At 32.8% G+C, this 57,671-nt stretch carries 54 protein-coding genes and 1 tRNA gene (2 of these 55 cut by a window edge); 24 read left to right on the forward strand and 31 right to left on the reverse strand.

All coding sequences use genetic code 11. The annotated features are described in order from the left end of the window. The 3 genes in view from A8975_RS01335 to A8975_RS01345 are tightly spaced (at most 3 nt apart) and all read left to right on the forward strand, a layout consistent with a single transcriptional unit that may run on beyond the window. Positions 1-282, forward strand: partial view of a TerB family tellurite resistance protein gene (locus tag A8975_RS01335; RefSeq protein WP_129759681.1) — the 3' portion only. Its footprint begins 498 nt before the window's first position; 282 of the gene's 780 nt are visible here — the last part of the coding sequence; the start codon falls outside the window, past its left edge; it ends in the stop codon at positions 280-282. Next, positions 283-483 (forward strand): hypothetical protein, encoded by a 201-nt coding sequence (locus A8975_RS01340; RefSeq protein ID WP_134198406.1) that lies wholly within the window; start codon positions 283-285, stop codon positions 481-483. Between the two features lie 3 nt (positions 484-486). Then, a complete protein-coding gene (locus A8975_RS01345) occupies positions 487-1,674 on the forward strand; it encodes an MFS transporter (RefSeq protein WP_134198407.1) in 1,188 nt (395 codons plus the stop codon). Here A8975_RS01345 and A8975_RS01350 read toward each other — a convergent pair whose 3' ends face one another. From A8975_RS01350 to A8975_RS01375, 6 genes are all read right to left on the reverse strand, one after another. After that, the gene (locus tag A8975_RS01350) at positions 1,675-2,835 is read right to left on the reverse strand and encodes a metal ABC transporter permease (RefSeq protein ID WP_134198408.1); all 1,161 of its coding nucleotides are present in this window, start codon (positions 2,833-2,835) and stop codon (positions 1,675-1,677) included. It lies immediately after the preceding gene. Then, entirely contained in the window at positions 2,828-3,955 is a 1,128-nt protein-coding gene (locus A8975_RS01355) for a metal ABC transporter permease (protein WP_134198409.1), read from the reverse strand. Before A8975_RS01355 ends, A8975_RS01350 begins: the two co-directional genes overlap by 8 nt. Positions 3,956-4,094: 139 nt before the next feature. Next, on the reverse strand, positions 4,095-4,829 hold the full coding sequence (locus A8975_RS01360) for a metal ABC transporter ATP-binding protein (protein ID WP_134198410.1): 735 nt from the start codon (positions 4,827-4,829) through the stop codon (positions 4,095-4,097). After that, entirely contained in the window at positions 4,829-5,737 is a 909-nt protein-coding gene (locus A8975_RS01365) for a metal ABC transporter solute-binding protein, Zn/Mn family (protein ID WP_134198411.1), read from the reverse strand. The genes A8975_RS01360 and A8975_RS01365 overlap by 1 nt, the downstream gene beginning before the upstream one ends. 3 nt (positions 5,738-5,740) lie before the next feature. Beyond that, positions 5,741-6,604, reverse strand: a complete 864-nt coding sequence (locus A8975_RS01370) for a transporter (protein WP_243832931.1) — start codon at positions 6,602-6,604, stop codon at positions 5,741-5,743. Then, a complete protein-coding gene (locus tag A8975_RS01375; protein ID WP_134198412.1) occupies positions 6,564-7,220 on the reverse strand; it encodes a metal-dependent transcriptional regulator in 657 nt (218 codons plus the stop codon). The genes A8975_RS01370 and A8975_RS01375 overlap by 41 nt, the downstream gene beginning before the upstream one ends. A gap of 123 nt (positions 7,221-7,343) precedes the next feature. Here A8975_RS01375 and A8975_RS01380 point away from each other — a divergent pair, with 123 nt between their 5' ends. Continuing rightward, complete coding sequence (locus A8975_RS01380; RefSeq protein ID WP_134198413.1) at positions 7,344-9,371, forward strand: S9 family peptidase; 2,028 nt, start codon at positions 7,344-7,346, stop codon at positions 9,369-9,371. Between the two features lie 373 nt (positions 9,372-9,744). Here the strand turns inward: A8975_RS01380 and feoB are convergent, their stop codons facing one another. The 3 genes from feoB to A8975_RS01400 form a co-directional block, all read right to left on the reverse strand. After that, positions 9,745-11,847: a ferrous iron transport protein B gene (gene feoB / locus A8975_RS01390; RefSeq protein ID WP_134198414.1), complete on the reverse strand. Its 2,103-nt coding sequence runs from the start codon at positions 11,845-11,847 to the stop codon at positions 9,745-9,747. Further along, complete coding sequence (locus A8975_RS01395) at positions 11,844-12,074, reverse strand: ferrous iron transport protein A (RefSeq protein WP_129759668.1); 231 nt, start codon at positions 12,072-12,074, stop codon at positions 11,844-11,846. The genes feoB and A8975_RS01395 overlap by 4 nt, the downstream gene beginning before the upstream one ends. Positions 12,075-12,146: 72 nt before the next feature. Next, positions 12,147-12,818 carry an SCO family protein gene (locus tag A8975_RS01400; protein WP_131506290.1) on the reverse strand — a complete coding sequence of 224 codons (672 nt, stop codon included), beginning with the start codon at positions 12,816-12,818 and terminating at the stop codon, positions 12,147-12,149. Between the two features lie 95 nt (positions 12,819-12,913). Here A8975_RS01400 and A8975_RS01405 point away from each other — a divergent pair, with 95 nt between their 5' ends. From A8975_RS01405 to A8975_RS01415, 3 genes are all read left to right on the forward strand, one after another. Continuing rightward, positions 12,914-14,851, forward strand: coding sequence for a M1 family aminopeptidase (locus tag A8975_RS01405; protein ID WP_134198415.1), 1,938 nt, complete (start codon positions 12,914-12,916; stop codon positions 14,849-14,851). Between the two features lie 72 nt (positions 14,852-14,923). After that, positions 14,924-16,267, forward strand: a complete 1,344-nt coding sequence (gene rseP, locus A8975_RS01410) for an RIP metalloprotease RseP (RefSeq protein WP_129759665.1) — start codon at positions 14,924-14,926, stop codon at positions 16,265-16,267. 74 nt (positions 16,268-16,341) lie between these two features. Then, positions 16,342-16,415, forward strand: a tRNA-Asn gene (locus A8975_RS01415). Between the two features lie 58 nt (positions 16,416-16,473). Here the strand turns inward: A8975_RS01415 and A8975_RS01420 are convergent. After that, positions 16,474-17,433, reverse strand: coding sequence for an NAD-dependent epimerase/dehydratase family protein (locus A8975_RS01420; RefSeq protein ID WP_134198416.1), 960 nt, complete (start codon positions 17,431-17,433; stop codon positions 16,474-16,476). A 199-nt stretch (positions 17,434-17,632) separates the two neighbouring features. Here A8975_RS01420 and A8975_RS01425 point away from each other — a divergent pair, with 199 nt between their 5' ends. Continuing rightward, positions 17,633-18,118, forward strand: a complete 486-nt coding sequence (locus A8975_RS01425) for a hypothetical protein (RefSeq protein WP_134198417.1) — start codon at positions 17,633-17,635, stop codon at positions 18,116-18,118. Positions 18,119-18,128: 10 nt separating this feature from the next. Here the strand turns inward: A8975_RS01425 and A8975_RS01430 are convergent, their stop codons facing one another. Further along, entirely contained in the window at positions 18,129-18,815 is a 687-nt protein-coding gene (locus A8975_RS01430; protein WP_134198418.1) for a hypothetical protein, read from the reverse strand. A 67-nt stretch (positions 18,816-18,882) separates the two neighbouring features. Then, positions 18,883-21,186, reverse strand: a complete 2,304-nt coding sequence (locus A8975_RS01435) for a M28 family peptidase (protein WP_134198419.1) — start codon at positions 21,184-21,186, stop codon at positions 18,883-18,885. 115 nt (positions 21,187-21,301) lie between these two features. Here A8975_RS01435 and A8975_RS01440 point away from each other — a divergent pair, with 115 nt between their 5' ends. Continuing rightward, a complete protein-coding gene (locus A8975_RS01440) occupies positions 21,302-21,769 on the forward strand; it encodes a CBS domain-containing protein (protein WP_134198420.1) in 468 nt (155 codons plus the stop codon). A 1-nt stretch (position 21,770) separates the two neighbouring features. Here A8975_RS01440 and A8975_RS01445 read toward each other — a convergent pair whose 3' ends face one another. Genes A8975_RS01445 through A8975_RS01455 form a run of 3 tightly spaced genes read right to left on the reverse strand, consistent with a single transcriptional unit; the run spans position 21,771 to position 23,414 of the window. Continuing rightward, the gene (locus tag A8975_RS01445; RefSeq protein WP_134198421.1) at positions 21,771-22,475 is read right to left on the reverse strand and encodes a GIDE domain-containing protein; all 705 of its coding nucleotides are present in this window, start codon (positions 22,473-22,475) and stop codon (positions 21,771-21,773) included. Between the two features lie 56 nt (positions 22,476-22,531). Beyond that, complete coding sequence (locus A8975_RS01450; RefSeq protein WP_131506281.1) at positions 22,532-22,882, reverse strand: hypothetical protein; 351 nt, start codon at positions 22,880-22,882, stop codon at positions 22,532-22,534. Further along, positions 22,863-23,414, reverse strand: a complete 552-nt coding sequence (locus A8975_RS01455) for a GNAT family N-acetyltransferase (protein ID WP_134198422.1) — start codon at positions 23,412-23,414, stop codon at positions 22,863-22,865. The genes A8975_RS01450 and A8975_RS01455 overlap by 20 nt, the downstream gene beginning before the upstream one ends. 217 nt (positions 23,415-23,631) lie before the next feature. Between A8975_RS01455 and A8975_RS01460 the strand changes: the two genes are divergently transcribed. Then, positions 23,632-23,964, forward strand: coding sequence for a single-stranded DNA-binding protein (locus A8975_RS01460; RefSeq protein ID WP_129759649.1), 333 nt, complete (start codon positions 23,632-23,634; stop codon positions 23,962-23,964). A 56-nt stretch (positions 23,965-24,020) separates the two neighbouring features. Here A8975_RS01460 and A8975_RS01465 read toward each other — a convergent pair whose 3' ends face one another. The 5 genes from A8975_RS01465 to A8975_RS01485 all read right to left on the reverse strand — a co-directional run bounded on the left by A8975_RS01465 (position 24,021) and on the right by A8975_RS01485 (position 30,650). Further along, entirely contained in the window at positions 24,021-25,802 is a 1,782-nt protein-coding gene (locus A8975_RS01465) for a ribonucleoside-diphosphate reductase subunit alpha (protein WP_131506279.1), read from the reverse strand. A gap of 21 nt (positions 25,803-25,823) precedes the next feature. After that, positions 25,824-27,098: a ribonucleotide-diphosphate reductase subunit beta gene (locus tag A8975_RS01470; RefSeq protein ID WP_129759644.1), complete on the reverse strand. Its 1,275-nt coding sequence runs from the start codon at positions 27,096-27,098 to the stop codon at positions 25,824-25,826. 508 nt (positions 27,099-27,606) lie between these two features. Next, the gene (locus A8975_RS01475; RefSeq protein ID WP_129759643.1) at positions 27,607-28,125 is read right to left on the reverse strand and encodes a ferritin; all 519 of its coding nucleotides are present in this window, start codon (positions 28,123-28,125) and stop codon (positions 27,607-27,609) included. A gap of 72 nt (positions 28,126-28,197) precedes the next feature. Beyond that, the gene (locus tag A8975_RS01480) at positions 28,198-28,527 is read right to left on the reverse strand and encodes a DMT family transporter (protein ID WP_134198423.1); all 330 of its coding nucleotides are present in this window, start codon (positions 28,525-28,527) and stop codon (positions 28,198-28,200) included. After that, entirely contained in the window at positions 28,524-30,650 is a 2,127-nt protein-coding gene (locus A8975_RS01485) for a Tex family protein (protein ID WP_134198424.1), read from the reverse strand. The genes A8975_RS01480 and A8975_RS01485 overlap by 4 nt, the downstream gene beginning before the upstream one ends. 119 nt (positions 30,651-30,769) lie before the next feature. Here A8975_RS01485 and A8975_RS01490 point away from each other — a divergent pair, with 119 nt between their 5' ends. The 3 genes from A8975_RS01490 to A8975_RS01500 are packed head-to-tail and all read left to right on the forward strand — an operon-like array spanning position 30,770 to position 33,440. Then, positions 30,770-31,777, forward strand: coding sequence for a hypothetical protein (locus A8975_RS01490; RefSeq protein ID WP_134198425.1), 1,008 nt, complete (start codon positions 30,770-30,772; stop codon positions 31,775-31,777). Between the two features lie 7 nt (positions 31,778-31,784). After that, positions 31,785-32,798, forward strand: a complete 1,014-nt coding sequence (locus tag A8975_RS01495; RefSeq protein WP_134198426.1) for a hypothetical protein — start codon at positions 31,785-31,787, stop codon at positions 32,796-32,798. Between the two features lie 21 nt (positions 32,799-32,819). Beyond that, positions 32,820-33,440, forward strand: coding sequence for a hypothetical protein (locus A8975_RS01500; protein WP_134198427.1), 621 nt, complete (start codon positions 32,820-32,822; stop codon positions 33,438-33,440). 61 nt (positions 33,441-33,501) lie between these two features. Here A8975_RS01500 and metG read toward each other — a convergent pair whose 3' ends face one another. Continuing rightward, entirely contained in the window at positions 33,502-35,574 is a 2,073-nt protein-coding gene (gene metG / locus A8975_RS01505) for a methionine--tRNA ligase (protein WP_134198428.1), read from the reverse strand. A gap of 113 nt (positions 35,575-35,687) precedes the next feature. On the opposite strand from metG, the gene A8975_RS01510 reads away from it, so the two are divergent. From A8975_RS01510 to A8975_RS01525, 4 genes are all read left to right on the forward strand, one after another. Next, the gene (locus A8975_RS01510) at positions 35,688-36,320 is read left to right on the forward strand and encodes a hypothetical protein (RefSeq protein ID WP_129759635.1); all 633 of its coding nucleotides are present in this window, start codon (positions 35,688-35,690) and stop codon (positions 36,318-36,320) included. Position 36,321: 1 nt separating this feature from the next. Further along, positions 36,322-37,302, forward strand: coding sequence for an LD-carboxypeptidase (locus tag A8975_RS01515; protein ID WP_208325349.1), 981 nt, complete (start codon positions 36,322-36,324; stop codon positions 37,300-37,302). 92 nt (positions 37,303-37,394) lie between these two features. Next, positions 37,395-38,231, forward strand: coding sequence for a winged helix-turn-helix domain-containing protein (locus tag A8975_RS01520; protein ID WP_134198429.1), 837 nt, complete (start codon positions 37,395-37,397; stop codon positions 38,229-38,231). Positions 38,232-38,251: 20 nt separating this feature from the next. Further along, a complete protein-coding gene (locus A8975_RS01525; protein ID WP_131506270.1) occupies positions 38,252-38,611 on the forward strand; it encodes a YraN family protein in 360 nt (119 codons plus the stop codon). Positions 38,612-38,732: 121 nt separating this feature from the next. Here A8975_RS01525 and nadD read toward each other — a convergent pair whose 3' ends face one another. The 3 genes from nadD to A8975_RS01540 are packed head-to-tail and all read right to left on the reverse strand — an operon-like array spanning position 38,733 to position 40,746. After that, positions 38,733-39,311: a nicotinate (nicotinamide) nucleotide adenylyltransferase gene (gene nadD, locus A8975_RS01530; RefSeq protein WP_134198430.1), complete on the reverse strand. Its 579-nt coding sequence runs from the start codon at positions 39,309-39,311 to the stop codon at positions 38,733-38,735. Next, positions 39,308-39,889, reverse strand: coding sequence for a guanylate kinase (gmk, locus tag A8975_RS01535; RefSeq protein ID WP_134198431.1), 582 nt, complete (start codon positions 39,887-39,889; stop codon positions 39,308-39,310). The genes nadD and gmk overlap by 4 nt, the downstream gene beginning before the upstream one ends. Beyond that, on the reverse strand, positions 39,889-40,746 hold the full coding sequence (locus A8975_RS01540; RefSeq protein WP_129759630.1) for a YicC/YloC family endoribonuclease: 858 nt from the start codon (positions 40,744-40,746) through the stop codon (positions 39,889-39,891). Before A8975_RS01540 ends, gmk begins: the two co-directional genes overlap by 1 nt. Before the next feature lie 133 nt (positions 40,747-40,879). Between A8975_RS01540 and A8975_RS01545 the strand changes: the two genes are divergently transcribed. Continuing rightward, positions 40,880-41,356, forward strand: a complete 477-nt coding sequence (locus A8975_RS01545) for an acyl-CoA thioesterase (protein WP_131506267.1) — start codon at positions 40,880-40,882, stop codon at positions 41,354-41,356. Here the strand turns inward: A8975_RS01545 and A8975_RS01550 are convergent. After that, complete coding sequence (locus A8975_RS01550; RefSeq protein WP_134198432.1) at positions 41,348-42,241, reverse strand: DMT family transporter; 894 nt, start codon at positions 42,239-42,241, stop codon at positions 41,348-41,350. The two genes, A8975_RS01545 and A8975_RS01550, sit on opposite strands and share 9 nt — an antisense overlap. Beyond that, a complete protein-coding gene (locus tag A8975_RS01555; protein ID WP_134198433.1) occupies positions 42,234-42,587 on the reverse strand; it encodes an arsenate reductase family protein in 354 nt (117 codons plus the stop codon). The genes A8975_RS01550 and A8975_RS01555 overlap by 8 nt, the downstream gene beginning before the upstream one ends. A 74-nt stretch (positions 42,588-42,661) precedes the next feature. Here A8975_RS01555 and A8975_RS01560 point away from each other — a divergent pair, with 74 nt between their 5' ends. Continuing rightward, a complete protein-coding gene (locus A8975_RS01560) occupies positions 42,662-43,117 on the forward strand; it encodes a DinB family protein (RefSeq protein ID WP_131506264.1) in 456 nt (151 codons plus the stop codon). Here A8975_RS01560 and A8975_RS01565 read toward each other — a convergent pair whose 3' ends face one another. Beyond that, entirely contained in the window at positions 43,118-43,843 is a 726-nt protein-coding gene (locus A8975_RS01565; RefSeq protein WP_166667429.1) for a DUF3298 and DUF4163 domain-containing protein, read from the reverse strand. It abuts the gene before it with no gap. A 71-nt stretch (positions 43,844-43,914) separates the two neighbouring features. Here A8975_RS01565 and A8975_RS01570 point away from each other — a divergent pair, with 71 nt between their 5' ends. Next, complete coding sequence (locus tag A8975_RS01570; protein ID WP_255421383.1) at positions 43,915-45,093, forward strand: cystathionine gamma-synthase; 1,179 nt, start codon at positions 43,915-43,917, stop codon at positions 45,091-45,093. Between the two features lie 69 nt (positions 45,094-45,162). On the opposite strand, the gene A8975_RS01575 is transcribed toward A8975_RS01570, so the two are convergent. Beyond that, a complete protein-coding gene (locus A8975_RS01575; RefSeq protein WP_134198435.1) occupies positions 45,163-45,969 on the reverse strand; it encodes a THC0290_0291 family protein in 807 nt (268 codons plus the stop codon). 225 nt (positions 45,970-46,194) lie between these two features. On the opposite strand from A8975_RS01575, the gene gdhA reads away from it, so the two are divergent. Beyond that, positions 46,195-47,538 carry an NADP-specific glutamate dehydrogenase gene (gdhA, locus tag A8975_RS01580; protein WP_129759622.1) on the forward strand — a complete coding sequence of 448 codons (1,344 nt, stop codon included), beginning with the start codon at positions 46,195-46,197 and terminating at the stop codon, positions 47,536-47,538. A gap of 55 nt (positions 47,539-47,593) precedes the next feature. Here gdhA and A8975_RS01585 read toward each other — a convergent pair whose 3' ends face one another. Together A8975_RS01585 and A8975_RS01590 are read right to left on the reverse strand one after the other, a co-directional pair. Then, positions 47,594-48,637 (reverse strand): alginate O-acetyltransferase AlgX-related protein, encoded by a 1,044-nt coding sequence (locus A8975_RS01585; RefSeq protein WP_134198436.1) that lies wholly within the window; start codon positions 48,635-48,637, stop codon positions 47,594-47,596. Then, the gene (locus A8975_RS01590; protein WP_243832932.1) at positions 48,637-49,962 is read right to left on the reverse strand and encodes an MBOAT family O-acyltransferase; all 1,326 of its coding nucleotides are present in this window, start codon (positions 49,960-49,962) and stop codon (positions 48,637-48,639) included. The genes A8975_RS01585 and A8975_RS01590 overlap by 1 nt, the downstream gene beginning before the upstream one ends. A gap of 186 nt (positions 49,963-50,148) precedes the next feature. On the opposite strand from A8975_RS01590, the gene A8975_RS01595 reads away from it, so the two are divergent. From A8975_RS01595 to A8975_RS01605, 3 genes are read left to right on the forward strand one after another with little or no spacing between them, the layout of a single operon-like run. After that, entirely contained in the window at positions 50,149-52,539 is a 2,391-nt protein-coding gene (locus A8975_RS01595; protein ID WP_134198438.1) for an ABC transporter substrate-binding protein, read from the forward strand. 16 nt (positions 52,540-52,555) lie between these two features. Next, positions 52,556-53,275: a DNA repair protein RecO gene (gene recO / locus A8975_RS01600; RefSeq protein WP_134198439.1), complete on the forward strand. Its 720-nt coding sequence runs from the start codon at positions 52,556-52,558 to the stop codon at positions 53,273-53,275. A 25-nt stretch (positions 53,276-53,300) separates the two neighbouring features. Next, complete coding sequence (locus tag A8975_RS01605) at positions 53,301-55,712, forward strand: TonB-dependent receptor (protein ID WP_134198440.1); 2,412 nt, start codon at positions 53,301-53,303, stop codon at positions 55,710-55,712. Between the two features lie 46 nt (positions 55,713-55,758). Here the strand turns inward: A8975_RS01605 and A8975_RS01610 are convergent, their stop codons facing one another. Next, on the reverse strand, positions 55,759-57,671 hold the end of the coding sequence (locus tag A8975_RS01610) for a GEVED domain-containing protein (protein ID WP_134198441.1). The gene runs 3,745 nt beyond the window's last position; the window shows 1,913 of its 5,658 coding nt (coding positions 3,746-5,658); its start codon lies off the right edge, out of view; it ends in the stop codon at positions 55,759-55,761.

Genomic DNA, 57,671 nt, shown 5'->3' on the forward strand with positions numbered 1-57,671 from the left:
AGACAAATTTATACCATTTCAGGGTATTTAAGCATTAGTTCACGCGATTTTGAAAGTATTAAAGCCATGTTTTACAACAGTACCGATAGTGCTTATAAAATTCTTGAAATCACTAAAGATGCTACTGTTGATGAAATTAAAGCAGCCTATCGTAAAATGGCAAAAAAATACCATCCTGATAGAGTAGCGCATCTAGGAGAAGAACACCAAAAAGGAGCTGAAGAGAAGTTTAGACGTGTACAGGAAGCGTATGAAAAGCTACAAAAGGAAAAACGATTTTAAATGTACTGGATTATAGGAATTATCGTCGTTTTTGTACTGGCTTATATCATTATCAAGCTTACTATTAACACAAAAGAAAATCCAGATTCAAGTTTAGGTGTTTTAGAGCATCCAAGTACTTTTGAAAAACAACAAATAGAGAGGGTTGATAATAACATTTCTGTTAACAAACATTTTTTTAAGTTGGAAGACCAAAACTAAATTATGAAATACTCTAAGGACGCCTTATTATATATCACTTCAAGTTGTTTTGAGAGAGCATCATTTTATGGAGTAAGAGCAATACTGGTTTTATTCATGGTTGGAGAAACTATGAAGATGACTACAGAAGAAGCTTTAGCTGTCTACGGGATTTTTATAACTAGTTTATATGGTTCAAAAATTATTGGTGCATTATTTGGGGATTTATTGTTTGGCAACAAAAGAGCTCTTTTGGTAGGTGGTTTATTACAAACTATAGCGTGTTTTATGCTTTGTTTTTCATCTTTAACGCTGTTTTATATTGGGATAGGTTTATTTGTTTTAGGAAATGGATTCTTTACTTCGAACATAGTAGCTCAATTTGGTAAGCAGTTTACTTATAAACCTAAATTAATTGACTCAGCATTTACAGCATTCTTTTTGTTTGTAAATGTTGGAGCGTTCTTAGGAATTACTTTTTTAGGAAGTATAGCCGAAATAAATTTCAAATATGGATTCGCTCTAGGAGGAATTATCACTCTTATAGCTACAATTATAGCATATTTCCCTAAAGAACTTGAATATGAAGCTAATAAAGTAGAATTTAAAACGCATATAGGATTAAGAGCACTATTTATTTTTATAGCTATTATACTTTCGGGAATTTTTTGGATGGTTTATGAGTTGTCCTTTTTTGGGGTATATGAGATTCAAGAATCTATTATTGAAAAATCTTATTTAACCAATTATAGAGAACTAATAATGAATATGCTGAATTCCTATTTTGGGATTGCTATAGCAATTATTCTCACAGTTATATGGATGTTCATTTACACCAATCAATTTTTTAAATTTTTTATGGGCTTAATTATTTCTGCTATAGCTTTTATGCTGTTATTAATAATGCCTGAAAATAACTTACCTATTTTATTAATATTTATGTTTTTACTAGCGTTGGGAGAAATGTTTGTTTCTCCAATGTTATACGCTATAACTACTAGGTATTCAAATGCAAAGTATTTAGCTATTGTTTTAAGTGTTGTATCTATTCCTCTTATGTTGTTTAATAAAGTATCAGGTAAAATATCTGAATATTTAACTGATTTAGGGTCAGAAAGAATTTTGATTGGGTCTACAATAGTTTTGTTTTTCTTTAGTTTAATAGCACTTACTTTTTGGTTAATTCAAAAGCATAGCCAAAAGGTTCAATAATCAACCTCTAAACAAAAAGAAATCATCTTTCATGTCTTCAATTTGGGCATCTTCGTTTGTGATAATATAATCAATTGCTTTTGAAGTAAATTCGTCGCCTTTTTCGGTAAGTGACACAATCTTATTGTCAATTTCAATCATATTGTTCTTTTGAGCCAAATCCAATACGGTTTTACTGCGCACTTTTTGCCAATTGATATGTTCGTTGAGGTGATTGACATGACGTTCTTCAATATCGTCATGGTTTTTTAAATGCAGTAAAAATGTAAGTAAAGACACTTCAATGCGTTGTTGTTTTTCTCGGTACATTACTGCTATTAAACCTTTACTTGGTGCAAACAAATACACGATTAAAAAAAGTAAACCTAGCATAGTTGTTATTGAGCCCGCAATTGAGGCATCCAACCAATGCGCAAACCAATAGCCTGAAATAGCACTAAAGACGCCAAATATTATAGCGAGTAAGAGCATTTTCTTTAAGTCGGTAGTTATTAAATAGGCAGCTGCAGCAGGTGCAATCATTAAAGCTACAACTAATATAGCACCAACAGCATCAAAAGCACCAACGGTAGTTACCGAAGACACAGTCATTAGTCCATAATGAATTAACGCTGGAGAAAACCCGAGTGAAGCTGCTAATCCAGCATCAAAGGTGCTTATTTTTAGTTCTTTAAAAAAAGCAAAAAGTAACCCTAAGGTAATAAGTAGAATAGCGCCAATAATCCATAACGATTTTGGACCAACATCAGTTCCTGCAATAAAAAGTCTGTCAAAAGGCGCAAAAGCCAATTCGCCCAAAAGTACAGCATCTACATCCAAATGTACATCGTTGGCATTTTTAGCAATCATAATCACACCAATACTAAACAATGCAGGAAATACCAATCCAATAGCAGTATCTTCTTTTACCAAGCCTGTTTTTTGAATGTGCTCTACCAAAACCACTGTAATAATTCCTGTGATGGCTGCTAATAAAATAAGCAATGGCGAGTTGAGGTCTTGCGTTATGAAAAATCCAATTACAATTCCTGGTAAAATAGAATGACTGATAGCATCGCTAATCATTGCCATTTTTCGAAGCACTAAAAACGTTCCTGGAATGGCGCAAGCCACAGCAACCAAACTGGCAATGAGCTGTATTTCAATTTGAGCGCTATTCATCGGTCTTGTGTTGTTGGTTATACAGGTTAGCAGCTTTTTCAAAACCTTTTTGGGTTAAACTCCACATCGTGCCATCAATGGTGACATAGTCTTTATCAACCAGTTTTTGCAAGGTTTTACGTGTAAACCCTTGGAAGTTATTTAAGATTTTAATGGTATGAGGATGCGAAATATCTTCATGGGTTTCAGCGATATGGTACATAAAGGCTAGGGTTTTTTGCTGTTCCAAATCGCGTCTATTGGCAATAAATCGGATTTGTCGAAATAGTAATCCTCTGCTTGGAGAAAAGATAAAAGACACAACAACAAACACTGATGCTACAATAACAATAACAGGACCAGTAGATAGGTTGTTCTGACTTGCGCTAATGGCAGTACCAAACACTCCTGAAAAGGCGCCAAAAATAGCAGCTAAAAGCACCATCTTACTCAAGCTATTGGTCCATTGTCTTGCAGCAGCAGCAGGTGCTAATAACATAGCACTCATTAAAACCACACCTACAGTTTGTAAGCCTAAAACAATAGCTAAAACAATAAAACTCGTAATTAGGATGTCAATGGTTTTGGTGTTGAAACCTAATGTTTTTGCATAGTCTTTATCAAACAATAATATTTTGAATTCCTTCCAAAAGAGAAAAAGCACCAATAAGCACAGTCCAGTCACGATAGCCATTAACCACACATCACTTTCCACTAAGGTTGCCGCTTGACCAAACAGGTATTTGTCTAATCCAGCTTGATTGGCATTGGGTTGTTTTTGAATAAAGGTGAGCAATAACATTCCAAAACCAAAGAACAAGGACAAAATCAAGCCCAAAGCAGTATCCGATTTTAAATGTGTTTTGGTAATGATGCCTCTAATCCAGAACGTGCCAAGTAACCCACTTACTAAAGCACCTAACAAGAGCGTATTGCTGTCTTTTGCTCCAGTAATTAAAAAAGCGATTGCAATTCCAGGTAAGGCAGCGTGGGAAATAGCATCTCCAAGTAAACTTTGTTTTCGGAGTACAGCAAAACTACCCAACATACCAGTAACAGCACCAAGAATTGCGGTTCCAAGTGTGATGGTTCTTAAGGTGTAATCGTTAATTACGAGTTCTATGTATTCTAGAAAGTCTATTGGGATTTTGTTGTTAGAGGTTAGACATTAGTTTTTGTTTTTTTTCATTCCGCAATATCACACTGAGCTTGTCAAAGTGTTGATGCGGAATCCATTAATTTTAGACCCTGAATCAAGTTCAGGATGACAGTTTTTAATATTACTCTTGTATACTCACTTTATAATTAATGCCGTAGGTTTTAGTCAGGTTGTCATCATTAAAAATATCCTTGACAGGACCTGTGGCAATTTTTTTCACATTCAAGAAAGTTACCCAATCAAAATATTCAGGAACAGTTTGTAAATCGTGATGTACGACAATAACGGTTTTTCCTGCTTTTCGCAATTCCTTTAAAATATTGATAATGGCAATTTCAGTAGTGGCATCAACGCCTTGAAAAGGTTCATCCATAAAATATATGGAAGCGTCTTGCACTAAAGCACGCGCTAAAAAAATACGCTGTTGTTGTCCACCTGATAGCTGACTTATTTGTCTGTTTTTAAAAGGTAACATACCTACTTTTTCCAAAGCTTCAAGAGCTGCTTTTTTTTCTTTTTGACTAGGACGTTTTATCCAACCTAAACTGCCATAAGTTCCCATCATTACCACATCTAAGGCTGTTGTAGGGAAATCCCAATCTACACTTCCTTTTTGAGGTACATAAGCAACCAAATCACGTTGTTTCTCGTAAGGTTTTCCATAAATGGAAACACTACCAGCAATAGGTTTTAAAATACCCAATATGGCTTTGATGAGTGTCGATTTTCCTGCGCCATTTGGTCCAACAATAGCCATAAGAACACCTTCAGGAATTTCTAAATCAATATCCCAAAGTACAGGTTTGTAATTATAAGCAACCGTTAAATCATCGACTTGTACAGCTATTTTTTTCATTATTTCAACGCATTAACAATAGTATTTACATTATACTCAAACATGCCAATATAAGTCCCTTCATTAGTTCCAGTATTTCCAAGCGCATCTGAATATAAAGTTCCACCAATTTCCACATTGTGACCTTTGGATTTTACTGCAGCTTGCAGTGCTTCAATAGTGCGTTTTGGCACTGAACTTTCTACAAAGATAGCCTTAATGCCTTTTTCAATAATAAAAGCTGATAATTTTTGAACATCTTGAACACCAGCTTCAGTTGCTGTTGAGAGTCCTTGCAGACCAACAACTTCAAAATTGTAAGACCTTCCAAAGTAATTAAACGCATCATGAGCTGTTACTAAAACGCGTTTTTCCTTAGGTAACTCTTCAATTTTTAATGTGATATCAGCCTTTAAGCTTAAAAGACGCTTGTAGTAGTTTTGCCAATTTTCCTCATACAGTTGCGCATTTTCAGGATCTTTTTCTTGTAAAACCCTTGACACTTCACTTCCAAAGCTGATAAAGTAATCAATATTAAACCATACGTGAGGATCGTAATTTGAAGCAAAATAGTCGGAACCTATTAAGGTAGATTTGTCAATGACATGAGTTAAGGCAATTGGCGTTTTTCCATTTCGTTCCATTTTTTCAAAGACTTCAACGAGTTTGCCTTCCAAATGCAATCCGTTGTAAAAAATAATATCGGCATTTACCAATTTGGTAACATCGCCTTCGCTTGCTTTGTAAAGGTGAGGGTCGACACCACTTCCCATTAATCCTTGAAGGTTGATATTATCTCCTCCAATGTTTTTAACCAAATCGGTAATCATGGTTGTTGTGGTAACCACATTGAGTTTGTTATTGCTTTTTTCGTCTTTTTTACAGCCTAATAATGTTACTGCTATTACAACAAATAGTATTTTTTTCATGGTTTATTTTTTTGCTCTGTAACTAAATCCTATGCCTAATAAAATGTCTTGTCCTTCAGTAATGCTAGTGCCTACGTAAGCGTCTAATTGCAAGTCGTTAGACACTAAATAGGTCATGCCAGCATCCCAATAGTGATTAGCCGAATGGTCTTCAGGTAAATCGCCATAAACTTCAGCATAGATTCCAAACCTGTCTGTGATACTGTAACCATAAGCTAAAGTGTAAACACAAGTGGCTTCAGGAGAATCATTTCCCCATTCTGCACCAATATTGTACCCTAAATTTGATTTTTCACTTAATGTGTGTGACAATGAAAATCTAAAATCCACTCCTGTATGTTCTGGTCTATAGTCAGTTGAAGCACTAAAAACAGGAAACACATGGCCAATAAGTGCAATTTCAGGCATTAATCCATTTTCTTCAGTAATATCCACTTTCATACCCAATAACAAAGGCGACAATCCGCTAGTAACATTATCCAGTTTGTTGCCATTTACTTTGGTGATGCCTTCTACAAAATCCCAACCCAAGCGCAATTCCATGTTATCGAGAATTCCATAACGAATCAGCATGGTGTTGTAGGTATAGTTTTCGTTTTTTATGTTGTTGTTTTCGTAAGATTCATAAATTCCGCCAGTTTCAAATTGTAAAACACCTTTGCCAACGGTTGAAGACGACTCGGTTGCGTCTGGTCTGTCGGTTACTAATGGTTCATCGGAAAAGCTAATTAATTTCCCTTCTAGAGCAGAAACAATGTTTAAACTATCATTTTGTGAATAGACAGCACATGATAACATACCAAAAAACAAGGCTGTTATAATTGTATTACGCTTCATTGACATAGATAATGTTTGTAAAATCTTCATTTAAAAGAATAGTGTTAGTGTTGATGGTAATTTGTGTCATTTTGTTTTTACTGAACTGCTTTGTCACGACTATGGCATTGCCATATTTTAAGCCATTTAGTGCACAAAAATCGAAGAACTCTTTGTCGTCACTCATCAAACGTGAAATGATGTATGATTTACCTTCTTCAGCATTTGAAAGCGATATGGAATGATCTTCGGTAGTTATCTCGCCATTTTCATTTGGAATTGGATCACCATGAGGATCAAATTTTGGATTGCCTAAATAAGCACTGATTTTATTTGCTAAAAAATCGGAGGTTTCGTGTTCCAACAATTCTGCTTCACGATGAATTTCATGTAAACTCATGTCAAAAAGTTTGAACAAAAATGCTTCCCAAAGCCTGTGCTTTCTCACGACGTTAAGAGCCATTTTTGTTCCAGCTTCGGTAAGTTGAAGTGCTTGGTATTTTTCATATTTCAACAAATCTTTAGAGGCTAATTTCTTAGCCATATCTGTTGCAGCAGCATTAGATATTCCAAGTTTTTTAGCAATGTTACCAGGTTTGGTATCATGATGATCTTGTATGTTGTTGTTGTAAATGGCCTTTACAAAATTTTCAATAGCTACAGACATTTATAATTGCTTTAAATTAAATTTAAGTATACTTAAATATTTTTCAAAGATAGCTAAAATATTTAATTTAGGAAGAGATTTTAATAATTAGTAACTTTCGCTTTTAATATTTAAATACACGCAATGAACCGTTTTTTAGTCTTCTTAATTAGTGTTATGAGTTTTGGATGTTTAACCGCACAAAACGAAAAAATACCATTTCAACCTTTAGATGTTTTTGAATTAGAATGGGTTAGTGACCCTCAAATTTCACCTGATGGTACACAAATTGTTTACCGAAGAAACGGATTTGATATCATGAAAGATAATTCTAGAGGCAACCTCTGGATTATTAATACTGACGGAACATCACATCGAAAATTAACCTCTAGAGAAGTAGGTGAGTCACAAGCAACATGGTCGCCAAGTGGAGATCGTATAGCGTTTGTAAGTTCTACCAATGAAGGTGCCGAAATTTATATGTATTGGGTAAGTTCTGGTCAAATTGCCAAATTATCACAATTAGAAAAATCACCAGGAAACCTAACTTGGTCACCAGATGGTTCACAAATAGCATTTACCATGTTTGTTGATGAAAAGCCACCTGTTGTAGCACAAATGCCATCAAAACCTAAAGGCGCTAAATGGGCTGAACCAGCACGAATTACAGATAGACTAAAACACGAAGCCGATGGTAGAGGTTATATGCCAACAGGCTTTACACATATTTTTATGATTTCTGCTGAAGGCGGAACAGCACGTCAATTAACATCAGGAGATTACAGTCATGGAGGAAGCTTGTCGTTTTCACCTAACGGAAAAGAGATTTACTTCTCCGCAAATAGAGTAGACGATTGGGAATATAGATTTAGAAATAGCGAAGTCTATAAAGTGAATGTGAATACCCAACAGATAATCGCTTTAACTACTCAAGATGGACCAGATTATTCGCCAAAAGTATCACCAGATGGAAAAACAGTTGCATTTTTAGGCTATTTAGACAAAGTTCAAGACCATCAAAATACGGTTTTGCATTTAATGAATACTGATGGTTCTAACCGAAGAATTATTTCTTCTGGCTTGGATGAAAGCGTTTCAGATATTACTTGGGACACTTCAGGAAAAGGCTTGTACTTTATGTATGACGAAAAAGGAAATACCAAAATAGGTTACATTACAACCTCAGGAAAAATTTCAAAACTTACTGATAATGTTGGAGGCACAACCATAGGAAGACCTTATGCGTCTGGGTCGTATTCGGTATCAAATAAAGGTGTTATTGCTTACACGCAAACTCGACCAGAATATCCTGCAGAATTGGCTGTAATTCAAAATAAAAAAACGCCAAAACTCATTACTGGTTTAAATGCTGATGTTTTAGCACGCAGACAACTTGGTGAAGTAGAAGAAGTGTGGTACAAATCGACGTTTGATGGAAGAGATATTCAAGGATGGATTGTAAAGCCACCTTTTTATGATGCTTCTAAAAGCTATCCGTTATTGGTTGAAAATCATGGAGGACCGATTTTAAACTATGGAGATCGTTTTACAGCTGAAATTCAATTGTATGCAGCTGATGGTTATGTGGTGTTTTATCCAAACCCTAGAGGAAGCACTAGCTATGGTGAGGAATTCGGGAATCTATTGAAGAACAATTATCCAGGACAAGACTATAACGATGTGATGGATGGTGTGGATTATTTAGTTGAAAAAGGCATTGCAAATAACGACCAATTGTTTGTAACTGGAGGAAGTGCAGGAGGTATTATGACTGCGTGGATGATAGGAATGAACAATCGTTTTAAGGCAGCAGTTGTGGTAAAACCTGTTATGAACTGGATTAGTAAAACTTTGGTTGCTGATAATTATTTTTATTACAAAGACACACGTTATCCAGGACATCCTTGGGAAAACTTTGAAAACTATTGGAAGTTTTCACCAATTTCTTTAGTAGGAAATATTGAAACACCAACAATGGTTATGGTTGGAATGAACGATTTACGAACACCACCTAGTGAAGCTAAACAATTATATCATGCTTTAAAGCTACGTAAGATAGAAACCGTTTTAGTTGAAATTCCTGAATCGTATCACAATATTGCTGCAAAGCCTAGTAACTTGATTAGTAAAGTAGCACATACTTTGGCGTGGTTGAAGAAGTATAATAAGTAATAGCTATTTTTTTATAAAACCCTTAATAGTAAATAAGAGTATTATTTCAATTCCAATAGAAAATATGATGTATAAAATATTTATGTTGAATTGATATCTTAAAATTAAAGCATACAAGACGAAACAACCAAAAATCATTAATCCTGATTTTAAATCAGATATAAAAGTGTCAGGTCTTGATTTGTAGTCAAAAAAATAAGCAATAAGAATAATTATTATAGCCAATTTAGGTTTTTAGCTGCAGCCACAATCACTGTTGCCACAAGATTTAGTTGTCGCTTTTTTTGGCTTCCAAATAAATTTTTTAACCAAAAATAATATTGCGATTCCTAATGTAACAAAAACCAATATGTTTTGAATAGTATCGTTCATCTTATTTTAAAAATTGAAATGCCAATAAAGCAACAATATACGCAAAAACACTCATAGTTATAAGTTGCAGCATTGGCCATTTCCAAGAATTAGTTTCTCGTTTTACTATAGCTAATGTGCTCATACATTGCATTGCAAAAGCATAAAACAGTAATAAAGAAATCCCTGAAGCTAGTGTAAACACCTTTGTGCCATCCTTATGGACTTCAGCAGCCATTTTGTTCTTTATGGTGTCTTCATCTTCATTATCATTGGCGCTACCAACACTATAAATAGTGGCAAGTGTACCCACAAAAACTTCGCGAGCTGCAAAAGAAGTGACTAGTCCAATACCAATTTTCCAATCATAACCTAATGGCTTAATTACAGGTTCAATGGTTTTACCAATAATACCTATATAGCTATATTCTAGTTTATGAGCAGCGATTTTATCATTCAATTCGTCTTCAGAAAGTTGAGGGCTTTCAGTTTTTACTATGTTTTCAGCGTCGTTAAATCGTTCTCCAGGACCATAAGAAGCTAAAAACCACAATACAATAGAAATGGCTAAAATGATTTTACCAGCTTCGAACACAAAGGTTTTAGTTTTTTCCAAAACGGTCAACCCTACATTTTTCAACAAAGGAAATTTATAACTAGGCATTTCAACCACAAAGTAAGATTTGCTCTTTATTTTCAGCACTTTGTTTAATATATAAGCTGAAAATATAGCAGTTAAAAAACCAATAATATATAAAGACATTAGGGTTAATGCTTGGTAGCTTAAACCTAAGAAACGTCCGTCTGGAATAACCAAAGCAATAATGATAACATACACTGGCAATCGTGCAGAACACGTTGTAAAAGGTGTAACCAATATGGTAATTAGACGTTCTTTCCAGCTTTCAATATTTCTTGCAGCCATAACAGCAGGAATAGCACAAGCGTTTCCTGAAATTAAAGGCACTACGCTTTTTCCGCTTAGTCCAAAACGACGCATTACACGATCCATTAAAAATACAACGCGACTCATGTAACCGCTTTCTTCTAGTAGAGCAATAAAGAAAAAGAGAAATGCAATTGGTGGGATAAATACCATAATACCACCTATTCCTGCAATAATACCTTCGGCTAATAAATTTGTGAATACGCCTTCAGGTAAGGTGTTTTTTACCCAATCGGCTAAAGTAGCAAACCCTTCATCAATCAAATCAGTTGGGTAAGCTGCCCAATTATAAACCGCTTGGAACATTAATAGTAAAATGGCAAAGAAAATAACATAACCCCAAACTTTGTGCGTTAAAATCCTGTCTAGTTTAATACGAAGGTCCTTAGCGTTTTTAAGGTCTATGGTTTGTCCTTTTTTAAGCACATTGTTTATAAACTGATAGCGCTTAATGGTTTCCTTTTGCTGAAGTCGTTTTAAATCGGCTTTACTTTTGGTTTTAAAATCTTCTAAACTATCAAACTCTTGTCTTTCAACAGTGCCAAAATTTACATCTTGTGTAATGACTAACCAAAGTTTGTATAACAGTTGGTCTGGAAATGCATTTTGAAGGTTTTCAAAATAGGCTTTGTCAATTTCAGAAGCGTTTAAACATCCTTTTGTAGATAGCTTCTTATAATCTGCAATAAGCGTTTTAAGCTCAGAAATACCAGTATTTTTTCTGGTACTCACTAGTGCTATTTTTGTGTTAAGCTCTTTTTCTAAATACTCAATATCTAAAGAAATACCTTTATAATCCATTCTGTCAGACATGTTAATTACCAAAATAGTTGGTATTTCTAAGTCTTTAATTTGGGTAAATAATAAAAGGTTACGCTTTAAATTTTCAACATCGCTAACAACAACAGCTACATCAGGAAAATCTTTATCGTTTTTGTTTAAAAGTAGCTCAATAACTACATTTTCATCTAGTGAAGAGGCGTTTAAGCTATAAGTTCCAGGAAGGTCAATAATATGGGCTTTTACACCACGAGGCAGTTTGCAAACACCTTCTTTTTTATCGACAGTAATTCCTGGATAATTACCAACTTTTTGGTTGAGTCCTGTTAAGGCATTAAAAACCGATGTTTTTCCTGTATTGGGATTACCAATAAGTGCTACGTTAATTTGCTTACTCATATAACAATATCAATTAAAATATGAACAGCAGTTTCTTTTCTAATAGCTAAATGCGATCCATTAATATTCAAATACATTGGGTCCGAAAAAGGCGCTACATGTAACAGCTCTACACTATTACCAGGTAAACAACCCATCTCCAATAATTTTAAAGGAATATGAACAGATGAAACATCTTTTATAATTCCTTTTTGACCACGTTTTAAATGTGCTATAGTGTGTTGCAAGCTTATTTAGATTGATTTTAAAGAAGCAAAAATAAGAGAAATATTCAGGGTAAAAAAATGCTTAACAAAAATCTAAGGTTTTTCCTGTTTTAATGTTTCAATGTCTTCTAATAATTGTGTAATATCTTCAGGTTTTGTGCCATCATAAAAACCTCTTATTTGGCGTTTTTTGTCAATAAGCATAAAGTTTTCGGTATGAATCATATCATACTCATCACCACTCCCAACGGTTTTAACTGCTAAGTAACTTTTTCTAGCAAGCTCGTAAATTTGCTTTTTGTCACCTGTTACCAAGTTCCATTTTTTGTCATTAACGCCTTTTTGTTTTGCATAGCGTTTTAACTGCGCAACAGAATCAATTTTTGGAGTAACCGAATGCGATAATAGCATTACTTCATCATCATCAATTATTTCCTTTTGTATTTTATACATATGGTCTGTCATTATTGGGCAAATGGTTTGACAGGTTGTGAAAAAGAAATCCGCCACATAAATTTTATCCTTGTAATCGTTTTGGGTTATGGTTTGTCCGTTTTGATTTGTTAGGGAAAAGTCTGCAATTTTATGATACTTTTTTTGGTGCTGAATAGTGCTGTCAACCATTTCATAATTCACCATTGCAGGTTGATAAATAGGAAGTACTTTTTTAGGTTTTAAAATAGAATAGAATATTGAAATTATAATTGCCGAAACGATTAATAAAACAATTCCGAAAAATTTGTATTCTTTAAAAAAAGACAGCATTTTGCTTGATTTTGAGGTGAAAACGTAAGATTTGAATACAAAAATACGACACAATACCCATAAAAGTGGTATTTTTAACATGATAAATTAAAGCTATGAGAACATTTTTACCTTACCTATTTTTTGTCCTTTCAATTACTGCTTTTGGGCAAGATTTTAATGAAACTTTGAACACTATTAGAGAAGCTGAAGCCAAAGCAGCGCTCAACCAAATGTTCTACAGAGCAAATCTCAATACAGGTAATTATGATTTAAAATATCATAGATTAGAGTTAAATGTTGATCCTTCGGTGTCATTTATTTCAGGAGATGTCACCACTTATTTTGAAGCTAAAGAAGCATTAACTGAAATTACTTTTGACCTTGCTGATAACATGACCGTTTCGCAAGTGTTACATAATGGTAATACATTATCGTATACACAAAACTCTGATGATGAACTCATAATTACACTTCCTGCTGTACAAAATGCAGGTGTGCTAGATTCTTTGACTATAAGTTACTCTGGTAATCCCATAAGTTCTGGGTTTGGTTCCTTTGAACAAACAACTCATAATGGAGACCCAATAATATGGACATTATCCGAACCTTATGGAGCTAAAGGTTGGTGGCCTTGTAAACAAGATTTAATTGATAAGATAGACTCTGTTGATGTGTATTTAACAACGCCTCAATTTAACCCTTCAAACGAAGCATATGTTGCTGTGTCAAACGGTTTGGAAATAAGTCAAACCACAAACGGAAGCGATAAAACCACACGATATAAGCATCGTCATCCAATTCCTGCATATCTAATAGCAATTGCGGTTACTAATTATGAAGTGTATTCGCATACAGTATCTAACAATGGTAACCCATTTGATATTGTCAATTATGTGTTTCCTGAAAACTTAGCAAGCGCTCAAGCTAGTACTCCAGTTACTGTTGATATAATGAATATTTTTTCTGATTTATTTGAAGAATATCCTTTTGCTGACGAAAAATATGGTCATGCTCAGTTTGGTTGGGGAGGTGGAATGGAACATACAACGGTTTCATTTATGGGAAATTTTAGCAGAAATCTTATTGCACACGAACTAGCACATCAATGGTTTGGAAATAAAATAACTTGTGGTAGTTGGAAGGATATTTGGCTTAACGAAGGCTTCGCAACTTACTTGTCAGGTATTGTTTACGAAGAATTAGACGGAAACGAAGCCTTTATAAATTGGAAGCAACAAAACATAAATACAATTACTTCTGCTCCAGATGGAGCAGTGTATTTATCAGATGCTGATACTCTAAGCGTAAGTAGAATATTTAATTATAGATTATCTTACAGTAAAGGCGCAATGGTTTTGCATATGCTACGTAAGAAACTTGGAGATACTGAGTTTTTTGGCGGTCTTCAAACTTATCTAGTAGATGAAGACCATGCCTACGACTATGCAAAAACAGAAGAGTTTATTAATATTATCGAAACTACTAGCGGACAAGATCTAACAGAGTTTTTTAGCGATTGGTTGTATAGCGAAGGATATCCTAGTTATACCATAAACTGTACGCAACAGTCACCTACAGAAATAGATATTGAAATAAGCCAAACCCAAAGTCATGCATCAGTATCGTTTTTTGAAGCTCCAGTACCTATTCGATTAATTGGGACTGAAGGTGAGACGCTAGATTTAGTACTAGATAACACAACAAACAATCAAGTCTTCAACGAGAGCATTAATTTTATTGTAGATACTGTCATTTTTGACCCTGAAGCTGATCTAATTTCAAAAAACAATACAGTGTCATTGAGCATTAACGAAGAAGCTTTTAATAATAAACTACTTATTTATCCGAGTCCAGTTTCTGAAACGCTAAACATAAAAAAACCTGACTTTTTACAAGTAGAGGAAGTAAGGGTTTATAATGCCTTGGGTCAACTATTGTACAATAGCGAATGGACCTCCACAATTGACACAACTCCTTTTTCAACAGGATTACTTTTTGTTCAACTTCAAACCAACGAAGGAATAATTAATAAATCTGTGTTAAAAAACTAATGAATAGTTTACATAATGTTTTCAAAATGCGGTTAAAAAGTTATTTTTGTTGCTTAATTTTTTAAGAGATACATGGAGTTTGTAATTAAAATATCTCAATTTTTATTGAGTCTTTCACTCCTAATCGTGCTTCACGAATTAGGACACTTTATACCTGCAAAAGCATTTAAAACCAGAGTAGAAAAATTCTACTTATTCTTTGATGTAAAATACTCGTTATTTAAAAAGAAAATAGGAGAGACTGTTTATGGTATTGGTTGGTTGCCACTAGGAGGTTATGTTAAAATCTCAGGAATGATTGATGAGAGCATGGACAAGGAGCAAATGGCACAACCACCACAACCATGGGAGTTTAGATCTAAACCTTCATGGCAACGTTTAATTATTATGCTTGGTGGTGTAACGGTTAACTTTATTTTGGCTTACGTTATTTATGTATTTATTTCATTTGCTTATGGTGATATTGATATTACATCAAGTAGTGTGAAGGATGGTTACATGGTGACTAACCCAATATTAAAAGACTTAGGAATAAAAACAGGGGATAAGGTTATAGCTATCAATGACGAAGAGATTGAAACCGTATCACAGATAAGAAGAAAAATTATTTCTGCTGAAAAACTTACAATTTTAAGTGGTAACGAGACTAAAGAAGTTGTGCTTCCTGAAGATTTTTTAGGTCAATTCAGTTCTAGTGAAAGCAAGAGTTTTTTCTCATTACGCTATCCTTTTATCTTAGAAAAAATTCCTGATACATCTATAAACGCTTCTGCAGGTTTACAACCAAAAGATGTTATTGTTTCTTTAAACGGAAAATCCTTAAAGTATTATGACCAGTATGATGCAATAATGGATTCTTTAACTGCAACACACAAGACAATTGATGTTGGTATTTTAAGAGATGGCCAACAATTAACAAAGACACTTAAGGTTGAAGACGGTAAATTTGAAATTAAAGCAGGAGGAGATCTTAATGACTTAGAACGCTTAGGCTATTATGATATCGTTAAGACGGATTACACTTTTGGAGAAAGTTTTGGAGCAGGACTATTAAAGTTTAAAGACCAAGTTGCTAGTTATGGCGAACAGCTTAAAAAAATATTCAATCCAAAAACAGGAGCATATAAAGGTGTAGGAGGTTTTAAGGCTATTTACGACGTGTTCCCAGACACTTGGAGCTGGCAAGATTTTTGGGCGCTTACAGCGTTTCTATCAATCATGTTGGGTGTATTAAATTTATTGCCAATACCAGCTTTAGATGGAGGTCATGTAATGTTTTTACTCTATGAAATGATATCAGGAAGAAAACCAAGTGAAAAGTTTTTAGAGCGTGCTCAAATGGTTGGTTTCTTCATTCTTATTGCTTTAGTATTATTTGCTAACGGTAATGATATCTTTAAAGCATTATTTAAATAGAAATATTTTTCAAATAAATTTGTTGAAATTAAAAAATAACATATATTTGCGCTCGCAAAAGCGAAAAGAAACACTCCTCCTTAGCTCAGTTGGTTAGAGCATCTGACTGTTAATCAGAGGGTCCTTGGTTCGAGCCCAAGAGGAGGAGCAAAAAAAAATCCCATCGATTTCGATGGGATTTTTTATTTAATACTATTTCTTAATAATTATTTTTCAGAACTCTGATACTTCTTTTGTAGTTGGGTGATCATTTCAGAAGTCATTTTTTCCATATCAAAGGTATGGTTCCAATTCCAGTCTTTTCTAGCTTCAGAGTCATCAATAGATTTTGGCCAACTATCAGCAATTTGTTGTCTAAAGTCTGGGTTATATGATATTTCAAAATCAGGAATATGTTTTTTAATTGCGCTATAAATGTCTTTAGGAGTAAAGCTGATAGCTGCTAAATTATATGAAGAACGAATACTGATGTTTTCAGCAGGTGCTTGCATTAATTTTACCGTAGCCTCAATAGCATCGTCCATAAACATCATAGGAAGCTCTGTGTTTTCAGATAAAAAACACTCGTAAGTTTTGTCAGTAATTGCTTTATGGTAAATTTCAACGGCATAATCAGTTGTTCCACCACCAGGTAATGTTTTCCAACTAATAATTCCAGGGTATCTTATGCTTCTAACATCAACACCATATTTACTATTATAATATTCGCACCAACGCTCACCAACTTGTTTTGTAATACCATAAACTGTTGTTGGTTCCATTACTGTGTATTGAGGCGTGTTGTCTTTAGGTGTTGTTGGTCCAAAAACTGCAATACTAGAAGGCCAAAATACACTTTTAATAAAACCTTCTTTAGCAAGATTTAATACATGAAACAGTGAGTTCATGTTTAAATCCCAAGCTTTCATAGGATATTTTTCTCCAGTAGCACTCAACATAGCAGCCATAAGATATATGGTGTCTATTTGATGTTTTTCAACACAAATTTTAACTGAAGCATAATCTTGGGCATCGACAATTTCAAAAATACCAGAGTTAACAACATCTAAATTGTTGTAATTAATATCGCTAGCAATAACATTATTGTTTCCATGGGTTTCTCTTAGTTTTGAAGTTAACTCAGAACCAATTTGTCCACATGCACCAATTACTAAAATCTTTGGCATTTTTTTGAAATTATTTGTTCGTTCAAAAATAATAAGAATAAAGAGTACCTAAAACTTAAAACAAAAAATTATTCTCTAATTTTATACTAATGTTTAAACCATCAAGTTTAGTTATATTTACACCTTGTTGTATTAAAAATCTATAAGAAATACTATGCGTGCTTTAAGCCATATACTATTACTCATTTGTTGTGTTATTATGCTTAATTGTAATTCTAGATCAAAAAAAGAATTACAAACAACAGATGATGTAAAAACAGAAGATACAAATAAAATAAGCTCAAATGACATTGAAGCATTAGCTTTTGATGATTATATTTTAAGTAATGCTTCTAAAACTAAAATCATGGATTGGCAAAAACTTCATGAACTTAATACGCAAGTTGAGTTTTTAAAAAAAGGTGATTTGTCTTTCTTTTCAGCTAACGATTCTATAGTTAAATCATTTGTATTTCAACTTAAAGAAGAAACACCTGAAAATGTTGATACAGATATTATAAAATCTAGAGTTACTGCTTTGGAAACAAAAATTCTAAAGCTTAACAATACAATTGAATTAACAAATATCCCAAAGGAAGAGGTTTTAATGAATATTAAAGAGGTTTTGGTTGCTATGTCCAATCTCAACTTTCAAATCAACAAGAAGTTTGAACTGGATGCAAATAATATTGAGAAGCCGCTTTAATAAAACTTATTTACTCCTTAGCAGCTCTTGCTTGTAAAGCCTCTTTACTAATTTTAGCTAAATTAAAGTTTGGATCAGTAGCTAAAGCTCTGTTTAATACAGCTACAGCCTCATTAGTATTCGCTTCTTTGTCTTCGTTAAAAATTAATATTGCTCTTAAGTAAGTTAAAGCAGCACTTAATGATACTTGATAAGGTGTTTGCATTTCGTAGTAAGTGCGCTTCATATCGCTAGTTGCATTGGTTAACCCATATTCAATAGCCGTTTTTGCTCCAGCTAAATCGTTTAACTGAATTTTTAAATCGGCAATTTCATAAGCTAAGTACGCATTTGCTTGTCTTTGAAAAAGGACTTCGTAATGCTCTAAAGCGCGTTTAGGTTGATTAAGTGCTTTTAAGGATAATGCTTTTACTTCTACATTGATATTAGAGTCTGTTGGGTTTTTATCAATACCAATAGTGTTTAATGCCTCTAAGTGTCTTCCTTCAGAAGCATAAACGTATGCCAATGTGTCTTTTCTTGCCTGAGTAGGGTTAAGTACGTCCAAATGAGTCATGGCATTTATAATACCTTGAATATCACCTTGTGCTGTCATTTGCTTGTAATACTTTTCAAAATGTTTTTCAAGCTCAGACTTAGTTTGCGCGCTTGCACTAAGAGCAATCATTGTTATAGATAGAAGTAAAAACTTTTTCATGTCATAAAATTTAAAGCGTTAAAACTATAAAAATATATGGGAATAGGTCTTAAAAACTTGCTAATATTTAATCAATTTGTATGGTTTTTTTAATAACCACAGCATCATTTAATACAAATGGCTTTGGAATCATGTCTGCAGGACGTTTTGGAACTCTAAATAGAGGATTATCTAACATATCAAATGAGGCTTCAAGTAAATCAATTTTTGTGCTTTGATTTTCAGGAACAGTAAACTCAAGTTCTAAAAATTTATCATCTGCAACAAAATAACTAAATAGCCTATTGAACCTTCTGTTTTCAAAAACATAGGTTTCACTTTCAGCTTTAGGAATAGTGTAACCGTTAACGTTAAAGGATAAAAACAGATTAGTAGAATCAGAAAATAGCTCCAATCTATTCACATTTCGTTGAGGTGAAATAAATAGTTTTATTTCTCTTTTACCATCTACAATAGTATCCTTTTTAACATCAATGTAAGGGTGTTTTAAGGGTTTAATGTTAGCTTTTTTAGTAAACGTAAATTGAGTTTTATACTTACTGGCAATGGTGAATTTTGACAGTGAATCTATATGGTCTGGATTGTCAGTAAGGTAGCTTTCAGTCCAAGGGTCTAAAATATTGTCGTAAGTAGCCCAAACAGCTTCATTTTTGTCACTATCTAAGATGTAAACCAGACTGTTTGGTTTTGGACGTTCTTCATTAAAATCAGATTTTAAATGTGCTGAAATAAAGCAACAAATAGCTAAGAAAAACAATAAGTAGGACCATCTATTTTTATATCTAGAAAACCCAAATAGTGAGATACAAAGTGAAAATATTAGCGACACTAAAAGAGTAGTAGCAATAATTGTTTTTAGGCCTAATCCTACAGGGAACATTTTTACAAAAGGCGATAAAATCATTAATGCAGGAAACAGTAACAGTGCCATTAAAATTAAGTTAGGGTGCTTTTGTCTTACCAGAATAAATAAGCTCACTAAACCAAAATACACAGGAATAATCAAGAAACTAGCACCTTTAAGTTCAAAAGCCATAACTGCTGAAATAACTATCCAGAGCAGTAGAGGAGGAGCAACCAAGCTTGCAGTATTTTCGGGTTTGTACACTTTGTTATACAACCACATACACACACCTGCCGAAAGGAAGGTAAATGCTAAAATATAGATGTAACCATTGTAAGTAAAACCATGTAGTATTTCATTATACTGAGGATATATTGCTTTTAAAACACTCCACCCAAAGTAACCAATTACTCCATTAATAACTAAAGCAGCAATTCCTGGTAAAATACCAATAAGCATATGTTTTGAGTTAAGCATTCTTTTTTTAATGCCATAAAATACCAATGCAATAAATAATACAATGGCAATAATAAGCATTGGTAAAATCCATGTATTAGGATAGCTTACAGTTTTAAATAGCGGTACATTAAAATAGACGTTGTCTACATCACTTTTTAGGTTATTTAAGTTAGTATCGCTAAAATAGTGGAGTAAAGGCATTAAATAACTGCCTTGGTGCTCTAGTGTCTCTCTATCTAAGCGTTCATAATTGTCTAAAGCAGTATGGTAATCGAAATGGTCGTCAATAAATGCAAAATTAAAGCCTTCAATGTCTCCATCTTCTCTAAAAATAGTGAGATCAGTATCATTAGGCAGTTTTTTATAAACGCTGTAAGCAAGGGAGTTTGCTACAGGATATTTAGGGTTGGCTTCAATAAAACCTTTAACCATATTTTGGTTGCCTCCATTGGTTTCAATAAGCATGTAACTTGGTCCTCCACTTCCTCTGGCTTCAAAATTTAATACTAAACCAACGTCTTTTGCCCAAGCATGATTATTTACAAACAGTTCTGCTCCATTAAGTCCTAATTCCTCAGCATCAGAAATTAAAATAATAATATCATTTTTAGGCTGTTTACCTTCGTGTAGGTAAGCTCTTAACCCTTCTAAAATTGTTACCACACCAGATCCAGCATCACTAGATCCAATTGATGAATGCGGATTACTATCGTAATGTGTAAGTAGCATAAGCGCTTTGGAGTTGTCAGTCCCTTTTAGTCTTGCTAAAATGTTTTTAGGTTTGGTTAAGCTTCCCCATTTTTTATTGTAGCTGTAACCGTCTTGAACTTGGGTTTCTAAACCTAATTTTTCTAATTCTTCAATAATATAGTTTCTTACATTTTCGTGTTCGGGAGAACCCACATAATGTGGTGCTTTTGAAATTTCTTTTAAATGAACCAATGCACGTTGTGTAGAAAAGGTATTGTCATTGGCATCCAGCTGACTTATTTTATTAGGCATTAGGGCAGAAAAGCTCCAATAAATAGCAATAATTATAAGTAAAAAAGCTATAATTTTTTTAAACATAGGAAAGCGTGTTAGTTAGTCTTCTAAATTTACAAAATTATTTCCTATAAAAATATAGTTAGGTTAAGTCGTTTTAAATCAGTAAATTTAAGACTAACATTATTAATAATTAGTTATGGGAATTAAGAGTTTTCAAGGTGCCAGAAAGCAACAAATTAACGCTACTGAAAGCACACAGTTAAAAGTGAGCGATTACATGTCAACCAGTTTAATAACTTTTAAACCAGAACAGTCAGTTGAAGAAGTTATCGAATCTTTAATACGAAATAAGATTTCTGGAGGACCTGTGGTTAATGATAAAAACGAACTTGTAGGTATAATTTCAGAAGGAGATTGCCTAAAGCAAATAAGTGATAGCAGATATTACAATATGCCAATGGCTCAAGACAATGTTGAAAAGCGCATGATAAGAGATGTTGAGACTATAGATGGCAACATGAACGTGTTTGATGCTGCTAATAAATTTTTAAATTCAAAAAGGCGTCGTTTTCCTATTGTTGAAAACGGTAAGCTAGTAGGTCAAATTAGCCAAAAGGATATTTTAAAAGCAGCAATGCAGTTAAAAGGACATAATTGGAAGTAGCTTAATGTCTTTTAAAGTTAACGGTTTCAGGCAAATCTGTAATTATAATTTTTTGTTTAACATCACTTTCTAAAGTTGCTATTTTAGAGTAGTTATATTCAGGAATAGGTTCGCTAAGGTTTTTCCATTTTACTATTCCAGCAACCGTTATGGTTTCTCCAATTTCAATTATACCTTCTTTGTAACGAAGCGTTTTATTGAATCCAAAATACCCTGTTGAGTCTATATTATACTTTTTTAAAAGAGATTCAAATTCTGGAGTAGGATTGTTAAAAGTACCTGAAGATGTTTTCTTGTCAATTACTAAATGACTTTTATAGTTTTTTGGATGTTGAGTTGGCTTAATAATAACCATATTGCCATTACTCTCAATAAAGAAATCCTGAAATCGCTCTTCTTCAATTAAGGTTTTCCAATACGAATTTTTGCCATTGCTTTTCTTCTGTTCAATTTTAATATAATAGAAAATACACTTTCTTTTACTAAGTGGAGCAATCAAAGGATCTTGTACATGCAACGCTTTACCACTTACTTTAACAAATTCATTGCTTTTAAAACTACTTACAGGTTTATATGGTGTCTTTGCTAAAATTCGTAGTATAGTTTGTTTTGAACTGAAGTAGTATGATGTTATTCCAATTATACTAAGAATAAGAATAACAATACCTATAATCAGAAATGGTGAGGTTGATAAAAATGGAAGCATGAAAATTTAATTGTTGAATACACTATTAGTTGGACATTTACTTTAAATGTTACAGTTTAACTTTCTCGCTTTACCAGTGCGTAATAGTCGCCTTCAATAGGTAAGTAGCCTTGGTCGTAAACAAAGTAATAAACAGTACCTGCTTTGGTTGTATAAATACTTGTTATGTAATTAAAGTCAAACCCTTTTTCAATAAGTTTTGCTCTAGAGGTTTTAGTTTTTTGCTCAGGGTTTAATGCTTCAAGAATTCTGTAGTTTTTTCTAAGTCGGTTGTTGGTGTTTCGTATTAAGTTTTTACTGTCTTTATTCACTCTGTTATTATATGAATTCCGACAAGCATCGCTACAGAATTTTTTATCAATTCTGCCAACTATTTTCTCACCACATTCAGGACAAGTTTTTTTCATAATCGTTTAGTTTTAATTCATACCAAGAAGCTCTTTCGCCTTCACAATCAAAATCTTCAATATGTTGTAATCCAATTTTTTGAAGCACTTTATTTGAGCCAATATTATCTGTAAGAGCAACTCCTACAATGGTTTCGTATTGTTTTACTTTAAAACCATAATCTAATGCAACAATAGCCGATTCGGTTGCGTAACCTTTTCCCCAATATCGAGGAATAAACCGATAACCAATATCATAAAAATCTTGTTTTCCGTTTAAAGAATCTTTTTCACCTGTATTAAGTTTTAACCCTGACCAACCTATAAAATCTCCTGTAGATTTTTCAATAGCAGCCCAACGACCAATTCCTCTTTCTTCGTATTGTTTTATAATGTTTTGTATTATTTTTTCTGAATCATATTTAGTCTTTACAGGTTTATTGCCCAAGTATTTGTGGACTATTGGGTTAGAATCTAATTCAAACATACCTTCAATATCAGTAGGTAATATCTCTCTTAGAATTAAACGTTCAGTTTCTAATAATGCTTTCATTTATAAGTGATTATTAATAGCGATTTAGCTTGTATACAATATACAAATTATTCGTTTACAAACGACTACAAACATTTACAAACGAATTTAAACAGTTAATAACCGAATAAATTTTGGTGTCTGTTTCATATTTGCAGTGTCGAATTAATACTGGATGCACTTCAGTAACATAAGAACTCGATAGTATTAACTGTTTAACATTTAAAAAATTAAAATTATGAACACGCTTAGAAACAAAGTACAGTTGATTGGTAGATTAGGACAAGATCCTGAAATTGTAAATTTTGATGATGGTAATAAAATTGCCAAGTTTTCTTTAGCTACAGATGATAGCTACAAAGACAAAAACGGAAACAAAGTAGAACGCGCTTACTGGCACAACATTATTGTTCGTGGTGGTCTAGTAAAAGTAGTAGAGAATTATATTTCTAAAGGACAAGAAATTGCGGTTGAAGGGAAACTTACCAATCGCTCTTGGGAAGACAAAGAAGGTAAAAAACACTATACTACTGAAATAGTTTGTAATGAACTTTTGATGTTGAGTAAATAATCTTAAAATAAAAAAACCGCTCATTCGAGCGGTTTTTTTATTATTCAATAATGTGATTAAGCCTCACAGCTTGTACACTCTTTTTTCTGTTTGAATTTTTGTGCAGCATTCATACTGTGTTGGTAGTACAATGATTTTAAACCAAGTTTCCAAGCTGTAACATGAATGTTGTTTATTTCTTTTACAGGCATTTCAGGATGTACAATAATGTTTACAGATTGTCCTTGATCTATAAATTCTTGTCTTGCTGATGCTTGATAAACTACATCTAATTGGTCAATTTCAGAGTACGTTTTAAAGACGTTTTTTTCTTGCTCTGTTAAAAACTCTAAATGTTGTACAGAACCATCCATATCTCTAATGCTTCTCCAAACTTCGGTTGTGTTTTGTCCTTTTTCTTCTAATAAATTTTCCAAGAAAGGATTCTTTATTGTTGTTTTTATTTTAGCAATATCTTTCACATAAATATTTGACCATATTGGCTCAATACCTTGAGATACTTGTCCTAAAATAAACGCCGAAGATGTTGTAGGCGCTACAGCGTTTAATGTTGTGTTTCTACGACCGTAACCTTTTAATACTTTAGGCTCTCCAAATTTCACAGCCAACTCTTCTGAAGCTTTGTATGAACGCTCTTTTATAGTTTTAAAGATTTCACGGTTTAAGTTAAATGCTTCTTGACTATCAAAGGCATGCATTCTAGACTGTAATAACGAGTGCCATCCTAAAACACCTAATCCTAAAGCACGGTTTTCTTTTGCAAAGTTGTAAGCACGCTCCATAAACAAGAATGTTTGACGGTCGTCTCTGTTATCAGAATCACGATATACTTCTAGTTTTTCAATGAATTCTGTTATTACAGCATCCAAGAAGTAAATCATAGTCTCTACTGCATCTGTGCTTTTCCACTTATCGTAGTGTAATACATTTATACTAGAAAGTACACATACAAACGACCAATCATCGTTTGATGGTAACATAATTTCAGTACATAAGTTACTTGCGTGTATGCTATGGTTTTTATCTTTATAAACTTCTGGTTTACCATTGTTAGCATTGTCTGTAAAGAATACATAAGGGTAGCCCATTTCGCCACGACTTTGTAATACTTTTGCCCAAATAGTACGTTTTTCAACATCACCAGCAATCATTTCTTCCATCCACTTATTGGTAACTGTTACACCATGTGTTAATTGCTGTATTGGGTTACCTTCAGTGCCTATTTCTAAAAACTCTTTAATATCTGGATGCTCAATTGGTAAATATGGAGAAAAACGACCACGACGTACAGAACCTTGACTAACCACATCAACCATAGACTCAAACAACTGCATAATATGAACTGCACCAGATGCTTGCCCATTGTTTTTTACAGGAGCTCCTCTATGACGAATTTTACCAAAAAACCCAGAAGTACCACCACCTAATTTTGACATCATACCAACTTCTGACTGTGTGTAAAGAATATTACCCATGTCATCATCAATATGAGAACCAAAACAGCTTATTGGTAAACCACGTTCTTTACCAAAGTTAGACCAAACTGGAGACGCTAAAGAGAAAAACCCTTCAGACATATAGTGATAAAACTTATCTGCATATCCAGGAATTTGAAGAATATGTTCTGCGCGTTCAGCAATTTCTCTAATACGTTGCTTGGGCGTTACACCTTCGGTTAAGTATCCTGATTCTAAAAACTGTTGACTGTATTCATTTAACCACTCAAATCCTTCTTCCTTTTTCGTGTTGGTTAAAAATTCTTTTCGGGCATTTACTAGTTCATCAGTTGTGTTTTTTTGATCTTGTAGTTGCGGCTGGTGTATTGTTTTGTTCTCCATAGGTTATAAAAAATAGTCTGGTTAAAATAAGTCGTCGCTTGTTATACTTTGTGTTCTTTTACTGTAATTGATAGAGCGTTTTACAAAGAAATCGCCATGTTTTGTACCAATAATCTCGTCATCAAACCATTCGGTTTGTGTAAGTAATGTTTCGTCTATATCAAATACTTTTTCAATACCAATGCTTTCTAAAGATTTATTGAAACGGTTTTTAATAAACTCGTTTACAACTGCTTTTGGTAAGAAATCTAATTCGCCTTCTTCAAAAATCCAATCTACAATCTTGCTTTCAGCAACATAGGCTTCTTTACACATATCTTGAATCATGGTATTGTAGCTTGCATCAAACCACTCTGGGTGCTCATCTTTGATAATATTGATGATATCTATACCAAAATCTCCATGAATTTGCTCTTCTTTTGATGTTGCTTCAACTACGTTAGAGATACCTTTAAGCATATTTTTATGCTTGTTAAATGCCATAATGATTAAGAATTGAGAGAATAAAGACACGTGCTCAATAAATAATGAGAACAATAATACAGACTCTGCATATTCTTGATTGTTTTCACTTTTAGCGTTTTTTAATGCAGTTTCTAAATACTGCACACGCTTCATGATTACTGGTTTTTTCTTTAGCTCTTCAAATTCTTTGTTTAGTCCTAAAATTTCAAGAAGGTGCGAGTATGCATCAGCATGTCTTACTTCACTTTCTGCAAATGTTGAACCTACAGATCCTATTTCAGGCTTTGGCATTCTATGGTAAATATCTCCCCAAAACGTTTTTACTGCAATCTCAATTTGAGAAATTGCAAGCATCGTATTTTTTATAGCAGATTTTTCTACTTCAGAAAGATTTGATTTGAAATCTTGTATATCACTTGTGAAATTAAACTCGGTATGTATCCAATATGAATGACGAATTGCTGGAACATATTCGTATAATTGAGGATACTCGTAAGGTTTTAAGTTTACACGTTTTTCAAAAATGTTACTCTTACGACTTAAAGCTTGTTTGTTTCTGTATAAAATGTAAGCTTTTGCAACATCGTGAAAAGAACTTTCCATTAATTTATCTTCTACAACATCTTGCACTTCCTCAACCGTAGGTAAATAATCTTTATCCTGATTTTTCCTTTGTAACAATACGTCATAAACGTTATTTGCTATAAGTTGAGCGTCTCCAAATTCTCCATTTTCAACCGCTTTCATTGCCTTTAAAATAGCGTTTGTGATTTTGCTTAATTCAAAAGGTTTCTGGCTAAAATTTCTTTTAGTAATGTGTAAAATTTCCATAAGTAATAACGAATTATAGTGTATCTAATAAGATAATGTAAAAGTGATAAATTATTCTAAATGAAATGAAATGTGTTAAATATTCTTCTTAACAATTTATCAACATAAAGATATTTTTTGCTGTTTATAAAAGGAAAGTAAAGCAGATTTTTTTAGACAAAAATTAGTGTTTCGTTAGTTACAATAAGGTGTGAAATGTTATTTTGAATTAAGTAGAATTAGAAATAAAAAAAGCCTCATTATTATTATGAGGCTTTTATGCAACTTTTTTAAGTAAATCAAAGCAAGGACATTTGCCACAACGCTTGTTTTCACTTTTTTTATATTTTTCACAACATTTGCTTTTTACCTTGTTAGCATTAATAATACCTGCTTTATGTAAGGTTTTTAAAGCTTTTTTCTGTTGTTTCTTTTCTTTTTTCTTCTTGCCCAACGGTTACTAACTTGTAGAATATGAGGCAAAAATAAATTATTTTAATTAATTCTAAATAAAATTAACTGTTAAAAATTATTCAGGACTTTCAGAAGCAGCTGTGCTTATTGTTATTTGTTGAATATCTCTGTCAAATAAGTACAAGCCACCTTTATCGTCTCCTATCATATTTATTTTATCAAGAATTGTACGAGCCATTGCTTCTTCTTCTATTTGTTCGCTTACATACCATTGTAAGAAGTTGTGAGTAGAATAGTCTTTTTCTTGTAACGCAATATGCACTAACTCATTAATGCTTTCTGATACAAATACTTCGTGTTCAAATAGTTTTTCAAACATTTCCTTAAACGATTTAAAGGTTACATTTGGTGCATTTAAGGCTGATACATGAGCGTGTCCACCACGTTCGTTTACATATCTAACTAGTTTAAGCATATGAGCACGTTCTTCATCAGATTGTGAGTACATAAAACCAGCAACTCCTTCAAGTCCTTTTACTTCAGCCCAACAAGCCATAGCTAAATAGATTTGAGAAGATTCGGCTTCAACTCTAATTTGATCATTTAACGCTTTTTCTATTTTTTTTGATAACATAATGTCTTTCTTTTTACGTAAAGTTAAGCATTTTTAAGCGTTAAAGATGTTAGAATAATTTTAAATTAGAACTTAATGTTGAGACACAAATTTTAGTCCAACAATAGAGATAATTAAGGTTGAAATAAAAAAGACACGCCAAAAATTAGCAGGTTCATTAAACACAAAAATGCCTACTAAAACCGTACCTACAGCTCCAATACCTGTCCAAACCGCATAAGCAGTTCCAATTGGCAACGTTTCGGTAGCTTTTATTAATAGCCACATGCTAATGGCTAAACAAAATAAAAAGCCTAAAAACCAATAGGTAGACGTGTTTCCAGAGGTTTCTTTTACTTTTCCTAAACAAAAGGCAAAGGCAACTTCAAATAATCCTGCAATAATTAAAATAACCCAATTCATGATTTATGTAGTTTTAATTGAATGCGCTTACGCGGAATATCAACCTCCAAGACTTTTACAATGACCTGTTCGTGCAAACTAATATGTGCACTAACATCACTTACAAAACCATCTGATAAGTTTGAAATATGAATTAAGCCGCTTTCTTTAATTCCAATATCAACAAAAGCTCCAAAATTGGTTACATTATTAACAATTCCAGGAAGCAATTGACCTTCTTGCACATCATTGATGGTTTTTATATTTTGATTAAAGGTAAACACTTTGGCTCGTTCTCTAATATCTAATCCTGGTTTTTCAAGTTCTTTTACGATGTCTTTAAGTGTTGGCAAACCAACTGTGTCTGTACAATAAGGTTTTAAATCAATACCATTTAAAACGGCAGAATTTCCTATAAGCTCTGAAACACGTTTTCCTTCATTTTTTGCAATAGCTTTTACAATACTATAGCTTTCAGGATGCACAGCAGAATCGTCTAATGGATTTTTTGCATCTTTAATTCTTAAGAATGCTGATCCTTGTTCAAAAGCTTTATCTCCTAAACGAGGTACATTTTTTAAGTCGGTTCTTGCTGAAAATGCACCATGTTCATCACGATAACTCACAATGTTTTCGGCTAATTTAGGACCAATTCCAGACACATAACTCAACAAACTTTTACTTGCGGTATTTAGATTAACACCAACAGCATTCACGCAACTTTCTACAACCGTATCTAGTTCGGTTTTTAGCTTGGTTTGATCAACATCATGCTGATATTGACCAACACCAATAGATTTTGCGTCAATCTTAACCAACTCTGCCAACGGATCTTGCAAACGACGACCAATAGAAACTGCACCTCTTACCGTAACATCGTAATTAGGAAACTCGTCTCTAGCAATTTTTGAAGCCGAATAAATACTAGCTCCTGCTTCACTTACCACAAATACTTGAATATCATTTTTAAAACGAATACGTCTGATAAGTGATTCTGTTTCGCGCGAAGCGGTTCCGTTTCCAATAGCAATAGCTTCAATTTTATAAGCTTCAGCAAGTGTGCTTATTTTTTTTATTGCACCTGTGCTATCGTTTTTAGGTGCATGCGGATAAATGGTTTCATTGTGTTTAAGTTGCCCTTGCGCATCTAAACACACTACTTTACAACCGGTTCTAAAACCAGGATCTATAGCTAAAATTCGCTTTTCTCCTAATGGTGAACCCAACAACAATTGTTTTAGGTTTTTGGCAAAAACAGTTATCGCAGCTTCATCGGCTTTTTCTTTAGCCTTTTGTAACGCTTCATTGCTCAATGATGGTAACAACAATCGTTTGTACGCATCTTTTATAGCGATCTCAATTTGATCAGAACATTCATTGTCAGATTTTATAATACGTTGTGCTATTTTATCTAAAGCACGTTCATCATCAATTTCAATTTTCACACGAATAAAACCTTCGTTTTCGGCACGTAAAATGGCTAACAAACGATGTGAAGGAATACGACTCAACGACTCGCTCCAATCAAAATAATCTCGGAATTTTTGAGCATCTTCTTCATCAGCTTTCTTTTTTACAACTTTGGTTGCAATGGTTGAAAAACGTTCTAATTGATAACGAATATTGTTTCTTACATCAGTACGTTCATTAATCCATTCGGCAATAATATGTCGCGCGCTTTCTAGAGCATCATCAACCGAACCAACAGCATCTTTTACATATTTATAAGCAATGCTTTCAATATCGTGAGCGTTTTGACTCATTATGATTTTAGCTAAAGGTTCTAATCCGTTAGCTTTAGCAGTATCTGCTTTTGTTTTTCGGCTTTTTTTGTATGGCAAGTAAATGTCTTCAAGTGTTGTAATATCTTGAGCGTTGTTTACTTTTTGTTCTAATTCTGACGTTAAAACATCTTGCTCTTCAAGTGCTTTTAAAATAGCCGCTTTGCGTTTTTCAAGCGCCTCAAAGAGTTCTTTGTATTTTACAATATCACCTATTTGAACTTCGTCCAGATTTCCTGTAGCTTCTTTTCTGTAACGCGAAATAAACGGAACAGTACACGCATCGTTAAGCAAGCTAATGGTGTTTTTTACAGATACTTCTGGAAGGTTAGTGTTTTTGGTAATATATGAGAGTAGAGACATAAAATGACTTTCTTTTTTGTAGGCTGTAAAAATATAAAAGATAATGATAGAAGTAGGGCAAATGTCGTATTGTAACAAATAAGTTGAGCATATATTTTTACAGATTATATACAAAAATTATGGTACTTAAACACATTTTGCTGACTTTCAGCTTTTTTTTAATCTCTTTAAATCATCTGCAAGCGCAATCGCTACCAAAAGTTACTACTCAAGATTATGGGTTTTTACAACCTGTTAATATAGTAGAAACTGTTAGCTATAATCTTGATAAAGAACCAATAGAGAAATCAACGTATCAATTCAGTAAGGATGGATTTATAGACAATTATCACATTCAGAATTTAAAAAATAATACGTGGTCAACATCAAAAAGCACTTATAAAAAAGGTAAGCTACATAAACGTGTTTTTGAGTTTAGTAATTCAAAAGAAAACAGAAAACATACGTACAAATACAATGGAGAAGGGCAGCTTGTGGAAGAAACCATTAAGTTGAAAAATGGTAGTAGTCATAATACATTTAGCTACCAAAACGGGTTACTATACCAAACGACATCTATAGAAAACAACACAGTCACTACATATTATTACTCTAATAAAGGGAAACTTTATAAAGCTATTAGAACTCAAAAGAATGAAAATCAAACAGAGATAACTACCAACTACTATTATCTTGAAAATAAAGAAATTACTTCGTACGTATCACCTAAACAACGTTTTGAAGTGACTTCTTATTTAGAGAATTTTATACTAAAGTTTGATTTAAGTGACAACGAAAATGCAACCGAAAGACTCATGAAAGGTATGCAACGATTTGACAAAGAAGCGCCTTTAGATAATTTACCTTTTAATTTAGAGCAATATTCAAATCAAACCACACAGTTTTATGGAAAACACAAGGATAAACTAACACTTACACAAGTATTGTTGTTTGATTATAAAACCGATGCGCAAGGAAATAAAATTGCTTATGCCGAAGCTGATATCGATTTAAACACAAATACTATTGCAGGTATTAGATTTTATAAAACAACCTTATCTAATGGAGAAGTTATAGGTAATACCAAATATGATGATGAAGTACAAGCAAAGTTTGAAGATATGTTGTCGGCTATAAATTCGTTTTAATAAGCTTATGGTACCTCAAAATCAATATGAAATTAAGCCACTAACGTTGCAAGACAGAAAAATGCTCAGGCGACAATTTTTGTTTTTAATTGCATTTGGTGTTTTTGTTGGAGCTATTTTTTTCTTCATTTTTAAATTTGTGTTGCCAACTGGTGAAATGGGATATATTCCTGTTTTTGTTTTTACTGCTTTTGCTCTAATTTTTGGAGCCTTTATATTCTACTTTTTCTGGGGAACTTATATCGATTTAAAAAAAGGAATAAAACAATGTTATACAGGTATTGTTAATGATAAGCGGGTAAACAAACACACATCATCTTCTGCCAGACATAATAGAAGTGGTGGTTCTCATGCCTATGGTTCTTCACGTAAAAGTACTCAAACCTACTATTACATTAGTATAGAAAACATAGAGCACAGTGTGTCTTACAAGCAGTATTCCCAAGCTAAATTAGGTGATAAAGTTTCTATCGAAATTAGCCCTAAAAAGAAGGAAGTTTTAGACTTTAAGGTTTTAGAAAAAAATAATGACACAACAACCTTGTCTCATCATACAATAAGTAAAAAGCGTTACGAACGTGTTGAGAAGTCTTTACCTATGACAATTAAAGAGATTGAATTAGTCAAAAAAATGTTTTTTAAAACGATTAGAAAAGACCTAATGTATCTTATCCCAATAATTATTCTACTATTTGTACTTTGGAAAGGCATATTCATATTTCTAATTCCGTTAATTATTGCATTTATATACTATTCATTTAAACTGTTGATTAAGTACAATAGATATGCAAAATTTAATCGTAATGGTTATTTAAAAACGGTTACTAAGGTTCAAGTGATTGATAAATTGAAAGCAACGTCTAATAGAAACTCTACAAAATTTCAAATTGAAACTAATCACGGAAATATTAATGTTTCAGAGCATATTTATAATCAAGTGCAGGCTTCTCAAGTCATAAATTTACACAAAGCCTCATTTATAGATCTATTGTTTGAAGTGAGTTTTGATTATGGCAATTAACCATCCAGAAAAATAAACCCAATGAATAGCTTTTCATCTCTTATAGACAAACCACTTAAACATTATTCCCAATGGGATTTTTTAGTATTTATTTTGCTTACTGCTTTATCCGTTTGGAGTGGGCAAACTACAGTGTTTTATGTTATTTATTTTTTTTGGTGGAATGAACTTATTAGAATTATCGTTGACAGAATTTGCTTTAAGCATAACAAAAATGCGGTGAATATAAGTCAAGGAAAAACATCGGTATTCGGTTCCTTTATCCAAATGGGTGTGTATTTTGTGTTTATAGTGGTATTTTTTGCATTTATGGCCAATTGGAACAATGATACGCTTATATTAATTAACATGAGAATTTTATTTTTCAAAAATTGGTTTTTTAACATTAACCTAGTGTTTGTGGCTGTAGAACGTATACTGTTACATAGCACTCAGCAGCCTTTAAAAGTAAGTTTTGGAAACTTTACACCTAACATGCTTATCCTTCATGTGTCAATAATATTAGGTGTTGTTTTAATGCTTTTTGTGGTTAGAAATTTCCCTGAAACTTTCACACCCAATAATTTATGGGGTTCGGTAATTATTATTTTACCTTTTTTGCTTATAAGAGCATTTGCACTTCGTTTTAAATTGACATCCTAACTGAAAATAAAAAACCTCATAGCATAAGACTATGAGGTTTGTAATCTGTTATTAGGTGTAATTAACTTATCTGTAAACCGTTCGCAACGTCTTGGTTGGCATCAGGATTTACAAACACCAATTTACCTTCAGGACTTTCGGTCATTAAAATCATACCTTCGCTTTCAACACCACGTAATTTTCTTGGTGCTAAATTCACTAAAACGGTAACGCGTTTTCCTATGACTTCTTCAGCAGTAAAACTTTCAGCAATACCAGAAACTATGGTTCTAGTGTCAATACCTGTATCAACTTTTAAGACTAAAAGCTTTTTGGCTTTCGGCATTTTTTCGGCTTCAATAATCGTTCCTACACGTAAATCTAACTTTGTAAAATCATCAAAAGTGATTTCTTCTTTTTGAGGTTCGGCTGCTTTATTGGCAGCTTCATTAGCCTTTTTACTCGCTTCTAGTTTATCTAATTGCGCTTGAATGTCTTTATCTTCAATTTTATTGAATAACAATTCAGCTTTTCCTATTTGATGTCCTGCAGGAAGCAAAATATCTTTAGTTGAAATGTCTTCCCAAGAAGATTCCGTATCAAGTGCGGAATGAGAAAGGATAGATTTTAATTTTTCTGAAGTAAACGGTAAAAACGGTTCGCTTATAGTTGCTAAAGCCGACGCTATTTGTAGTGCTACAAACATAATTGTTTTTGTACGAGCTTCATCTTCTTTAATGACTTTCCAAGGTTCTTCATCAGCTAAATATTTGTTACCCAATCTTGCTAAATTCATCAATTCCTGACTTGCCTCACGAAAACGGTAACGCTCAATAGAACTTGCAATAACATCTGGATAAGCTTTTACAGCAGCAAGTGTTTCTTCGTCAACTTGAGAATAGTCGCTTGGTTCTGGAACAATACCATTGTAATACTTGTTGGTTAAAACAACAACACGGTTTATAAAGTTTCCAAAAATGGCTACCAACTCGTTATTGTTTCTTGCCTGGAAATCTTTCCAAGTAAAATCGTTGTCTTTGGTTTCTGGTGCATTGGCTGTTAATGCATAACGCAAAACATCTTGCTTATCAGGAAAATCCTCTAAATATTCTGGCAACCAAACTGCCCAGTTTTTAGACGTAGATAATTTATTGCCTTCTAAATTTAAAAACTCGTTAGCAGGTACATTATCTGGTAAAATATATGAGCCTTCTGCTTTTAGCATACTTGGGAAGATGATACAGTGAAACACAATGTTATCTTTTCCTATGAAGTGAACCAATTTGGTGTTTTCGTCTTTCCAATATGGTTCCCAATCTTTTCCTTCGCGTTCAGCCCATTCTTTGGTTGCCGAAATGTAACCAATTGGCGCATCAAACCAAACATAAAGTACCTTGCCTTCGCCACCTTCAACAGGAACAGGAATTCCCCAATCTAAATCACGTGTTACAGCACGAGGTCGTAAACCATCGTCAATCCAAGATTTTACTTGTCCGTAAACATTAGGTTTCCAATCTTTTTTATGACCTTTTAAAATCCATTCTTTTAAAAACTCTTCGTGCTTATCTAAAGGCAAAAACCAGTGTTTTGTTTCTTTTAGGGTTGGAGCATTGCCAGTAATAGCCGATTTTGGGTTAATTAAATCGGTAGCATTATGGCTGGTACCACATTTTTCACATTGATCGCCATAAGCTTCTTCATTACCACATTTTGGGCAGGTTCCAATCACAAAACGATCTGCCAAAAACTGTTTAGCTTCTTCATCATATAACTGCTCGGTAACTTCTTCAATAAACTCACTTTTTTTATAAAGTTCCAAGAAAAACTCTGAAGCCGTTTCATGGTGAATTTGCGCTGATGTTCTTGAGTAATTATCGAAAGTAATTCCAAAATCTTCAAAAGATTTTTTAATAATGGCATGATATTTATCAACGACATCTTGAGGTGATACACCTTCTTTTTTTGCTTTTATAGTGATAGGGACACCATGCTCATCGCTACCGCAAACAAAGGCCACATCGTTTCCTGTTAAACGTAAGTAACGAGCATAAATATCAGCAGGTACGTAAACACCTGCTAAATGCCCAATATGAATTGGACCGTTTGTGTAAGGTAATGCTGCTGTGATTGTATATCGTTTAGGATTTGTTGACATATCAAGGTTTAATTTGATGGCAAAAATAACTATTAAGTTTTTTATTCTCTCAATTCTTAATCCTTCAATTGAGTTTTGAGGGCTATTTTTTATTAGATTTGATAGAAAAAGCTATGAAAAAGTACTATTATGTAATTTTAGTATTCTTTTTTACGTGCAATAGTTTTGCCCAAAAAGAAAAAGATTCTACCGAGGTAAAATCTAATCCAATAGTTTATGTCGACTTTTTAGTAGGCGCCTCAAATAGCGGAAATGAAGTAAACGGATTAACTTTTGGATTTAGTGCAAATTATCAAATAAATAAAGATCTATTTACTTTTAGAAGCACATATATTGCTGAGACAAACCCTGATGCAGGATTAGCTAGTGTTTTAATCGTTCCATTATTTATTGGAGGAGATTCATTGAATGAGTTTGCCTTACTCTATGGAAAACGGTTTGTTTTTAATGGTTCTGCTCTTAGTATTTCAGCAGGTGTATCTTCTAATTTGTTAAGGTATAGTAGAACTGTAGATGGTGAAAAATTTAGATATAATGAATCATATATAGCTGTTCCTTTTGAGTTAAATTTTAATTTTTTTAAAGCTAAAAAAAAGCGGTTTAGAGTATTGTATGGGATAATCCCTGTAGGGCAACCAACTGCATTTGGTAGAAGTTTTGGGGTTAAAATATTTGGTAGCTTAGGAGAGTTCAATTATTTTGGTGTAGGTTTAAACTTAGGTTTAGGATGGCATAAAAAATATTAATATGGCATTAAAAAAAATAACATTGTTTCTCTTGTGTATTATAGCAGGTGAAATGTATTCTCAAGAAAAAATGACACAACCACCATATTTAAAAGTAGGTGATACAGTGGCTATTGTAGCACCTTCAGGAATTTTAAAAAACAGACAACATGAAGTTCAACAAGCTAGCGATTTACTTAAAAGTTGGGGTTTAAATGTGGTTGTTGGTAAGCATGTGTTTAGTCAAGACAATCATTTTGCTGGAACTGATAACGAGCGTTGTGAAGATTTTCAAAATGCGATGGACGACCCAACTATAAGTGCTATTTGGTGTGCTCGTGGTGGTTATGGTGCTGTAAGGATTTTAGACAAACTCGATTTCACCAAATTTAAAACGAAACCAAAGTGGCTTATAGGTTATAGTGATATTACAGCCTTACATAGTTTGTTTCATAACCAAGGGTTTGAAACCATACATGCTATGATGTGTGTGAGCTTAACAAAAGACCTTGAAGGACTTGAACAAACCGTTGCTACATTTAAGTCGGCAATTTTTGGAGAGACTTTAACCTATACTTTAGCAGGAACTAATTATAACAGGGTTGGGACAGCATCAGGTGAATTGGTAGGAGGAAACCTAACCATGCTACACACTATGTTGGGTTCTGAAACTAGTATTGATACTTCAGGAAAAATTTTATTTATTGAAGAAATTGGTGAGTATAAATATCATATAGACCGCATGTTACAAAGTTTAAAACGCGCTGGTTATTTTGATAATTGTGCTGGCGTTATTGTTGGTGACATGTCCAAGCTTCGTAAAAACACAACGCTTTGGGGAACATCCATTGAGCAACTTATTTTAGATGCTTTGGCTGATTACGATTTTCCGATTGCATTTAATATGCCTGCTGGACACGAAGATGATAACAGAGCAATGTTTTTGGGTCGAACAGTACAGTTGACGGTTGGTACTGAGCAGTCAACAGTGGTTTTTGAGTAGGTTTCTTTTATCATTAAAGAATGTAAAAAAAGTGTCAAAGAAGTGTCAAACGCTCAAGTAATTGACATATTTATGTTTTATTTACAAAACATATGAAAAGGACTATTTATTCTATATTTTTTATCTTGTTGTTGAGTTGTTCAATGTCTTGTGACGATGAAAATTCATTTTCTGAAATCACTAAAATTGCATTGCGAGATGTAGGGAATTCACTTTTACTGTCTCAAAACGATTCTACCTCTTTGGTTTTACCAATTACTAATATTGATACTAACAAATTTGAATTAACCTTTCAAGAAGAACTAAGTATTGTTCCAGATAGTTTAGTAGATGCAGTAAAGAATAGCTTTGCAAAAGCCAATTTGCCTGATAATTATAGAATTGAAGTATTGCATTGCTCAGATAATGAAGTAGCGTATAGCTATGAAATGAAAAATGAAGAGCAGAACAGTATTATACCTTGTATGGGTAGAGCATTACCTGTTGGGTGTTATATAATTCAAGTGCAATTTACTGAGCTTAAACAAACTTCTTGGGTAATCTATGTATTACTTTTTGGTGGAGTAATTTTGGCTTTATGGTTTTTAATGAAACTTAGAAAACCAAAGCTCAAGGAAGACACGTTGGAATCTTACATTATTGGAAAATATGAGTTTTACCCTGACCAAAATAAATTGGTAAAGTCAGCTTCTGAAATTCAACTTTCCAAAAAAGAGTGCGAACTGCTTGAAATTTTCTATGAAAACTTGAATACTGTAGTTAAACGAGATGAGTTGGTTAAACGAGTTTGGGAAGACCAAGGCGTGTTTGTTGGTAGGAGTTTAGATACCTATATTTCTAAACTGAGAAAAAAATTACAGGAGGACGATTCTATAAAAATAACCAACATTCATGGTGTTGGATATAAGTTGGAAGTCTTAGATTCATAGCATTTTAATTATTAAATAAGATGGCACAACACAACGAACTTGGTAAAAAAGGCGAACAACTAGCAGTAGATTTTTTGTTGCAAAATCACTATGAAATTGTGGAACGCAATTATCGTTTTGACAAGGCTGAGGTTGATATTATAGCCCAAAAAGAAGCTATTCTTGCCATTATTGAAGTGAAAACACGCTCTACTACCGATTTTGGAAATCCGCAAGATTTTGTAAAACCAAAACAAATTAAAAACCTGGTAAAAGCAGTAGATGAATACGTAACCGTAAATGGTTTAGAGGTAGAAGTGCGTTTTGATATTATTGCAATTGTAAAAAACGAAAAAGACTACACGATAGAGCATTTAGAAAATGCATTTTTTCATTTTTAATTCCCACGAAAGTGGCAATCTCAAAAATTAACGCAAGATTTTCATTAAAGTAATACCAGTAATTTCAAAAGGTATATGGAATAAGTCTTAAAGCTAAGAGATTCCTGCCTACGCAGGAATTTTACCTATAAAAATTCATTTCGTCAACATATTCCCAAACGTGTTCAGGAAGCATTGGCCTTATGTTTTTACCTGCTTTTATTGATTTTCTAATAAATGTAGAAGAGAGCTCCATTATTGGAGCAGCAACATGATGAATTTTTGGGTGAGCATCAAACTGGGTTTCAACACTTCCTTCAGAAATACGAGGATACACATATATATCATGACCTTGAAGAATCAATTCATAGTTTTTCCATTTATGGAAACTTTTTAAATTGTCTTCACCCATAATTAAAGCAAACTCATAATCAGGATGTTTTTCTTGTAAGTATGTAAGCGTATTTATAGTATAATTTGGTTGCGGCAAGTTAAACTCAATATCGCTTGGTTTTAGTTTGGTATAGTCTTTAGTAGCACGATATACCATTTCTAAACGTTGGTGGTTATCTAGTAAAGAGTTCTTTTTTTTAAACGGATTGTGAGGCGTAACTACTAACCATATTTGGTCCAAATCACTATATTCAGCCATGTGGTTGGCAATGGTTAAATGCCCAACATGAATAGGGTTAAACGTGCCAAAATAAAGACCTATTTTCATTTTTTATCAATACCTAAATAGTTTGAAACTAGTTTGTATGCTTCGTCTAAAGCTTTGTCTAAATCGTCGTTAACTACAATTTTGTCAAACAATGGTGCAGTTGCCAATTCAGCAGATGCCTTTGCAATACGCATGTTTATTTTGTCGTCGCTTTCGGTCTTACGTTTTTTAAGTCTTATTTTAAGTTCGTCAATACTTGGAGGTTTTACAAAAATGGCAAGTGTTTCTTCTGGGAATTTTCGTTTAATGCGTAATCCTCCAGAAACATCAATATCAAAAATAACATGTTTTCCTTTGGCCCAAATACGCTCCACTTCGGTTTTTAAAGTGCCATAAAAGTTATCGCGATATACTTCTTCCCACTCCAAAAACTCATCATTTTTTATTTTCTTTTTAAAGTCTTCAAAACTTAAAAAATAGTAGTCTTTACCATGTACTTCTTCGCCTCTTTTGGCACGCGAAGTAGCCGAAATAGAAAATTCTAAATCCAACTCTTGCTGTTTAAGCAAATGTCTTACAATAGTGGTTTTTCCTGAGCCAGAAGGCGCTGAAAACACAATAAGTTTACCTTGCTTCATTATAATACGTTTAAGAGTTGTTCTTTAATTTTTTCGAGCTCATCTTTCATTTGAACTACCAGTTTTTGCATTGGTGCATAATTAGATTTTGATCCAATGGTATTGATTTCGCGTCCCATTTCCTGACTGATAAATCCTAATTTTTTACCGTTAGAATCGCTAGATTTTAATGTTTTCAAAAAGTAGTCCAAATGATTGCTTAATCTTACTTTTTCTTCAGTAATGTCAAATTTTTCTATGTAAAAGACCAGTTCTTGCTCAAAACGATTTTCGTCAACTTTTTCTTTTATATCAGCAATTCCTTTTTGCAAACGCTCTCTTACTCCTTCAATACGCTCAGGATCCATTTTTATAACTTGCTCCAATAGGTTTGAAATAGTATTGACACGTTCTATAAAATCGGCTTCCAAAACTTGTCCTTCATCTAATCTGTACTGATAAATTTTTTCTAGGCTGCTATCAATTTCTTTAGCAATTTGGCTCCATTCGTCCTCATCAATTTCATCACGTTCAGTAGTCACTGCATCAGGAAGTCTAATAGCCATTTTAAGCATTTCGGTTTCATCACCATCAACAACTTCTTTAAGTTGTTTAATGTATTGTTGCACAACTGTTTTGTTGATTTGAGTAGAGGTTTCTTCACCAGTAATTTCCATGTACAACGAAAAATCTATTTTACCTCTTACCAGTTTAGAAGCGATTTGTTTTCTTATCTCAAGTTCCTTTTCTCTGTAAAGCGAAGGCATGCGAGTATTTAAATCTAAATTTTTGCTGTTAAGGGATTTTACCTCTATTGAAATCTTTTTTGTTGGAAGTTGAATTACAGACTTCCCATAACCTGTCATTGATTGTATCATGAACCTACATTTATATAAAAGTTGAGCAAAGGTAAGGAAAAACATATAGTTATGGGTTATTATAAAAAGCGGAATAACTATTATGCTTGCATAACAAAAATCAATAGATTTGTAGAACTTAAAAACCTATGTTATGTATAAAAAACAATTTGAAATTAGATGGAGTGATGTTGATGCTAATAGGCATTTAGCAAATTCTGCCTATGTAAACTTTATGAGTCATACTCGAGTGGCTTTTTTTGAAGATCATGGCTTTTCGCTTTCAAACTTAGCTAAGTATGATATTAGTCCTGTAATTTTTTATGAGCACATCTATTATTTTAAAGAAGCGTTTTTAGGCACGCCAATTACTGTAAGCTTAGAAATTATGGGCTTAAGTGATGATGGTATGTTTTTTCAAATAGAGCACAATTTCTACAATCATAAAGGTGAAAACTTAGCTAATTGTGAAATTTTAGGTGCTTGGATTAATTTAAAAACAAGATCGTTAACACCACTTCCTGAAAACTTTAAACAGGAAATGGACACTTTCCCTAAGTCCAAAAACTTTAAGGTTTTAACAAAAGAAGATACTAGAAAGTTCGGTAAAAAGCCAGTAAACCTAAGCTGATGCTTTAGGCTTTTTGGTAACCAAATACACTCCAGTAAAAATTAAAGCAGCAGCTAATATTTTTACAGTGTTTACAGTATCGCTTCCCATTAGTATTGCAAAAATACCAGCAATTACAGGTTGTATGTACAAAAATGTACTTACTGTTGATGCTCTTAGTTTTGTTAGCGCTAACGGATTTAAAAGATATGTACCAAAAGTTGCGCCTACAATAACAAATAGTATTGAGAAATAGATGTATGGCGTAAATGTATTAAGGTCAACACTTAATACCTCATTATACCCAAAAGGTAACACCAAAATAAAACCAAATAAAAACAACCATTTTATAAATGTAAACGGATGGTATTTATTGGTGAGTTTTTTAATGATTATTAAGTAAATACTATAAGACACAGCATTAATAAATACTAAAAAGTTACCTAGCAAAATATTGTCTCCAACAACTTTTGAACGTCCATAAACCGATAGTACAATAGCTCCAGCAAACCCAAGTATAACGCCTAAAATTTTAAGAGAGGTTAATTTTTCGTTCAGCAAAAAAGAAGACAGTACCAAAACCACAATAGGTACAACAGTCATAATTACTGATGCATGTATAGGTGTTGTAAATTCTAAGCCTTTAAAAAAGGTAAGCATATTAAGAGCAATACCAAAAATAGAGGCAAAGAAGAAGGTTAAAAAGTCCTTTTTATCAATTTTTTCTTTAGGAGCGAAGATGCTAAAAATCCAAAAAAGCACAGCAGCTCCTAGCACTCTAAGTAAGATAAATCCAAACGGTTTTACATGTCCTTCATCAATAACATCATTAGCAAAGGTAAAGGTAAGACCATATATAACTTGAACTATAAAAGCGGCTATTAAAGCCAAAATTCGGCTATTCATGTATTGCTTTTTTTGCAGCCTCAACAGTTTTAGCGCTGTTGCCAATAAAAATCTGATTATTTGCAAGTATCACAGGTCTGCTTAAAAAGGTGTAATGCTCAAGGATGTACTGTTTATAATCTTTTTCAGAAAGGTTCATGTCTTTTAAGCCCATTTCTTTATAAAGTTTTGCACGTTTGCTAAACAACGCTTCATAACTACCAGCTAGAGCTTTCATTTCGTCGAGTTGCTTAACAGTTATTTCTTCGGTTTTAATATCCTGTAAGGTAAAATCTGAAGGTAGATTAAGCGTTTTTAAAATTCGCACGCAAGTGCTACAAGTTTTTAGGTAGTAAACTTTATTCATGAGTTAACAGTTTTACACTGCAAAGTAAACGGATTTGAAGCAAAAATTAATTACTTTTAAATAAAATTTAAACTATGGAATGGGATTTTGATATTACATTAAAAAACAGAGCTGTTCTTAAAACCTTTATTGAGAACTACTCCTTAGAAGAGCTCAATAAAGTACCTAAAGGGTTTAAAAACAATATGATTTGGAATATAGCTCACACCATTGCTACTCAACAATTGTTGGTGTATAAGCTATCGGGTTTACCAATGATTGTTAACGATGATTTTGTTGAAGCGTTTAGAAAAGGTACAAAACCTGAACGCGATTTAACACAAGCCGAAGTTGACGAAATAAAAGGATTACTTTTCTCAACTATTGAAAAAACCAAGGAAGATTATAACAACAAAATCTTTCAAACCTTTAATGAATATACAGTAACCACAAAAAACAGGTTAACAAATGTCGAGGAAGCCATTGCCTTTAACAATTACCACGAAGGCTTGCACCTAGGTTATATTTTAGCGTTAAAGAAATCTATTTAATTACTCTGAGAGTTTTAAGAACTCACTAATTTCACTGTAAGGTATAGTAAACTCAGTAACACCTTGAGCATAAGCAGCTATTTCGTAGGTGTTGTATAAAAAGATGATGCCTTCATCGCTAAAACCAATATTTTCAGGCATTTTAAAAAACTCGTCAAAAAAGTAATCGTCAGTATTTTGGTTTTTAGAGATGTTCAATTCTTTTTCAAGATAGGTTTCAGCAAGTTCAGCAACTTTTGTGGGATTATTAAAAATATCATCAAAACTGTATAATGCTCCAGATTTAGGGTTAAAATTCAACAAAGTAATAACGCTATTGCCATGAGCTCCACCAGTAAACGTGTAAGAGTCAATTGCAATGGTAATTACGTTTTCAGAGTTGTAAACTACTTCGCCACTTACATTTGCATCCCATTTAATTGAGCTGTCTTCAAATTCTTTTTTAAAATTTATATATCTGTTTTCAAAATCTTTAATTGAAGCTTCTAATGATAATTGTTCGGTATCATCTTCAAAAAAGGCTATGTTTTTTGAAATGGTTTGCTCTATTTCAGAATTTATTTTTGAAGCAATGTCTGATTTGGATGTAACTTTTGGGTAGATAATTTCAATATTAACATGCTCATTGTTTTCAATAGCTGTTTCAGAAAATTCAATAGGAGTTACTTCATTTTTACAGCTGTAAAAGAGGGTGAATATTACTATAATTAGGCTAAGTTTTTTCACAGGGAAAAGGATTTTGTTAAACATACTATAAAGGTATTACATAGATTTGAATACAACGAATTAAAGGTTAAATTTGTTGTAATTATAAAAATAGAAAGACATTCAGTACTATGAAATTTAATACTAAAACAATACATGGAGGTCAAGAGCACGATCCTGCTTATGGTTCGGTTATGCCTCCAATTTATCAAACATCTACTTACGCACAATCTACTCCTGGAGGACACAAAGGATATGAATATTCAAGAACTCATAACCCAACACGTAATGCGCTTGAAAATGCTTTTGCAAGTATAGAAAATGGAAATCATGGGTTAGCATTTGGGTCTGGTTTGGCAGCTATTGATGCAGTAATTAAGCTTTTAAATCCTGGAGATGAAGTTATCTCAACTAACGATTTGTATGGCGGAAGTTATAGATTGTTTACAAGTGTTTTTGAACGCTTTGGAATAAAATTTCATTTTGTAGGAATGGAAAATGCGTCTAGCATTGAAAACTACGTAAATGAAAACACAAAGCTTATTTGGGTTGAAACACCTACTAACCCAATGATGAATATTATTGATATTAAAGCAGTATCAGCAATTGCTAAAAAGCACAATTTGCTATTAGCAGTTGATAATACTTTTGCTACACCATATTTACAACAACCTTTAGATTTAGGAGCTGATATTGTAATGCATTCGGCAACTAAATATCTTGGTGGACATAGCGATGTTGTTATGGGAGCATTAGTTGTAAAAGATAAAGCGCTTGCTGAAAAATTGTATTTTATACAAAATGCAAGTGGAGCAGTTTGTGGTCCTCAAGATAGCTTTTTGGTATTAAGAGGCATAAAAACACTACATGTACGTATGCAACGTCATTGCGAAAATGGTAAAGCAGTTGCTGAGTTTTTAGCAAATCATCCTAAAATTGAAAATGTATATTGGCCTGGGTTTACGAGTCATCCAAACCACGAAGTTGCAAAGTCGCAAATGAAGGATTTTGGAGGAATGGTATCGTTTACCACAAAAGGGAACAATTATGAAGAAGCTATAAAAATTGTTGAGAAATTAAAGGTGTTTACGCTTGCTGAGTCTTTAGGAGGTGTAGAATCTTTAGCTGGACATCCAGCAAGTATGACACATGCTAGTATACCAAAAGAAGAGCGCGAAAAAACAGGAGTAGTAGATTCGTTAATTAGACTTAGCGTTGGTATTGAAGATGAAGCCGATTTAATTGCCGATTTAGAACAGGCTATAGGATAGTTTGAACTTTCAAGAATAAAAAAGACCAACAATTACTGTTGGTCTTTTTTATTATATATCTTAAAATGATTAATCTAAGTAGTAAATGTATCCAAAGTTTAACCATACTAACCAATCGTTGTATTTGTTGTAGTCTAGTTTATGGTCTAAACCGTCAATCCAATCACTAAAATAGTATTGCCAACGAAGGTCTAGCATTAAATCGGATAATTCGGTTAATTTATATCTAACACCAACGCTTGTTACTACAGACCACGCATTGACTTTATCTAAATTAATAGGATATTCAGTATCAGTTGCAGGATCAAACCAATAGGAATAAATGTTGTTTTGGTTAAAGATGTTTCCGTCACCATAATCAGTACTTCCTTGTGGACTAGATGAGGTATAATGCGCTCCTAAACTTATAAAGGGAGCAAACCTATAACTAAACGCTTGAAAAGAACGAATACTCAAGGGAAAATATTCTAACTGCATACCAACATCAAAATTTTCAGCCACACCACGTTGCGCTCTTAATCTATCAGCGTTATCACTAACATTATCTGGTCCTACCCATTCACCATGATGTTGTAGGTTGGTTTTATTCCAAGATATTTCACTACGAAGTTTAAAGTGATCGTTAAAGTAGGTGTCAGTAGAGTAGCAGTTACAGTCTGCTCTGTAAGCAAAATTGATGTAGTGAACTAAACCAATACCAATACCTGAGTTTCCAAAATTGGTTTCTTCTTCGTTTCTACTACCAAAATCTGATCTAAATTGAACTGGTCCAACTATAGCACCAATTTCGTGGGAAAAACCTAGTTGAGAAAACACATTATTTACATTTGCAAGAAGAACAAATATAATGGTTAACTGTTTCAAATTAAGCGCCATATGGTTTCATTTAGTGAGGGCATAGATATCAACAAATATATAAAAACTGCTTTAACTACCAAATAATTAGTGTTTAAGCTATAATTATAATTTAAACGTTCTGATTTATAAGATTGTTACTCACATATTATTTTTTTGAGAATAATAAAAAAATAAGTTGTATTTTTTAGAGATAACGTATCTTTGTGCCTTGAAATTATCAATGCATTATTAAATAAATATATAATGAAAGAAAAAATTGAAGCTTTTTTAGACCTTGTAAAAGAAAGAAATGGTCAAGAACCTGAGTTTTTACAAGCAGTAGAAGAAGTAGCTGAAACAGTTATTCCTTATATTGCTAAACACGATATTTATCATGGAAAAAACATTCTATTAAGAATGGTTGAGCCAGAAAGAGTAGTGACTTTTAGAGTGTGTTGGGTAGATGATTCTGGTGAAATACAAGTAAATAGAGGTTATAGAATTCAAATGAACTCTGCAATTGGTCCTTACAAAGGAGGATTACGTTTTCATCCATCAGTAAATATGAGTATTCTTAAGTTTTTGGCTTTTGAACAAGTATTTAAAAACAGTTTAACAACTCTGCCAATGGGTGGAGGTAAAGGAGGAAGTGATTTTGATCCTAAAGGAAAAAGTGACAACGAAATTATGCGTTTTTGTCATTCTTTTATGAGTGAATTATTCCGTCATATAGGACCTCAAACAGATGTTCCTGCAGGGGATATTGGAGTAGGTGCTAGAGAAATAGGATTCCTTTTTGGAATGTATAAAAAATTAAGAAACGAGTTTACTGGAGTTTTAACAGGAAAAGGAATGTCTTGGGGTGGTTCTTTAATTAGACCAGAAGCAACAGGTTACGGTAATGTTTATTTTGCTCAAAGTATGCTTAAAACCAAAGGAGATGATTTTAATGGAAAAACAGTAGTAGTTTCTGGATCTGGTAATGTGGCACAATATGCTGCTGAAAAGGCAACTCAATTAGGAGGAAAAGTAGTGACATTATCAGATTCTTCAGGTTACATTTATGATGAAGAAGGTATCGATGCTTCTAAATTAGCGTTTGTAATGGAGCTTAAAAATGTAAAAAGAGGAAGAATTAGTGAGTATGTTGAGAAATATCCTAACGCTAAATTCTTTAAAGGTGAAACACCATGGAATGTAAAATGTGATGTTGCTTTACCTTGTGCAACACAAAATGAACTTAATGGTGATGATGCTAAAGCATTATTAAATAACGGTTGCATTTGTGTAAGTGAAGGTGCTAATATGCCATCAACTAAAGAGGCGATTGCAGAATTCCATAAAGCTAAAATATTGTTTGCTCCAGGAAAAGCATCTAATGCAGGTGGTGTTGCAACTTCTGGTTTAGAGATGACTCAAAACTCGTTACGTTACAACTGGACGAGAGATGAAGTAGACAATAAGTTAAAAGAAATTATGGCTAACATACATGAAGCATGTATTGAGTATGGTAAAGATGAAGATGGTTATGTTGACTATGTTAGAGGAGCGAACATTGCAGGTTTTGTAAAAGTTGCTGATGCTATGCTAGCTCAAGGAGTAGTGTAATTTCAAATAAAAAATAAAAAGAGTAATAAGGCCTATGAAAATCATAGGTCTTTTTTTATTTGGACAAGTTTTCAAACAAATTACGTTCAATCATCTCAAAAATGACAATATCTGGTTTTTCCTTATTTATTAACTCTTTATTTAGTTTATAACCTCTTAAGTATATAGTAGTTCCAAAACTTTCATTGAAAAATCCCATCCAAGCATTGGCAAAAGAATCTCTATGCATTAGTAATGTTTTAGTTTTGCTGGGGTTTGAAAAGACTTGTTTATGATATTTGCTAAAAATAATTTTGGTTGCTATTGTATCTTTTTTCTGTAAAAAAATAGCATCTTCTTTGAAAGTTAGGTTTATCTGCTGCGTAACATCATTTACTTTTATAGGTTGAATAACTTCTTCATACTCTTCAATGCCTGCTATAGGTAAATCATGAGTTTTATTTATAATTTTCATAGTATAGTTATAGCCTATATATGCACCATAGTCGTTCCAATGTGTGTTGGTTTTATAGTATAGTAGCTTTTCGCTTTTCGCCTTAACTAGTGTGTCTCTTAAATAAACAATTTCAAAATCTATTTCTTTTTTTAAATAGTCATTTAGTATTTCTAAACGTGTTTTCTTTTGAGGATGACTATAAGGTAAGTATTCAGGATAAACTCTGTGTTTATTAGGAGGTACAACTATTTTAAAGTCTATTCCTTTTGAAGTTAAAAAGCTTCTCATAGACTCAATGTTGTTTTTTATCGTCTCTAACTCTTGAGAATCAATAACAGTATTATAACCAAAGCTGTCATCAAATAAGTTGTTATATTCATTTCCTAAGAAATACCAGCCACTTTTTCCTACTACGCAACTATTGGGTAATGGGCTGACATTGATGTTGTTTTTAAATTTAAAATATGAATCTATTAGCTCAGTTTTTAAGCCAAATTCTTTTTGAAATAACTCATTAACTCTATCAATTTTACTAAGCTCTTCTTCATTTTTATTTTGTTTTTTCTCTTTAGGATTAAAAAACATTATAGTACTAGGAACAATAAGCAAAGCCATAAACAGTATTATGGTGAGTAGTTGTGATATTTTTTTATAATTACTCATTAAAACCTAAAGTATATAAAAGGATTGTAAGAGTCTGAAGCAATATACATACAGCAAATTATAAATAGAACAGTTAGTCCAACAGGTCTAAGTAGCAGTAAGCTCTTATTTAGTTGATGTAATTGACTGTGCAGTAACCTAGCTTTAATAAATTTGTAAATAGGCATAGAAAACACAAGAGCTAAAATTAGAGCTATAGCAACCTCTTTGTTAAGGTAGTATGTTATAAAATCAAGATTGATACTACTATTAAAGGAGAACATACTTGCTAAGTAATTAAAAGCATAACTTAAGTTCTCACTTCTAAAAAAGACCCAAGAAATAGTTACAATAAGTAGTAAATAAAAATGGGAGACAATACGGTTTTTGACAAGCACTTTTTTAAGCCCAATACGTTCTATTATAATGAATAAACCATGAAACAAACCCCAAACAATAAATGTCCAACTTGCGCCATGCCAAAGACCAGTAACAAAAAAAACAATCATTAAATTAAAATAAGTGCGATTATTTCCTTTTCTGTTTCCACCTAGAGAAATGTAAACATAATCTTTAAACCAATTAGACAAAGTCATGTGCCAGCGTCTCCAAAACTCTTGAACAGTCTTGGATATATATGGAAAATTGAAATTTTCGGGAAAGTTAAACCCAAGCATTTTACCTATTCCTATTGCCATATCTGAATAACCTGAAAAATCGTAATAAATTTGGAAACTATAAGCTATAACTCCTAACCAAGCAGTAATAGCACTCATCTCTCCGTCTGGTAAGTTAAATATAGCATCAGCTAAATAGGCACAGTTATTAGCTATAATCATTTTTTTTGCTAATCCAATAATGAAGCGTTCAACACCTTTAGAAAAAGAATCTACTGTAACTTTTCTGTTTTTTAATTCATGTTGTATTTCACTATACCTTACAATAGGTCCAGCAATTAATTGAGGGAATAAAGTTACATATGTAGCAAAATCAATAAAGTTTTTATTAGCTTTAATAGTTCCTCTATAAACGTCAATAGTATAAGACATAGTTTGAAAAGTATAGAAACTAATACCTAGAGGTAAAACAACATTAGCAAATCTAGTACTGTTCTCAATGCTTACATTAAAAACACTGAGTAAATCACAAAGATTTGAGAATACAAAGTTTGAATACTTAAAATAAATAAGTATACCTAAATTGAAGAAAACAGAAATAAATAAGCCTACTTTTCTTTTGCCAGAATTAATAATTAAACCACAACAATAATCAACTATTGCAGAAAGTAAGATGAGTATTACCAGTTCTTTTTCTCCCCAAGTATAAAAAAGAACACTAACAAGCAATAAAAAAAAGTTTTTTACCCTTTTGGGAATGATTAAATATAGTAGAATTACTAAAGGTAGAAAAGCAAATAAAAAAACAGGGCTACTAAACAGCATTGACTGTATTGTTATTAATAAGTAATGAAGTCAAAAATACAATAATTAATATTATTTTTGGTTAATATTATTTTGAACTTATTTTGTCTTATGAAGTTAAATTTACACATTGCTGTACTTGCTTTAATTTTCTCTTTTAATTTATCGTTTGCTCAGGACTATTCTGATTTGTGGGCTGAACATTTTTCTTATTTAGAGATTACTGATGTCGCAAATGATGAAGACAAGATATATGTAGCTTCTCAAAATTCTATTTTTGTTTACAATACGATTACTTCTGAAATACAAGAAATAACTACCATTAATGGACTTTCAGGAGAAGATATTACTACAATTCATTATAGCTCAGAATTTGATTATTTATTTCTTGGTCATGAAAGCGGTTTAATTGAGATTGTTAATATTCAAGATGAAATAGAAGTTATATCTGTTGTTGATATTGTAAACAAAGAAACAATACCACCTAATATCAAGAGAATTAATCATTTTTATGAAGATGATGGAACAATATATATATCAACTAATTATGGTATTTCTGTTTTTAATTTAACAAATATTGAGTTTGGAGATACTTATTATATTGGATCAGGCAACACATTTGTTGAAGTAACACAAACAACGACTAGTAATGGCATTATTTACGCTGCATGTAAATCAGGAAACGGTATGAAAATGGCTAATCTTTCTAATCCTAACTTAATTGATGCTACGCAGTGGTCAACAATAATAAGTGGTAACTATGTTGCCGTTTTAAGTGTTTTGGATAGTGTGTATGCAGTTAGACTCAATGGAACTGTATATGAAATTGATGGAAGTACATTGACCCAATTATTTATCATTAATGGAGAAATAATGGACACACAAATAGCTCAAGATAAAATAGTAGTAACAGTTAGCACTATGTCTAATGTTTACAATGAAAATTTTGATTTGATTTTTTCTCAAACTATTCCTGTTGATTTAGAGACAAAATACACCACAGGAACTATTGACGCAAACGGCACTATATTTATTGGAACAGAGGGGATACAAAATATAGGTAAACCTGCATACGGGTTACTCAAGTTTTCTAACGATGATACATATCAGTCTATACATCCTGACGGACCTCTCAGGAATGACGTATTTGAGGTTAATGCAAATAATAATGAAGTTTGGACAGTTTTTGGAGGTTATTCAAATTCGTTTGCTTTTAGTGGAGGATTGGCTAGGTCTGGAATAAGTCACTTTAAAGATGAACAGTGGATAAATAAACCTTATGATTCAATTTTGTCTATTGTTGATTTTCCAAGATATTTATCTCACATAGCAATTAACCCTTTTAATAATTCTCAAGTATATATATCATCTTATTATTCTGGTTTATTAGAGGTTTTAGACGATGAAATTGTTGGAATATATAATCAAGATAATAGTACTATTGTTCCTTTTGCAGCAAGTTTGCATTTAACATTGGTTAATCATTTTGATGATAGAGGTGTGTTGTGGGTCGCTAATGGAAGAGTAGATAGACCACTTAATAAATTTGTAGATGGAAATTGGACATCATATGATTTCTTGTCGCTCATTAATCCATCTGATAGTAATTTAGGCTTTTCTTCAATTCAAGTTGACTCTCAAAATAAAGTTTATTTAGGGACTTTTAGTTATGGTTTAGTAATTTGTGATACTGAAAGTGCAGATGCTCCAGTTATAAATATTGTTTCGTTAGAACAAAATATGCCAGTTGAAGATGTGAGAGCCTTAGCTCTAGATAGGAATAACGCATTATGGATTGGAACTAGAAAAGGGTTAAGAGTTTTATATAATACTTCAAATGTTTTTGAACAACAGTCACTTTCGGTTAATGAAATAGTAATTTTAGATAATGGAATCCCTCAAGAATTGTTGTCTAATCAATTAATTACTGACATTGAAGTAGATGGTTCTAACAATAAATGGGTAGCGACATCTACTTCAGGAATTTTTTACTTTTCTCCTGATGGGCAAGAAACAATTTATCATTTTACAAAAGACAATTCTCCTTTACCTTCAAATACTATTAATGATGTTTCAATTGATAATAGTAACGGAGAAGTGTTTATAGCTACAGACAAAGGAATGGTTTCTTTTCTTTCTGGAGGATCTAAGCCTGAAGATGAGTTAAAAAATGCCTTTGTGTATCCAAACCCTGTTAGGCCTGAATATGATCTTTTAGGGTATAATGATTTAAATAATATTACAAAAGGAGTCAAAATAAAAGGGCTTACCGAAAATGTAAACGTAAAGATTACTGATATTGAGGGTAATTTGGTTGCCGAGGCTCAATCTAACGTTAACCAAAGATCTTCTAACTATAATTTTGCTATTGATGGTGGAACAGGAGTGTGGAATGGTAAAAACCTAGCTAATAATGTTGTTGCAACAGGTGTGTATCTAATTATGATTTCTGATTTAGATTCTTTTGAAACAAAAGTTTTAAAGCTCCTCATTGTAAGATAATCCAATTACACAGTTTATGCTTATAAAAACTAATGTAATTGTTCTTTCAAAACTCAAATACAGAGATAACGATCTTATTGTAAAATGCTATACCAAGCATAGAGGTTTGGTGAGTTATATTTTAAGAGGTGTTCTCAAATCTAGAAAAGGTAGTGCTAAAACTGCCTATTTTCAACCGTTAACTCAGCTTCAAGTTGAAGAAAACTATCGACCTAATCAATCTCTTCAAACCCTCAAAGAAGTAAAACCTAAGTATGTTTACGAAAGTATAAACACCAATGTTTTGAAAGGGTCTGTTGCTATGTTTTTGTCAGAAGTGTTATCAAATACTTTAAAAGAGGAGGAGAAAAATGATTTGTTGTTTGAATATTTAGAAACTACACTACTTTGGTTGGATAATGAAAGTAGTTTTTCAAACTTTCATCTATTATTTTTACTTAATCTAACAAAGCATTTAGGGTTTTATCCTCAACAGTCAAATATTGATAATAAATACTTTAACTTAAGCAGTGGAGAGTTTGAGGTAAACAAGACTAACATGTATTCCATTTCTGGAGAAAATTTAGTGCTCTTAAAACAGCTGTTAGGCATAAATTTTGATGCATTAAATACGATTAAATTAAACTCAAAACAAAGGCAATCGTTTTTAAATATGATATTACTTTATTATGAGTTACACTTAGGAGATTTTAAAAAACCTAAATCGCTAACTGTTTTTAATCAAGTATTTAACTAACTAAAACCAACAAAAAAAACGTACAATGAAACACAAATTTCTATTTGTATTAATTTGCTTTACTTCATTTTTACAGGCACAACAAATTCAAGTTATTGAAAAGGGGACAAATTTACCCATTTCAGGAGTTACAATTTATAATTCCGATAAATCAAAATCGGTAATTACTGATATCGATGGATATACGATTTTAAGTCAGTTTGATGATAATGAAGCTATTTTTTTTCAAAACTTGTTATATCAAAAACTAAGAACAACCAAAGAGGAAATAGCAAGTAACAATTTTATTGTGTATTTAACTCAAAACGTTGAAGGGTTGAATGAGGTAGTAGTTTCTGCCTCAAAATTTGAACAAAGCAAGAGAGATATTCCTCAGAAAGTGATCAGCTTTGATGCTGAAAAAATTCAGTTTTCAAATCCGCAAACAAGTGCAGATTTGTTGGAAAACACAGGGAATATTTATGTTCAAAAAAGCCAGTTGGGTGGTGGAAGCCCAATGATTAGAGGGTTTTCAACTAACCGATTGCTGATAACAATTGATGGTGTTAGAATGAATAATGCCATTTTTAGAGGAGGTAATCTTCAAAATGTAATCTCTATTGATCCTTTTTCTATTCAAAATACCGAAGTTAATTTAGGAGCAGGCTCTGTTGTTTATGGTAGCGATGCTATTGGTGGAGTTATGAGTTTTTATACTAAAAAACCTCAGCTTTCGTATTCAGACTCTTTGTTTTTTAAAGCCAATGCAGTAGCAAGATATGCAACAGCAAATAGTGAAAAAACAGGACACCTAGACTTAAATTTCGGACTTAAAAAATGGGCATTTTTAACAAGCGTAAGTTATACTGATTTCGACGATTTAAGAATGGGAGCTCATGGTCCAGATGAATACATTAGACCTGAATATGTTGAAACCATTAATGGCGAAGACGTTATTGTTGCTAATGATGAACCCTTAGTACAAAAACCAACAGGCTATGATCAAATTAATCTTCTGCAAAAAATTAAGTATCAACCAGAAGATAACCAAAGCTTTGATTTAGGACTGTATTATACTGAAACTTCAGAGTATTCTAGATACGACCGATTAATAAGATATCGAGGAGACAATTTAAGATCTGCCGAATGGAATTACGGACCACAGCGTTGGTTTATGGCAAACTTACAGTACACTAAACTGAGTAGTAACTCTAGCTTTTATGATAAAATACAAACTAACGTTGCCTTTCAAAATTTTCAGGAAAGCAGAATTGATAGAGATTTTCAGTCTGTTGAAAGAAATACAACCGAAGAAAGTGTAAACGCTATATCTTTTAACCTTGATCTCGAAAAGCAGTTGGGTTCTAAAACAGAGTTGTTTTATGGTGTAGAATACGTTTACAATAAAATTAAATCTGAAGGAAATACATACAACATAGAAACCAACGAGACTGCTAACGCTGTGTCAAGATATCCTGATGGTTCCGATTGGCAATCTATGGCAGCTTACACAAGTTTGAAATATAAACCTAATCCTAAATTTGTTTTCCAAACAGGAGTGCGTTATAATCATATTATTTCAAATGCTGATTTCACTGAAAACAATCAGTTTTTGAACCTTCCGTTTAATGAATCAAAAATCAATGCAGGAGCATTTACTGGTACAGCAGGAATAAGCTGGATACCAAACGAAACCATCCAATGGAAATTAAATGCCTCTTCGGCTTTTAGAGCTCCAAATATGGATGACATTGGTAAAGTGTTCGACTCTGAACCTGGTTCAGTAGTTGTGCCTAATAACAATTTAAAACCAGAGTATGCTTATGGTGGTGAACTTGGTCTTAATTTAAATTTTGATCAAACATTTATCATTGATCTTTCAACGTATTATACTTATTTAGATAATGCACTTGTACGAAGAGACTTTAATATTAATGGTGAAACTGAAATTGAGTATAATGGTGAGCTAAGTAATGTGCAAGCTATTCAAAACGCATCTAAAGCTTGGATTTATGGTTTTGAAGCAGGAGCTCAACTTAATTTTTCTGAAAAGTTTAAACTTACCACACAATATAATATAATAGGAGGGACAGAAGAAGATAATGATATTGAAGTTCCAGTAAGACATGCTGCACCAAACTTTGGAAACACGCATTTAGTTTGGCAAAATGATAAGTTACAGTTAGATGCATTTGCTGTTTATAACAATGAGTTGTCATTTAATCAATTGGCGCCTTCTGAAGCTGAAAAAGATTACATCTATGCTTTGGATGCTAACGGAAATCCTTATTCGCCTTCTTGGTATACTCTTAATTTAAGAACTAAGTATAAGATTACTGATGCAGCAACACTAATAGCGAGTTTAGAAAACATTACAGACCAACGCTATAAAACATATTCATCAGGTATTGCTTCTGCTGGAAGAAATTTAATTCTGTCCTTGATGTACACATTATAAATAAAAAAGCCTCCAACTTAGGAGGCTTTTTTGTGTGATGATTATTTTATTTTCGTTTCACTGCTTTCTTAGTAATTACTTGTCCGTTTGACAATGTTACTTTAGCCAAATAGGTAGCTTGACTTAAAGCAGAAAGGTTATAAATTTCTGAATTGCTATTACCATTAAAGTTGTATAGCGTTCTTCCTAAAAGATCAATAATTTCAACATGTTCAATAGTAATATTTGCACCTATAGTGAATTTAACATCATTGTCGTTAAGCTCAATGATTGTTAAATCTTTAGGACTAATATCTTTATCGTCAATTGATAGCGTTTCTGGCATAAATACAATTTCAAAGCGCTCATTAAACTCACCAGCTTCTGATGTAAAAGTATAATCAGTTTCTGATAAATTATGAGTGATATTTAATAATTTATCTTTTACATAAATAGTATTAGTGGTTAAAAACTCACCTTCTAGTTTTGAGATAGTTAAGGTATAAATTGTAGGTGTATTTATTAATGTACTAAATCCTAAAGGAATTACTTCGTTTAAGGTTAAACTCTCTGGCGCTTTTCCTTGAATGGTGTACTTTTTATCAGAACCTTCAATAATTGAATACATCACAGCATTAACGTTTGGCGAAGCCATAGGAGCATCAAAATACATTTTGTCCAAACCGTTAGTTGCATTATTGACATAACCTACTAAAATTTGATTAAACACTCCATTATCAGTTGTTAAATCTAACCATAATTTATTAGGTGTGTTGGTTGTGTTTTGTCTAAAGAATTGAGAGTTATCGTTGGTTCCTCTTACACGCATTGAATTATTAAAAACAACACGTTTTCTTTGTATATCTCCTGCTTGTGCTGTTGGGTTTGAAACATACTCAGTAGTAGGAGCAGTATCAGACATTGCAATAAAAAATGCTTGACCCGAAGGAATCATTCTATTTGTTGGGTCACTGCTATCTCCACCAGCACTAGTAGCTGTTTCTCCTACACCATTAATGATAGCATAATCACTTTGAGAAAAGTTTAGCTGCTCATTACCGCTAGTATTGCCATCAGGAGGAGTGTTTTGTGACCACAAATAAATAGCTCCATCAACTACTCTGTTAGTGGCAGTGCCTATATCTGCATTGTAATTTAAAAATGCATCAGCACTTATTGCAGAAGGATATGGGTTTCCAAGTAAATTCCAGTTATTATCGTTGGTTTCCTCGTCATTTCTATACATCCAAACTTCAATAACACCATTATTAAAAAGACCTCTAAATGAATAAGTAAATTGACAGTTAGGACCATTATTACAAGGAAGTGCACTAAATAAGCCAGAATCGTGAGTTGAAGCGTATCCAACACCAGGAGTCATAAAATCACTATTGTTTGTTTGTTGCCAATCGTACCCTGTACCATCAGCAAATGAGCTTGGATCATCTATATTGTCTTGACCAATTATAAATGTGTTAGTATTGTTAATTTCTTGATTAGAATCTCTATAGTCCTGAGCACTAAATTTAAAACGCCTGTTACTCGAAGCATCTACTAAAGCATCTCCAATAGTTTCTTCAAAAACAGGAGAACTCCAGTAGGTGTATTCATACCAGTTATCCATCATTGCAGTTCTCTTATTAACTTGAATATTGTCAGGATTATCGGCAGTTACTAAACCATCATCATTAATTTGTACAAAAGCACCTTGAGGATGAACTAATATTGAAGCTGTACCATTTAGTATAAGGTCATTACCAACTTCTACATACGTGTTAATACCACCATTGTTAGCATCTGCAATAATAAGTTCTGCATCATTAATGATTAAATTACAAGCCTCAAAGCTTGTTTCTCCATTAACATTTACACTAGTGTTATAATCGGCATTTAAAATTGCAGTCTTATTAGAAGCTGGAGCAGATGACCAGTTCGTTCCGTCCCAAATTGCTGTTTCAGCACTTATTTTAACAGCATTAC

Source organism: Meridianimaribacter flavus, assembly GCF_004366715.1.
In the GTDB taxonomy this organism is placed as follows: domain Bacteria; phylum Bacteroidota; class Bacteroidia; order Flavobacteriales; family Flavobacteriaceae; genus Gaetbulibacter_B; species Gaetbulibacter_B jejuensis.

Coding starts and splice junctions, on each gene's coding strand:
- A8975_RS01340 (WP_134198406.1), top strand. CDS start 283: ATGTACTGGATTATAGGAATTATCGTCGTTTTTGTACTGGCTTATATC.
- A8975_RS01345 (WP_134198407.1), top strand. CDS start 487: ATGAAATACTCTAAGGACGCCTTATTATATATCACTTCAAGTTGTTTT.
- A8975_RS01350 (WP_134198408.1), bottom strand. CDS start 2,835: ATGAATAGCGCTCAAATTGAAATACAGCTCATTGCCAGTTTGGTTGCT.
- A8975_RS01360 (WP_134198410.1), bottom strand. CDS start 4,829: ATGAAAAAAATAGCTGTACAAGTCGATGATTTAACGGTTGCTTATAAT.
- A8975_RS01365 (WP_134198411.1), bottom strand. CDS start 5,737: ATGAAAAAAATACTATTTGTTGTAATAGCAGTAACATTATTAGGCTGT.
- A8975_RS01370 (WP_243832931.1), bottom strand. CDS start 6,604: ATGAAGATTTTACAAACATTATCTATGTCAATGAAGCGTAATACAATT.
- A8975_RS01375 (WP_134198412.1), bottom strand. CDS start 7,220: ATGTCTGTAGCTATTGAAAATTTTGTAAAGGCCATTTACAACAACAAC.
- A8975_RS01380 (WP_134198413.1), top strand. CDS start 7,344: ATGAACCGTTTTTTAGTCTTCTTAATTAGTGTTATGAGTTTTGGATGT.
- feoB (WP_134198414.1), bottom strand. CDS start 11,847: ATGAGTAAGCAAATTAACGTAGCACTTATTGGTAATCCCAATACAGGA.
- A8975_RS01400 (WP_131506290.1), bottom strand. CDS start 12,818: ATGCTGTCTTTTTTTAAAGAATACAAATTTTTCGGAATTGTTTTATTA.
- A8975_RS01405 (WP_134198415.1), top strand. CDS start 12,914: ATGAGAACATTTTTACCTTACCTATTTTTTGTCCTTTCAATTACTGCT.
- rseP (WP_129759665.1), top strand. CDS start 14,924: ATGGAGTTTGTAATTAAAATATCTCAATTTTTATTGAGTCTTTCACTC.
- A8975_RS01420 (WP_134198416.1), bottom strand. CDS start 17,433: ATGCCAAAGATTTTAGTAATTGGTGCATGTGGACAAATTGGTTCTGAG.
- A8975_RS01425 (WP_134198417.1), top strand. CDS start 17,633: ATGCTTAATTGTAATTCTAGATCAAAAAAAGAATTACAAACAACAGAT.
- A8975_RS01430 (WP_134198418.1), bottom strand. CDS start 18,815: ATGAAAAAGTTTTTACTTCTATCTATAACAATGATTGCTCTTAGTGCA.
- A8975_RS01435 (WP_134198419.1), bottom strand. CDS start 21,186: ATGTTTAAAAAAATTATAGCTTTTTTACTTATAATTATTGCTATTTAT.
- A8975_RS01440 (WP_134198420.1), top strand. CDS start 21,302: ATGGGAATTAAGAGTTTTCAAGGTGCCAGAAAGCAACAAATTAACGCT.
- A8975_RS01445 (WP_134198421.1), bottom strand. CDS start 22,475: ATGCTTCCATTTTTATCAACCTCACCATTTCTGATTATAGGTATTGTT.
- A8975_RS01450 (WP_131506281.1), bottom strand. CDS start 22,882: ATGAAAAAAACTTGTCCTGAATGTGGTGAGAAAATAGTTGGCAGAATT.
- A8975_RS01455 (WP_134198422.1), bottom strand. CDS start 23,414: ATGAAAGCATTATTAGAAACTGAACGTTTAATTCTAAGAGAGATATTA.
- A8975_RS01460 (WP_129759649.1), top strand. CDS start 23,632: ATGAACACGCTTAGAAACAAAGTACAGTTGATTGGTAGATTAGGACAA.
- A8975_RS01465 (WP_131506279.1), bottom strand. CDS start 25,802: ATGGAGAACAAAACAATACACCAGCCGCAACTACAAGATCAAAAAAAC.
- A8975_RS01470 (WP_129759644.1), bottom strand. CDS start 27,098: ATGGAAATTTTACACATTACTAAAAGAAATTTTAGCCAGAAACCTTTT.
- A8975_RS01475 (WP_129759643.1), bottom strand. CDS start 28,125: ATGTTATCAAAAAAAATAGAAAAAGCGTTAAATGATCAAATTAGAGTT.
- A8975_RS01480 (WP_134198423.1), bottom strand. CDS start 28,527: ATGAATTGGGTTATTTTAATTATTGCAGGATTATTTGAAGTTGCCTTT.
- A8975_RS01485 (WP_134198424.1), bottom strand. CDS start 30,650: ATGTCTCTACTCTCATATATTACCAAAAACACTAACCTTCCAGAAGTA.
- A8975_RS01490 (WP_134198425.1), top strand. CDS start 30,770: ATGGTACTTAAACACATTTTGCTGACTTTCAGCTTTTTTTTAATCTCT.
- A8975_RS01495 (WP_134198426.1), top strand. CDS start 31,785: ATGGTACCTCAAAATCAATATGAAATTAAGCCACTAACGTTGCAAGAC.
- A8975_RS01500 (WP_134198427.1), top strand. CDS start 32,820: ATGAATAGCTTTTCATCTCTTATAGACAAACCACTTAAACATTATTCC.
- metG (WP_134198428.1), bottom strand. CDS start 35,574: ATGTCAACAAATCCTAAACGATATACAATCACAGCAGCATTACCTTAC.
- A8975_RS01510 (WP_129759635.1), top strand. CDS start 35,688: ATGAAAAAGTACTATTATGTAATTTTAGTATTCTTTTTTACGTGCAAT.
- A8975_RS01515 (WP_208325349.1), top strand. CDS start 36,322: ATGGCATTAAAAAAAATAACATTGTTTCTCTTGTGTATTATAGCAGGT.
- A8975_RS01520 (WP_134198429.1), top strand. CDS start 37,395: ATGAAAAGGACTATTTATTCTATATTTTTTATCTTGTTGTTGAGTTGT.
- A8975_RS01525 (WP_131506270.1), top strand. CDS start 38,252: ATGGCACAACACAACGAACTTGGTAAAAAAGGCGAACAACTAGCAGTA.
- nadD (WP_134198430.1), bottom strand. CDS start 39,311: ATGAAAATAGGTCTTTATTTTGGCACGTTTAACCCTATTCATGTTGGG.
- gmk (WP_134198431.1), bottom strand. CDS start 39,889: ATGAAGCAAGGTAAACTTATTGTGTTTTCAGCGCCTTCTGGCTCAGGA.
- A8975_RS01540 (WP_129759630.1), bottom strand. CDS start 40,746: ATGATACAATCAATGACAGGTTATGGGAAGTCTGTAATTCAACTTCCA.
- A8975_RS01545 (WP_131506267.1), top strand. CDS start 40,880: ATGTATAAAAAACAATTTGAAATTAGATGGAGTGATGTTGATGCTAAT.
- A8975_RS01550 (WP_134198432.1), bottom strand. CDS start 42,241: ATGAATAGCCGAATTTTGGCTTTAATAGCCGCTTTTATAGTTCAAGTT.
- A8975_RS01555 (WP_134198433.1), bottom strand. CDS start 42,587: ATGAATAAAGTTTACTACCTAAAAACTTGTAGCACTTGCGTGCGAATT.
- A8975_RS01560 (WP_131506264.1), top strand. CDS start 42,662: ATGGAATGGGATTTTGATATTACATTAAAAAACAGAGCTGTTCTTAAA.
- A8975_RS01575 (WP_134198435.1), bottom strand. CDS start 45,969: ATGGCGCTTAATTTGAAACAGTTAACCATTATATTTGTTCTTCTTGCA.
- gdhA (WP_129759622.1), top strand. CDS start 46,195: ATGAAAGAAAAAATTGAAGCTTTTTTAGACCTTGTAAAAGAAAGAAAT.
- A8975_RS01585 (WP_134198436.1), bottom strand. CDS start 48,637: ATGAGTAATTATAAAAAAATATCACAACTACTCACCATAATACTGTTT.
- A8975_RS01595 (WP_134198438.1), top strand. CDS start 50,149: ATGAAGTTAAATTTACACATTGCTGTACTTGCTTTAATTTTCTCTTTT.
- recO (WP_134198439.1), top strand. CDS start 52,556: ATGCTTATAAAAACTAATGTAATTGTTCTTTCAAAACTCAAATACAGA.
- A8975_RS01605 (WP_134198440.1), top strand. CDS start 53,301: ATGAAACACAAATTTCTATTTGTATTAATTTGCTTTACTTCATTTTTA.